Here is a 43,309-nt window from a genome sequence, read left to right on the forward strand (position 1 = left end):
TTCGATGGAGTTGCCCGAGAGCCAGTCGACGCTGGAGTTCCAGTTGCCGACGTAGAAGCCGGACTCGCCGAAGGCGTAGTCGAAGCCGCCCTGGATCGCGGGCTTGACGGCCTTGACCTTGGAGGCATCCTGGTCCTGGCCACGGAACTTGTAGTTGGTGGTCAGGCTGACGTTGCCGGTGAGCTGGGCACTGGCCAGCAGGGGCAGGGTTGCAACAAGGGCAGCGCCCAGGAACTTGATGGATGCGCGGGTCATGTTTCCTCCGGTTGGACAAAGTAGGGACAAGCGCTTTAAGCATGGACCGTGCCATGCGCCGCCAACGAGCCGTGGCACCTGCGGGCGAGATAGATGGGGATTCCCTATTAAAGTGAGGGTTGAGGGGACTTTGCGACCGCACCACCATGGTGCAACCGTGAAGCAGTTCACGCCAGTCCACCATAAAACGCACCCATCTGGGGAGAAAGTCGTCCATGAGTCTTGCTTTGGTGCAAAGCCGCGCCCTTCTGGGGCTACAGGCACCGGCCGTCACCGTTGAAGTGCACCTGGCCAATGGTCTGCCCAGCTTCACCCTGGTGGGCCTGGCCGAGGTGGAGGTGAAGGAAGCACGCGAGCGCGTGCGCTCGGCGCTGCAGAACGCCGGGCTGGAGTTTCCGCACAACAAGCGCATCACCGTGAACCTGGCGCCAGCAGACTTGCCCAAGGATTCGGGGCGCTTTGACCTGCCCATTGCCCTGGGTATCCTGGCCGCCAGTGGGCAGATCGATGGCAGCCGCCTGGCCGGGTACGAGTTCGCCGGCGAGCTGTCTCTATCGGGCGAACTGCGCCCGGTGCGCGGCGCGCTGGCCACCAGCCTGGCGCTGCAGTCGCAGCAGATCGCCGTGCAACTGGTGCTGCCGCCCGGCAGCGCCGAGGAAGCCGCCCTGGTGCCCGATGCCCAGGTGGTGCGTGCCCGCCACCTGCTGGACGTGGTGCGCGCCTTTCTGCCGCCGGGCAGCCCGCCGCCCGATGCGGACGACGACGGCTTCACCCGCCTGCAGCCCACGCCCATGGTCGCGGAGCTGCAGGGCCCCGACATGGCCGACGTGAAGGGCCAGGCCGTGGCCAAGCGCGCGCTGGAGATTGCAGCGGCAGGAGGCCACAGTGCACTGATGGCCGGACCGCCCGGCTCGGGCAAGTCGATGCTGGCGCTGCGCTTTGCCGGCCTGCTGCCGGCAATGACGGTGCAGGAGGCCCTGGAGAGCGCCGCCATCTCCAGCCTGGCCGGGCGCTTCAGCCCGGAGCGCTGGGGTTTGCGCCCCACGGGCCAGCCGCACCACACCGCCAGCGCCGTCGCACTGGTGGGCGGTGGCTCGCCACCCCGGCCTGGCGAGATCTCGCTGGCGCATCATGGGGTTCTCTTTCTCGACGAGTTGCCTGAATTCACGCGGGCCGCGCTGGAGGCGCTGCGCGAACCCCTGGAGACCGGCCACATCACCATCTCGCGGGCGGCGCAGCGTGCGGAATTTCCGGCACGCTTCCAGAAGTCTGCCCACTTAGTATGAACCTGCCAGCCTCCGTTGTTGAGCTGCCACATTCTCTAGAACAGGGTAAAACTGCAGTATTTATCTAGAGTAATGCAACAATCTCTAGCAATGGATTACTTACCCTAGACAATAGATATCTAGCCATTTGCAATCCAGTTTCCATTTCGCTATACTGCTGCTGCTTCTTACCTCATTGAAATCAGAAATCAATCTCTAGTGATCTCTTTTCTCAAAATTTCCCGGCAGATCACGCGATAAGTTCTTGATTTGAAAGGAAATTTCGGTGATGCATCTAGTCTACGAATATGACTCCAGTAATCTCTTGGGTTACAGTGGAATCAGTTATTTTTTGTTTTTGAGAAAGGAATAATATTGAAAGCTACTAAGATATGTACCAACTGCAAGTCAACCTTTTCTCCAGCCAGATCAGATCAGCTTTATTGCTCTAGAGTTTGCAATCAGAAAATGCAGGCGGCTAGGAGGAAGAAGCAGGCATCTAAACTGTCTGTCAGCAAAAGAGTTGCACGAAAGCTCTCTAATCTACAGAAATCGGCCTTTGGCTTCTGGCTCTTCACCTCTATACGTCGATCCGGAACGGTTCAGGTGCTTCAAGGAATGAGCGCATCAGACCTTATAGAGCTGCATAGGCTCAAGGACTCTTGCTCTAGGCTATCTGGATTCAAACTTGGCATTCCCACGGGTTGCTACCATTTAAGTCACATTTACGCGGCAAGAGGTTCTTCAGAACGTATTGGATTGCTTACTCCCCAAAATCTGGTCGTCTGCCCCGATTGGTACAACAGATCACGCAGGAACTTTGACGAGACTATTGAGGGTACGGGGCAAAGCATTCCTCGGTCTGAGTTGAAATCTCGCTTCAGTTGCAACACAAGTACCACGACCAGTGAACTGGTTAAAAAAATCCGGAATCTTTTAGGCAAGGAGTTTGACGAATTTCTATTAAGGGATCAGTTTTCCCCTGGAATGAAAGCGCAGCTTTTAAAGCTTGCCAGTGCGTATGAACGGGTTAATGATTCAACGCCTATTGAAGACCTAAAGCAAATTCTCCAAAAGAATGGCATAAAGCTGTACGAACCTGACGGTGAGCCCGCACAGTTAGGTGAAGTTCTATACCTAGAGATGAAGAGGTGCGGATTTCAGCACCTTCCTTCTTTTCACTATGTGGCTGCACAGTCGTTAACGGGAGTTATCGAATCAAAAACAGTCGCATCATTAGAGCCTGTCGCGGATCAAACGGAGAAAATTATATTTGAGCAAATCCTAGACGTCCTACACCAGATGACTGTTCCAGATATAGCAAATGAAGAACAGATTTTCGATCACTTTGTACTTCCGAGACGCTACATGGCGAAAAGAAACTGCGAGGAGCTTTCATCACCTGTAGATTTCTACTGCATAGCTCACCATAGATTTGCAGCTCCGAAACCTCGCCATAGATCGCAACCATCAAGGTTTGATCGCATGCATTCCGTTCGCAAAACAAGTGGAATTCGCTCAAAAGTCCTAGTTCCTACTCCGAGAATTCCACCTATTAGCGATTTATGCTCGCAGCCTGCCTAGTCTAGTATCTTTTGTTTATTGGACTCAGCTATATAGCCTGCCAGTCTCTCAACTCTCTTTCGTAGATCTAGAATGGAAAAATCCGGTTCAAAATTACGAATTATGTACTTAGCCACCTCAACCTTGGATGCTTGGAATTCTCTTTCATTTATTCTTATTTTTAGACAGTTAGAGTATTTTCCATAGCCTCCAAGATGCGTATACTTTTTATGCAGTGAAGAGATGGCAGACTGGATTTGTTCAGGTGGAAGATAGTTTTCTATTTCTCTCCCCTCCGTTATCCATGCCAAACCTTGAGACACTGAAAAGCCCTCTTCCAATCGTTTTGTGGTCTTCTTGAACGGCTTTCGAGGCCCTGCTCTATCGCTATCCATTAATATCACCCCCCGCTGGTTGAGCCTTCGCAAAGAGATAAACTCTTCAATATCTTCATCTATATCCTCGTATGCAAGGTGAGATGCAAGTATGCCGCCGTAAAACATGATGCTGTAATGCAGCCCCTCAACAAAGGCTGGGCGCATCTTTTTTAGCCAGTGATTTAGATAAATCCGATCTGATGGCCCTTCAACCCAAATCACGCAGTTCGTTTGAATCAGATCAGAGGGGTGGTATCCCAGGTCTTCACATATCGCCCATCTTTGACTATTGGATGTGACCCTGCTAACTATGGAGGCTCCTTCACTCTGTCTAACATGATAGATCTCCGCCCCCTCTGTATCCATCAGTGCGGCGGAATGCGTAGCAATAAAATACTGATTATTTGTTTTTTCCGCCAAATACTTTATGAGTTTCTTCTGAAGAACTGGGTTAAGATGAACCTCGGGCTCTTCTATGCATACAACAGTTTCGTCAAGCACTGTCGCAGCGGCGGCGAGTATGATTACCTGATGAATACCCGACCCCAAAGATGTAAATGGAAGCGCCTTTCCATTCATGTGCACAACTATAGTGTCTCGGCTATACGGAATTTCAATAGTGGCCTCGGGACTATTTAGCACGCTTTGAACAAAGGCAGTGATTTTTTTGAATCCCACACGCTGGAAATCCGTTACATCGTCAGGATTCTGTAGCTTAGCAAGCCGTTGAATCAAGCCCCGCCCGTCAAACTTGGAAGCACCATCCATTTCGCCACCAATTATCTGCCTTGCTGCGGGTATTAGCTCAACTGGCAGAGGGGCTGGTTGGATAGACATTCGCCTAGCAACGTTATCAACCCAAATTCGTGGATCACCTCCACTCTGCCCAGTTAACAACCCAGAGATTTCTTGCAGCTCAGATTTATTCATCGTGTTCAAGGCCGCCAACCATGATTCATGAGGTCTTTCCGGCTCAAGTACATTGCTGATACTCCAAGGCTTTGAAGTGCCGTCAATCCCTGCTTTGAAAGCAGTTAAATTTCTTAGTCCGAACTGAAGAACGTTATATCGATGCCTATCCTGCTCAAACGGCACAAGGAGACGATGTAGGCCGGGCAAGTCGTTGGTTGGTTTGTCATAGCCTATCTCCTCTATGAATCCTTTCAGCATAGGAGGAGATTTGGGCTTATGCCTTGCCAGAGGTACGTCTCTCAGTTTTTGTGCACCATCAGAACTTCCAAGCACCTCCTTGATAAAATTCAGAACGTTTGATTTTCCCGAATTATTCTGACCGATGAAAAGGTTTACTTTGGAGAATTTCTCAAAATATTGAATATTCTCGCCAAAGCTTCGATATCCCGCCATGGCGAGATTTGGCAAAATTATTGTCATACTGCTACCTAGCCTCAATTACTTTCTTTTTTGCCATATCAAACTCTTCCTTGTTGATTGCCCCAGACTTCAATAAATCATGGAGTTTGGACAGCTCATCTGAAATTGAATTAGTTTCATGAGCTTTTCCATTGTGGGCCTGCATAGCGACCACTGCAGATGAAAGAAGAATCCTCAATTGCCCTGGATCAATAGCTGAGGAATGAAGATAAGTTTCAGAGTCTGTGCAAAGAATCCTCAGGAAGGTGTTTGTGGTGCTTCTTTTTGTTATAGCGTTTATTGTTGCCGCTACGACCACACCTTTTAAAAAGCCTTCCAGACCAAACCCCCCACCGGAGATGCCTGCATCTGTCGTTTCAGTTCCGGGTCCAGTGATTTCGAGTGCAGAGAGCTTGCTATAAGGGAGTACGTATTTTTCTGTCGTCCCACTTACCGTCACAATAAGACTATCAGAAAGCCTTACCAACAGCACCTCTGAATTCTCTTTGATTTGAAGGCCACTTCCGCCCAGGTACGTGCATGTAATTGGCTTGTGTCCACTGAGCGTTTGCAGCTCTGAGAGAAGATTGCCTTCCTCACTCGGAATAAACATTGGCTTCACCGCAACTGTAGCCAATTTGCCTCTCAATTGGTTTCCTTCAACTGGAGTATTCTTGCTACCGAAGGCGAGTTTGACAAAAAGGGCTAAACATGCAAGCCACAGAGCAAATGGCAAAATCCCACCAAAAATGCTCATACTCCCCATACGAATTTTTTCAAGCAGGTCGGGTAGCAAAATGCCAAGTGCAATTGTGCCGAATCCTGATGCTACGAGGCCCATTGCCTTCACTCTACGCGGTATGTACATGCATGCCTCAAATAAAAAAACAATCTGTTGCATGCTATCGCTTAGCACCGGAACACGCCAGATGGCTTGAAAGGTGTAGGTTTCGAGCTATGCCGTTTAATGGCAAAAAATTAGGCTCAAAACATAGTTGATTTCTTTTTGAGCTAGGCGCATAATTGAGATCAATCTTTTGATCTAACCTATATGTCGCAGCGAATTTCCTACTATCGAGTGAGCACGCAGGACCAGACCATTGAGAGCCAGCGGCACGCACTGGGGGGCTCGTTTGATGCGGAGTATTCTGACGTCGGGGTGTCGGGTACGGTTCCGGCAATGGAGCGCCCTGCCTTTGGTGAACTCTTTTCCTACATCCGCAAAGGCGATGTGCTCCACGTCTATGCGATTGATCGACTGGGAAGAGATGCAATCGACGTCCAGGCTACTGTCAGAGCCCTACTTGCAAAAGGCGTAGCGCTGGAAGTCCATGGGCTTGGACGTATTGCGGCCGGGGTGGGAGAACTCATTCTTGCAGTCTTGGCCCAGGTGGCAGATATGGAGCGGCAAAGGATCGTTGAGCGCACCAGCGCGGGCCGTGAACGCGCTAAAGAACTGATTGCATCCACTGGTAGGACACAGAACGGAAAGACTAGCCTAGGCAGGCCAGAGGCTGCTAACCCTCAGGATGTACGGGAGTGGCGTACTTCCACCCATGCCAGCATCGCACAGACTGCAACGCACTTCGCCATCAGCACTGCCACCGTGAAACGCTACTGCGCCGAAGGATAGATATTTTGAAATTCCTAAGCTTTTCCCTCAAGGGCTCATTCCCGCTCACCAAGCCTAGACTCCAACTTTCGGAACAATCGCTCAATTGATAGAGCTGACAGAGGATTGTCTACACCTCGTTCAATCGCGAAATACACCATGCCCGTATCGGGGCTCTCGCAACTGACAAAGTAGCAAAGGTACTTCTGAGCGCGCCTTAACAGCGTGTAGGTAAAGCCATCATAGGTTGACAGGGCTTCCTTCCCCTTGATCTTGATTTCGATGTATCTCTTAAGCAAGAAAGCGATTTCATAGGCGGGGCGCGAAGTAAGCTCGTCTACAGTTGCCTTCAATTGCTCTTGTATTGGGCCTCCCCTTTGGCGACTTTGATATGCATCGGCGGCAATGCTTGCGTCCTGCTTAGACTGAGACAACAAACTTGCACGTAGCAGCTCCGCTTTATTCTCAAATTCTTCAATTTTTGACCTGTAATCAATCACTAGGTCGAGATGTGCTTTTTCACCAGATGCCATATAGAGCGACGATGCACGCTCATGCTTGATTCTGAGCACGCCGATGGAGGCCGTGTAGCTTTCCAAATCTTTGCTTCTGGTATCTTCAGCAATACCCATGGCAATGTCGTAGAGAGCTTCCACTGCGACTTGCCTATAGATAAATTCCAACGCCTCGTATGGCCATGTTGACTTATTCTTACATGTGCCCTTTTGAAGGTAAGTCTTGCAGTTTGCATAAAGAATGACAGGCTTCTTTGCATACTCTTCAGACCCCAAGGGGGCATTGATCGTGGGCTTGGGCTTCTGTCGTCGAATCTGAAACCTCCCACCACACTCAGCGCACCAAACCATTCCACTCATGAGATATTTATCAGCAGGGGCTGGCTTTGTCGCTCTTCTTTTTAGCTCCACTTGAAGTTCCAAATAGGTGCTTTCGTCTATAAGTGGATCAAATACACCTGCGATTGGATCACCCTTGTTTTCCCATTCACCAATGAGCGCTTTACTACTAAACCAGCGTTTGATGGTCCTAGGATGCAGTTCTGAAAGCTCAGCATGCATACCCGAGAGCTTCCGCGCAATCTCTCTAGTGCCCTTGCCGCCCAAATACATCGCGATTGCACCACGCACGATCACTGCAGGATCGTCTCTCCAAGTTCCATCAGTATTTAGCCAAAAGGGCGTATGGAGGCGAATATCCTTTCCCGCTCTTGCATCTTTCCGTTTCCGCTCATAGGCAGCACTAATACGTGTGCCCAACCGCTTGCTGTAGTCATGAGCAGCCTGGATTTTTGCAACCAACATGTAGACGTCAGCGTTATTCACGCTTTCGTGTGTGTAGGTCTTTCTGTCTTCCAGGGTCACAACTGACACACCAGCCACCAGTAGTTGTTGGAGCACAGCGAGCATGCTGAAGAAGTCGGAACGCCCCAAGCGATCTATTGCCTCCACCACAACAGCGTCCCCAGACTTGATCTGCCCAGCCTCAATGCACATGAGCAAGTCGTGGAGGCCCCTCCCCTTTTCGAGGTTAGCCCTTGTGTACCCAGAGACCCCCTTATCCGTGCGCGAGAGGGTGGATTCGATGTACTGGGTGTGCTGCCCTAGCCATAGGTCGAAAGCCTCCTTCTGCCGCTCTACAGAGCTTCCCTTGGCCTGAGAGCCACTGCTAAATCGAATGTAGGAGACAGCTTGCGGCATCACTGTATGATTCATGGTATGAGTGCATTGTCTCAGATGATCGCGGCGATGAACCCCTGCCCCTGCGGCTTTCTCGGCTCCACCCAGCGCGCCTGCCGCTGCACGCCCGACCAGGTCTCGCGCTACCAGGGCAAGCTCAGCGGCCCGCTGCTGGACCGCATCGACCTGCATGTGGAGGTGCCTGCTGTGCCCTCGGAGCAGTTGCTCAAGACACCGCCTGGCGAATCCAGCGCCGCGATCCGCGAGCGTGTGATGCAGGCCCGGGCCCGGGCGCTGGCACGCCAGGGCAAGACCAACCAGGCGCTGCAGGGCCAGGAGATCGACGAACACCTGCACCTCGACGATGCGGCCGCCAAGTTCCTCAACACGGCAGGCGCGCGCCTGGGCTGGTCGGCCCGCAGCACGCACCGCGCGCTCAAGGTGGCGCGCACCATCGCCGATCTGGCGGGTTCGCAGACCACTGCCGTGGGCCATGTGGCCGAGGCCGTCCAGTACCGCCGCGTGCTGCGCAGCCCGGCCTGAGCCCCCGCCCATCGCTATAGTCTCGCCACTTCCAGCAGCATCACTCCATGGCCAGCGCTTCACTCCCAACCATCACCCCCACCGCCACCGACGTGGTCGACAACAGCTACCTGCGCACGCTGGTGGGCTACAACGCGCGCCGGGCCTCGCTGTCCATCATCGAGGTGTTCATGGAGCGCATGGCGGTCTATGGGCTCAAGGTGGTGGATTTCTCGGTGCTCTCGCTGGTGGCGCACAACCCCGGCATCACCTCGCGCCAACTGTGCGCCACGCTGGGCGTGCTGCCGCCCAACCTGGTGGGCCTGATCGCGGCGCTGGACCGGCGCGGCCTGATCGAGCGCCGCCCGCACCCGAGCGACGGGCGCGCCATGGGCCTGCACCTGACGCCCGCCGGCGAAGACCTGTGCGCCCAGGCCGAGCAGACTGCGGCCACGCTGGAGATCGACGCCACCGCGCGCCTGACCGCCACCGAGCGCAAGACGCTGATCCGGCTTCTGCAAAAAGTCTACGACTGACGGGCCCGCACCGGCCCGCCTGGATCAGATTGCCGCAGGCGTGGCCTTGGCCGCCTTGTCCAGCCCCAGCAGACGCACCGCATTGCCCTTGAGGATGCCGGGCATCACCTCGGGCTTGAAGCCGGCCTCCTGGAAGTCCTTCATCCAGCGCTCGGGCGTGATCAGCGGGTAATCGCTGCCGAACAGGATACGGTCCTTGAGCAGGGTGTTGGCGTACTGCACCAGCTGCTTGGGGAAGTATTTCGGGCTCCAGCCCGACAGGTCGATCCAGACGTTGGGCTTGTGCGTGGCGACCGAGAGCGCCTCGTCCTGCCAGGGGAAGCTCGGGTGCGCCATGACGATCTGCATGTCCGGGAAGTCGATGGCCACGTCATCCAGGTGCATGGGGTTGCTGTACTCCAGGCGCAAGCCGCCGCCGCAGCGCATGCCGCTGCCGATGCCGCTGTGGCCGGTGTGGAAGATGGCCGGCATGCCGTACTCGGCGATCACCTCGTAGATCGGCCAGGCCATCTGGTCGTAGGGGTGGTAGCCCTGCACGGTGGGGTGGAACTTGAAGCCTTTGACGCCATGCTCCTCGATCAGGCGGCGCGCCTCGCGCGCGCCCATCTTGCCCTTGTGCGGGTCGATGCTGGCAAAGGCCATCATCATGTCGCTGTTGGCCTTGGCGGCCTCGGCGATCTCCTCGTTGGGGATGCGCCGGCGGCCCATCTTGGACTCGGCGTCCACGGTGAACATCACCAGCCCGATCTTCTGCTCGCGGTAGTAGGCCACCGTCTCGGCGATGGTGGGTCGGCGGCCGTTCTTGAAGTATTTGTCGGCGGCGCGGTCGTATTCCTCGCCGTAGTTGTCGAACGGGTTCCAGCAGCTCACCTCGGCGTGCGTGTGGATGTCGATGGCAATCAGGTTCTCGTGGTCCATATCTGTCTCCTATGGTGGCCGGTCTTTCACGGTGTCCCTGTCAGCATGCACCACGGCACGTGACGCAGATCAAGGGTAACTACTGATGAAAAACCGGTCTGGCTTGCTTGAATTGGTTATTAACTATAACCACAATTCACCTATCAAGAAAGCCACCATGACCCATCCAGACATCCATTTCGAGCTTGCCGGCGACGAGCAGGAAGTTGCCGTGATCCGCCTCACGCGCAGCGCCAAGCGCAATGCGCTGAACGACGGCCTGATCCTGGCCCTGCGCGACCTGTTCGAGAAAATGCCCGCCGGCGTGCGCGCTGCCGTGATCGACGGCGAAGGCCCGCACTTCTGCGCCGGGCTCGACCTGTCCGAGCTCAAGGAGCGCGATGCGGGCCAGGGCCTGTACCACTCGCGCATGTGGCACGCCGCGCTGGAGCGCGTGCAGTACGGCCCCGTGCCCGTGATTGCCGCGCTGCACGGCGCCGTGGTGGGCGGCGGGCTGGAGCTGGCGAGCGCCTGTCACATCCGCGTGGCCGATGAATCCACCTTCTACGCGCTGCCCGAGGGCTCGCGCGGCATCTTCGTGGGCGGCGGCGGCGCCGTGCGCATCCCCAAACTGATCGGCGCTGCGCGCATGGCGGACATGATGCTCACCGGCCGCGTCTACAACGCGCAGGACGGCGAAAAGGTCGGCTTTGCCCAGTACCTGGTGCCCGAAGGCCAGGCCTTCGACAAGGCACTGGAGCTGGCCAAGCGCGTGGCGCAGAACGCGCCGCTGACCAACTACGCGCTGATGCACGCCCTGCCGCGCATTGCCGAGCAACCGGCCGACCAAGGCTTCTTCACCGAAGCCATGATGGCCGCGATTGCCCAGAGCGCACCCGAGGCCAAGTCGCGCCTGGCGGACTTCCTGGAAGGCCGCGCCGCCAAAGTGCGCAAAGACTGAGCCCCGCATTTCCACACCGCCGGACCTCCACCCATGAGCGATCTCTCCACCCCCCTGGCCCCGCCGCGCTACCGCCCGGTGCCCTTTGGCGTCACCCGCGTCAACCTGCGCGAGGGCGCACCCGGCGTGCGCTACCTGCAAGCCGACCTGCCCCTGGGCGCATACGCGCGCCGGGTCACGGACTACCTGGTGCACTGGGCGGAGGTAGAGCCCGAGCGCAGCTTTCTCGCGCGCCGGGTGCAGCATGCCGACGGCAGCACCGGCAATACCGGCGATTGGCAGCACGTGACGTATGCCCAGGCGCTGGACGCCGCGCGCAGCATCGGCCAGGCGCTGCTGGACCGGGGGCTGAACGCCGAACGCCCGGTGGTGGTGCTCAGCGAAAACAGCCTGGAGCATGCGCTGATGGCACTGGGCTGCATGTATGCGGGCGTGCCTTACTGCCCCGTGTCGCCCGCCTACGCCACCGTGAGCCAGGACTACGACAAGCTGCGCCACGTGCTGGACACGCTGACGCCCGGCCTGGTGTTCGCGGCCGATGGCGCGCGCTTCGGCCGCGCCATCAAGGCCACCGTGGCGGCGGACGTGGAGGTCGTGCTGGCCCAGGGCGCCATCGAAGGCCGCCCGGCCAGCACCTTCCAGAGCCTGCGCAATACCTTGGCCACGCCGGCAGTGGACGCGGCCATGCATGCCACGGGGCCGGGCACCATCGTGAAGTTCTTGTTCACCAGCGGCTCCACCAAGATGCCAAAGCCGGTGATCAACACCCAGCGCATGTGGTGCGCCAACCTGCAGCAGATCACCCTGTCGCTGCCGGTGCTGGCCGAAGCCCCGCCCATCCTGGTGGACTGGCTGCCGTGGAACCACACCTTCGGCAGCAACCACAACTTCGGTCTCACGCTGCAGCACGGCGGCACGCTTTACATCGATGACGGCAAGCCCACGGCAGCGCTGATCGGCGAGACCCTGCGCAACCTGCGCGAGATCGCGCCCACGGTGTACTTCAACGTGCCCACCGGCTTCGAGATGATCGCCGACGCGATGAAGACCGATGCCGTGCTGCGCCGCACCTTGCTGTCGCGGGTGCGCATGTTCTTCTACTCGGGCGCCGGCCTGGCCCAGCCTATCTGGGACAGCCTGCATGCCACGCAGGAGGCCGAGCTCGGCGAGCGCATCGTCATGTCCACGGGCCTGGGGATGACCGAGTCGGCCCCTTCGGCCATGTTCTGCAACAGCCCCGACGTGCGCTCCGGCCACATCGGCGCGCCCGTGCCGGGCATGACGCTCAAGCTGGTGGACGTGGACGGCAAGACCGAGGTGCGCTACCGCGGCCCCAACGTGACGCCCGGCTACTGGCGCTCGGACGCCGCCACGCGCGAGGCCTTCGACGACGAGGGCTACCTGTGCACCGGCGATGCCGTGCTGTGGATCGACGACAACGACATCCACCGCGGCCTGCGCTTCGACGGGCGCATCGCCGAAGACTTCAAGCTCTCCACCGGCACCTTCGTGAGCGTGGGCCCCATGCGCGCCAAGATCGTCGTGGCCGGCGCCCCCTACATCCAGGACGCGGTGCTCACCGGCCTGAACCGCAAGGAAGTGGGCGCCCTGCTGTTCCTCTCGCCCGCCTGCCGCGAGGTGAGCGGGCTGGCTGCCGATGCCCCCTGGGCCGAGGTGATCGCCAGCACCGGTGTGCGCCAGCGCATCCAGGCTGTCATCGACCACCTGGCGCGCGAATCCACGGGCAGCGCCAGCCGTGTGGCACGCGCACTGCTGATGGCCGAGCCGCCCTCGCTCGACAAGGGCGAGATCACCGACAAGGGCTCGATCAACCAACGCGCCGTGCTTAAGCACCGCGACGACCTGGTGCAGGCCCTGCACGATGGCGCCGCCCCCGACACCATCGTGCCTGCGGCCTGAAACGCACTACCCAAGGAGCCATCCATGCAGATCCAAGGACAGACCGCCCTCGTCACCGGCGCCGCATCGGGCCTGGGCGAAGCCACCGCACGCGAACTGGCCCGCCTGGGCGCCAAGGTCGCGGTGCTCGACGTGAACACTGCCCTCGCCACCCAGGTGGCCGAGAGCATCAACGCACAGCATGGCGCCGGAACGGCTGTGGCCTGCACCTGCGACATCACCCAGACCGAGAGCGTGGCCGCCGCCCTGGCCCACGCCGAGGCGGCCCTGGGCCCGGCGCGCATCCTCATGAACGTGGCCGGCATCGGCAGCGCCAAGCGCGTGGTGCAGCGCGACGGCAGCGCGGCGCCGCTGGAAGATTTTGCGCGCGTGGTGGGCATCAACCTCATCGGCAGCTACAACATCAGCCGGCTGTTCGCAGCCGCCTGCGCCAAGCTGGAGCCGCTCGACAACGGCGAGCGGGGCGTGATGATGTTCACCGCTTCGGTGGCCGCCTTCGACGGCCAGGTGGGCCAGCAGGCCTACAGCGCCTCCAAGGGCGGGCTGGTGGGCATGACGCTGCCCATGGCGCGCGACCTGGCGCAGCATGGCATCCGCGTGTGCACCGTGGCACCCGGCCTGTTCGCCACGCCGCTGATGAAGGAGCTGCCCGAAGCCGTGCAGCAGTCGCTGGCCGCGAGCATCCCCTTCCCCCCGCGCCTGGGCAAGCCCGAGGAGTTTGCCGAGCTGGCGGCCCACATCGTGACCAACGGACACCTCAACGGGGAGGTGATCCGGCTCGATGGTGCCCTGCGCATGGCACCCCGATAGCCCCCGTTCCCCGCCCCGTCAACACACCATACCTATACCGGAGACAACCATGACGACGACACGACGCCACTTTGTTCACACCCTGGGCAGCGCCGCCGCCCTCGCAGCGCTCTATCCCCTGTCTTCCTTCGCGCAGGCGCTGGACCAGGTCAAGATCATGTACGGCTTTCCGGCCGGCAGCGCGGGCGACAGCGTGGCCCGCCGCGTGGCCGAGAAGCTGGGCGGCACGGCTTACAGCAAGAACCCGGGCTTCGTCGAGAACAAGCCGGGCGCCGGTGGCCGCATTGCGGTGGAAACGCTGAAGAACGCGCCCGCCGATGGCTCGGTGCTCACCCTGGCACCGGTATCGGCCCTGTCGGTGTATCCGCACATCTACCCCAAGCTCAGCTACAAGCCCGACGACGTGGTGCCCGTCTCCATCGGCGCGATCATGCACCACGGCCTGGCCGTGGGCCCGGCCGTGCCGGCCGAGGTGAAGACGCTCAAGGACTTCCTGGCCTGGGCCAAGGCGAATCCGGACAAGGCCAGCTACGGCTCGCCCGGCGCGGGCTCCATGCCCCACCTGCTGGGCGCGCTGCTGGGCATCCGTGCGGCAGTGGATCTCAAGCACGTGCCCTACCGTGGCACCGTGCCCAGCATCACCGACCTGGTGGGCGGCCAGATCGCTGCCGCCATGAACCCCAGCGGCGACTACCTGCAGTACATGAAGACCGGCCGCGTGCGCGTGCTGGCCACCTCGGGCAAGAAGCGCTCGCCCTACCTGCCCGATGTGCCCACCTTCATCGAACTGGGCTACCCCGACGTGACGTCCGAGGAATGGTTCGGCTTCTACGCCCCGGCCAAGACGCCCGCCGCCACGCTGGCCAGCGCCAATGCCGCCATCACCGGCGCGCTCAAGGACAAGACCGTGATCGACGCGCTGGGCGTCGTTGGCCTGGTGGCCCACGGCAGCACGCAGCAGGAGATGCTGGCCGACCAGAAGGCCGAGTTCGAGCGCTGGGGCCCGCTGGTCAAACAGATCGGGTTCACTTCAGAGTCTTGATCTCCGCGACAGCCCTGCCGCTACCGGCCCGAGCCGGCCGGTAGCGGCCCTTTGTTTCCCTTTCCACGGCCCACACCATGCAAGCCCAGACCGCCCTTGGCGACATCACCCACCTGCTGCATGAGGTGCTCCAGGCCCCTGCGCAGTGGCAGGCGCTGGCGCCGTTTGCCGACACCGATGGCGGGCTGGCGGCACAGGTGCTGGAGGAGGCCGCCAAGTTCGTCGACAGCGCCATTGCCCCGCTGCAGCGCACCGGCGACGAAGAGGGCTGCCACTTCGAGGCCGGCACCGTCACTACGCCCGCCGGCTTTCGCGCGGCCTACCAGGCCTTCTGGCAGGCCGGCTGGCCCTCGCTGGCCTGCGCGCCCGAAGACGGTGGCCAGGGCCTGCCCGCCGTGCTCGAATGCGTGCTGTTCGAATGGCTGGCCGGTGCCAACCACGGCTGGACCATGGCGCCCGGCCTGCTGCACGGCGCCTACGAGTGCCTGCGCCACCATGGCAGCGACGCGCTGAAAGCGCAGTACCTGCCCAGGATCGCCAGCGGCGAGTGGCTGGCCACGATGTGCCTGACCGAGGCCCATGCGGGCAGCGACCTGGGCCTGGTGCGCACGCGAGGCGTGCCGCAGGCCGACGGCAGCGTGCGCGTCAACGGCAGCAAGATCTTCATCTCGGGCGGCGAGCACGACCTGACCGACAACATCGTGCACCTGGTGCTGGCGCGCCTGCCCGATGCACCGGCGGGCCCCAAGGGGCTGTCGCTGTTCCTCGTGCCCAAGCGGCTGCCGGGCGGCGAGCGCAATGCCGTGGTGTGCGAGCGCATCGAAGAGAAGATGGGCCTGCACGGCAGCCCCACCTGCGTGATGCGCTTCGACGATGCCACGGGCTGGCTGGTGGGCGAGCCCCACAAGGGCCTGGCCGCCATGTTCGTGATGATGAATGCTGCGCGCCTGCACGTGGGCCTGCAGGGCCTGGGCCTGCTCGAGGCGGCCTGGCAGAAGGCCAGCGCCTATGCGCACGAGCGCCGGCAGATGCGCGCTCCCAGGCCCATGGGCACAACGGCATCGCCGGGCCCTGATCCGATTGCCGAACACCCGGCCATGCGCCGCATCCTGCAGACACAGCGCGCCTGGATCGACGGCGGGCGCGTGCTGGCCTACCACACGGCCCTGCAGCTTGACGTGGCGCGCCACCACCCCGACGCGACCGAGCGCGCCGTGGCCCATCGCTGGTGCGCGCTGGTCACGCCCGTGCTCAAGGCCGCTCTGACCGACCAGGCCTTCCACGGCGCCAGCGCCTGCCTGCAGGTCTTCGGCGGCCACGGCTACGTGCGCGAATGGGGCATCGAGCAGATCGTGCGCGATGCGCGCGTGGCCATGATCTACGAGGGCACCAACGAGATCCAGGCCATCGACCTGCTGGGCCGCAAGGTGCTGGCCGATGGCGGCCAGGGCCTGTGTGCACTGCTCGCATCCCTGCGTGCCGGCCTGCCCCCCGACGAAGCCGCCAACACCCGGCGCAATGCCCTGGCCGACACCACGCGCGCGCTGGCCGCCGCAGCCGCCACCCACCCCGAGCTGCCCTACTGGGTGGCCGACGACTACCTGCGGGCCGTGGCCCTGGTGCTGCTCGAGTGGGCCTGGGCGCGTGTCGCAGCGGCACCCGCCAGCCATGGGCCGCGCTGGACTGAACCGGCGCAGGCATGCAAGACCTGGGTGCTGCCCGAATTCGACATGCGCCTGGCCATCATTCGCCAGCGCCTGTCCACCGCTGCTGCCGACGTTCACCGACATACTGCGCCCGCCATGGCTGCCGCCTGACGGTCCACGCCTTTTCTCTCTTTGCTTTCCCCATCCCACAGCGCTTCGAGGCCGCGCTGCGGGTCTGCCTGCCTGCGCCTTGAGACAACACACGAGGAGACAACACCATGAAGACGAATGAGGGTATCTGGAGAATGCACCGTGGCCTGGGCCGCCCCCTGGCACTGGCCGCCCTGCCCGCCGCGGTATCGCTGCTGCTGGCCGGCTGCGGCGGATCCGACGGGCTGCGGCAGCTCTCGGCGGCCTCGCCAGGCACGCTGCAGTCCTGCGCGAACCTGGCCACCACGCTGGCCCTGCCCAATACGCGCATCGCCTCCGCCGTGCCCGTGGCCGAGGGCGAACTCAAGGCCACCGGCGTGAACACCCCCATCCCGGCGCACTGCCTGGTCAAGGGGGCCATGAACCAGCGCACCAGCGCGGTCGATGGCGCGAGCTATGCCATCGGCTTCGAGATGCGCATGCCCGTGGCCTGGAACGGCCGCTTCCTCTACCAGGCCAACGGCGGGCTCGATGGCAGCGTGGTCACGGCCCTGGGCGCGACCAGCGGCGCGGCACCCGTCGCGCCGGCGCTGAGCCAGGGCTTCGCGGTGCTCAGCTCCGACGCGGGCCACAGCGCGCCCACGCCCTTCTTCGGCGTGGACCCGCAGGCCCGGCTGGACTATGGCTACCAGGCCGTGGGCAGCCTCACGCCCATGGCCAAGGACCTTATCAAGAGCGCCTACGGCAAGGCACCCGACCGCTCGTATTTTGCGGGCTGCTCCAACGGCGGGCGCCACGCCATGGTGGCGGCATCACGCTATGCGGACCAGTACGACGGCATCCTGGCCGGGAACCCGGGCTTTCACCTGCCCAAGGCCGCCACCACGCAGCTGTGGAAGGCCCAGCAGTACGCCAAGGTCTCCACCCCAGACGCCAGCGGCCAGCCCGACCTGAACACGTCTGTGACAGCGGCCGAATACAAGCTGCTGGGCAACCGCATCCTCGCCAAGTGCGATGCGCTGGACGGTGTCACCGACGGGCAGGTGAACGACGTGGCGGCCTGCCAGGGCGCCTTCAACCTGCAGACCGACGTGCCCAGCTGCAGCGCCGGGAGCGCGCGGGACGGAACCTGCCTGACGCCAGCCCAGAAGAATGTGCTGGCCGAGATCTTCGCCGGCCCGAAGAACAGCAAGGGCGAGGCGCTGTACACCGGCACCTGGTTCGACCCGGGCGTGGGCGGCGTCAACTTCGCACAGTGGCACCTGGGCTCGCCCGCCACGCGCGATGCCGGCGCCGTGGCCTTCATCTTCACGTCGCCGCCCTCCCCCGTGGCGGCCTTCGGTGCCACCACGGGCCTGCAGTACGCGCTGAACTTCAGCATGGAGACCGACTACCCGAAGATGTTCGCCACCAGCGCGCTCTACCCCGAGTCGCCCTGGTCCTTCATGACGCCACCCAACGAGGCCGATCTGGGCGCCTTGAAGGAACGCGGTGCCAAGATGATGGTCTACCACGGCGTGGCCGACGGCGTGTTCTCGCCCGTGGACACCGCCAACTGGATGGACCGGCTGCAGGCCAACCACAAGGGCGATGCCGCCAGCTTTGCACGCCTGTACATGGTGCCCGGCATGAACCACTGCTCGGGTGGCCCCGCCACCGACCAGTTCGACATGCTGGCGCCGCTGGTGCAGTGGGTGGAACAGGGCAAGGCGCCCGATACCGTGCTGGCCCAGGCCCGCGGCGCCGGTGCCAATGTGGTCAACACCGAATTGCCCGCCAGTTGGTCGGCCAACCGCACCCGCCCGCTGTGCGTCTACCCCAAGGTGGCGCGCTACAACGGCACGGGAGATGTGGAGAGCGCTAGCAGCTTCAGCTGCCGGTGATGTAACTTGCCAATAGCCGGGCTATTGGCAAGCTGTGCGACAAGGCAGGCACCGCATGCCGGGGCCAGCCCGAAGGGAAAGCCTGCAGCGCGGGGGTGAAATGAATAATGACACGCCCTGGCGCCCTCAGACCAGCATGAAGCGGTGGATGCTCCGCCCCTGTGAGTCCACCGCCACGGTCACCGGAAAGTCCACCACCTCGAACTCATGGATGGCCTCCATGCCCAGGTCGGCGAAGGCCAGCACGCGTGCCTTGCGGATGGAGCGCGACAGCAGGTAGGCCGCGCCGCCCGTCGCCGCCAGGTAGGCACCCCCATGACGGCGAATGGAGGCAATGGCCTCGGGCCCGCGCTCAGCCTTGCCCACCATGGCCAGCAACCCGGTCTGCGCCAGCAGCGGCTCCACGAAGCGGTCCATGCGCGTGGCGGTGGTCGGGCCGGCCGGGCCCACGGCTTCGCCCGCCACGGCATCCACCGGGCCCACGTAGTAGATGGTGCGGCCGCGCAGGTCCACCGGCAACGGCTCGCCACGCTGCAGCAGGTCCACCAAGCGCTTGTGCGCCGCGTCGCGCGCGGTGAGCAGGGTGCCCGTGAGCAACAGGGTCTGGCCGACCTTCCATTGGCCGACCTCGGCGCGGTCCAGCGCATCGAGGTCCACGCGCACCGCGTCTTGCACCGTGAAGCTATCGGGAATGCCGTCCCACGCATCGAGCGACAGCTCCGGCAGGGGTGCCGGCCCCGTGCCATCGAGCGTGAGGCGCAGGTAGCGCGTGGCGGCGCAGTTGGGGATCAGCGCCACGGGAATCGTGGCCGCATGGCAGGGCGCGGTGCGTACCTTCACGTCGAGCACGGCCGACAGGCCGCCGAGCCCCTGGGCGCCGATGCCCAGGGCATTGCTGCGCGCATGCAAGTCCAATCGCAGCGCCTCCTCGGGCGTGGCCGCGCCGCGCGTGCGCAGTTCGTCGATGTCGATGGCATCGAACAGCGACAGCTTGGCCAGCAGCATGGCCTGCTCGGGGCTGCCACCGATGCCGATGCCCAGTACGCCCGGTGGGCACCAGCCCGCGCCCATGCCGGGCAGTTGCGCCAGAACCCAGTCGGCCACGCTGTCGCTGGGGTTCAGCGTGGCAAAGCGCGCCTTGACGTCGCCACCGCCGCCCTTGGCCACCACCAGCAGCTCCAGCGCATCGCCCTCCACGAGTTCGCAATGCACGATGGCGGGCGTGTTGTCGCGCGTGTTGGTGCGTGCGCCCAGCGGGTCGGCCACCATGGTGGCGCGCAGCGGGTTCGTGGGGTCGCCATAGGCGGTGCGCACTGCTTCGTCCACCACGGCCTGCAGGCGGCGCAGCGGCGCGCCGTCGTGCCGGATGAAAGCCACGCCGGCACCCAGGCGCAGGAACACCTGGGCCACGCCCGTGTCCTGGCACAGCGGGCGGCGGCCCAGCGCCGCCATGCGGCTGTTGACCAGCAACTGGCCCATGGCCGCACGCGCCGGGGCATGGGTTTCGGCCGCATGGGCGCGCCGCAGCGCGCGCACGAAGTCGGGCGGATGCCGGTGGCTGATGAACTGCAGCGCCTGGGCGATGCTGGTGGCCAGGTCTTCCTGCGCGATGCGGTTCATGGCTCAGTCGATCTGGATCTTGGCGTCGGTCGCCACCTTGCGCCATTTCTCCACCTCGGCTGCCGTGTGTTTGGCAAAGGCCTCGGGCGCGTACTGCGCCTCGGGCAGCAGGTGGATGCCCTGCGCCACCATGCGCGCCGTCCAGGGCTTGTCGGCCAGGGCCTTGAGGTAGGCCTGGTGGAGCTTTTGCACCACCTCCTTGGACACCCCCTTGGGAGCATACAGGCCGTACCAGGTGGCGGCCTCGAAGCCGGGCAGGGTCTTGTCGGCCAGCGGCGCGACGTTGGGGTACTGCTGCGGCATGGGCGTGAGCGAGGTCAGCGCAATCGCATTGAGCCGCCCGCCCGTGACCTGGGGCAGCGCCGTGTTGCTCTGGTCGAACATGGCCTCCACCTGCCCGCCCACCAGGTCGTTCATGGCCGGGGCCGCGCCCTTGTACGAGATAGACGTGACCTCGATGCCTGCACGCGACTCAAACAGTGCGGCGATCAGGTGCGAGGTGGAACCCACGCCCGCATTGCCGAAGTTGATCTTGCGCGGATTGGCCTTGGCCGCTGCAATCAGCTCGCCGGCCGTCTTGTAGGGCGAACTCTTGGGCACCAGCAGCACCAACGGCGTATCGGGAAAGCGGAACACCGCGTCGAAGTCCTTCACCGGGTCGTAGGCCAGCTTTTTGTAGAGCGAAGGCGCCGCGCCCATGTAGCCCATGTGGCCGACCAGGAAGGTGTAGCCGTCGGGTGCCGACTTGGCAGCCTTGGCGGCGCCGATGGTGCCGCCCGCGCCCGCCGCGTTCTCGATGACGATGGACTGGCCAATCTGGCGGCCCACCTTGTCGGCGATGTCGCGCGCCATGGCGTCGGTGGGGCCGCCCGCTGCGAACGGAACCACCCAGGTGAGTGGCTTGGCGGGCCAGGCCTGCGCGTGGGCGAAGGTGGCGGCGCACAGCAATGCGGCGGCGGCACCAAGGGTCTTGGCGGTGTTCATGGACTTGTCTCCTGCAATGGTTGTGGGATGGAACGGAAAGCGCAAGCGGGGAATCAGGCGGGGCTCAGTGGTCGAGCGCCGCCGAGGCGGCCAGGGCGCGGTCCACCATGGCGGGCGCCAGGCCCAGGTAGTTGGCGGGGTCGGTGAGTCGGTCGATGGTGGCGCGGTCGACGTGGCGCATGACCTCGGGCAGCGCGGCCAGCGCCTCGGCCAGCGTTCCGCCATGTTCGTTGACGGTGCGGCAGGCGTCGTAGACCACGTCGTGCGCCTGCTGGCGGCCCATGGCCGGGGCCAGGCCCATCATCACGGCCTCGGCCACGATCAGGCCCCGGCTGATGCCGAGGTTGTTGCGCATGCGCGCCTCGTCCACGATCAGGCCGCCGAGCGCGAACTTCGCCTGGTGCAGCGCGCCGGCGGTGAGGATGAAGCTCTCGGGCAGCGCCAGCCACTCGGCATGCCAGGGGCCGGTGGCGCGCTCGAAGTCCTGCACCATGGCATCGACCATCAGCCCCGCGTGCTGGCGCACGGCCTTCGAGGCCGCCAGCATCAGCTCGCTGGAGATCGGGTTGCGCTTTTGCGGCATGGTGCTGCTGGCGCCCCGGCCCTTCACGAAGGGCTCGTAGACCTCGCCGAACTCGGTGGAGGCCATGATCATGATGTCCAGCGCGATCTTGCCCAGCGAACCCGTGACCAGGGCCAGCAGATTGACGGCCTCGGCGAAGCCGTCACGCGCCACGTGCCAGGTGGTCACGGGCACGGCCAGGCCCAGTTCGTCGGCCAGCGCGGCCTGCACTTCGAAGCCCTTGTCGCCCAGCGATGCCAGTGTGCCTGCGGCCCCGGCGAACTGCACCACCAGCACGCGCTTGCGCAGCTCGGCCAGGCGCTCCTGGTGTCGGTCGAACATGGCCAGCCAGATCGCCACCTTGTAGCCGAAGGTCACGGGCAGCGCCTGTTGCAGGTGGGTGCGGCCGGCCATGGGCGTGTCACGGTGCTTCGCGGCCAGCGCGGCGAGGATGCCGCGCAGCACGCGGATGTCGGCCTCCACCAGCGCCAGGCCATCGCGCAACTGCAGCACGTTGGCCGTGTCCATGATGTCCTGGGTGGTGGCACCCCAGTGCACATAGCGCCCGGCCTCGCCGCACATCTGCACGAGCTGGTGCACCAGCGGCAGGATGGGGTAGCCGACGATGTCGGTCTCGTGGCGCATGTGGTCGAAGTCCACGCGGTCCAGACGCGATTCGCGCGCGATGGCCTCGGCCGCCTCGGCCGGGACCACGCCGCAGCGCGCCTCGGCCCGCGCCAGCGCCACCTCCACCTCGATGTAGCGGGCGATCAGGGTGTGGTCGGAGAACACCTCGCGCATGCGGGGCGTGCCGAAGGCGTCGCGGAACAGCACCGAGTCGAGCACCGTGCTGGCAGGGGAAAACGAGGAGGAGGACATGGCGGCCTGGATATGTTGATAAAATACGAACATATATAAATGTTCGAACAAATAGACTGTAAATATGTTCGAACAAAACTCGATTTGGGGTTTTCCCTGAGCAGGAGCCTGTCCGCATGACCGCCGCCAAAAACACCGACCTCGCCCGCGACCTGTCCGAGGGCATTGCCTCGGGCCGCTTCGCCGTGGGCACGTTGCTGCCCACCGAGTTCGAGCTGTGCGACCAGTACGGCCTGAGCCGCTATGCCGTGCGCAAGGCGCTCGACGAATTGCAGGAGCTGGGCCTGATCTCGCGGCGCAAGAACGTGGGCACACGCGTGGAGGCCACGCGGCCGCGTGCCGGCTTCACGCAGTCCATCGCCACGGTGGAAGAACTGGCACGTTTCGGTGCCGAGCATGTGCGCACGGTGCAGTCGATCAACACGGTGGTCGCGGACCTGGCGCTCGCCAAGCACCTGGCCTGCCCCGGCGGCACGCGCTGGCTGCACATCGCCTGCCTGCGCATGGAAGGAGGCTGCACACGGGCACGCCCGATCTGCTGGCTGGACCTGTACATCGACCCGGCGTATTCCGACATCGGCCCCATCGTGCGTGATTCGCCCGAGACGCTGGCCAGCTCCATCATCGAGGAGCGCTACGGCCGGCGCATCGCCCGCATCCGCCAGGACATCGAGGCCGTGCTGGTGCCACGCGAGCATGCCGAGGCCCTGCGCGCCGAGGCAGGTGCGCCGGCCCTGAAGATCACGCGGCACTACATCGACCCGGCCGACCAGGTGTTCGAGATCTCGGTCTCGCTGCACCCGGCGGACCGGTTCAAGTTTTCGATGGAAATGAACCGCGCCAGGGAATGAGGGCACTGCTGCAAGCCTGCTGACAAACCGCTGTCAGCAGCAGGTCATCACCATCGGGGCTTCTTCACACACACAAGGAGTCCTTCATGAAAAACGCCATCAGCTGGTTCGAAATCCCCACCACCCAACTGGACCGTGCCCAGGCTTTCTACGAGGCCGTGCTGGGCCACGCCATGCGCCGCGAGTCCATGGGCCCGAGCGAAGGCGCGGTGTTCTCGTATGACCCGGAATCCGACGGAGCGGGTGGTGCGCTGATGATGGGGCCGACCGCGCCGCAGCTGGCAGCAGGCGCTGGCACCCTCGTCTACCTCGATGCTTCGCCTTCGCTCGATGCGGCCCTGGAGCGGGTGGTGGCGCAAGGCGGCAAGGTAGCCCTGCCGCGCCAGGCACTGCCGCCGGGCATGGGCTTCTTCGCGCACATCCATGACCTGGATGGCAACCGCGTCGGTCTGCACGCCGAGGCCTGAGGAGCATGGGCATGGCGGCAGCAAGCGCCTTGGCTCAGCCGACCCTGTGGGCCGACGCACCACAGCCCGCCATGGCCGCGCCACGCGGCAACTGGATCGCCGTGGCCAGCGCCAACCACGCGCGCCGCGGCTGCGTCGAGCCCGAAGCCGGCTACATGCAGGTGTGCCACGGCAAGGTCGCCCCGCTGCGGCGTGTGAAGCCCGGCGACAGGGTCGCGTACTACGCGCCCACGGTCACCATGGGCGGCAGCGACAAGCTGCAGGCCTTCGTCTCGCTGGGGCTGGTGAAGCCCGGCGAGCCCTATGCCTTCGACATGGGCGGCGGGTTCGTGCCGTTTCGCAAGGGCGTGGACTACGTGCCGGCCCGCGAGGCGGCCATCGCACCGCTGCTCGATCACTTCGAGTTCGTGCAGGACCGCGCGCGCTGGGGCTATGCGTTCCGTTTCGGGCTGTTCGCCGTCAGCGACCACGACATGCGGCTGATTGCCGATGCCATGGGTGCCAGCGCGGATTCACTGCATCTCTAACGCTATGGATGCGCCGGCCCTGCGCGCACGCGCGCCAGGGCGGCGGGCACATCGTTCCATGCCGGGCGGCCCGGCGCATAGCGCTGGCGCATGTAGCCCGCGAGTTCGGCGATCTGCGCATCGCTGAGCGCATCGCCAAAGCCGGGCATGAAACCCAGTTCGCGCGAAGCGGGCTCGCGGATGCCGTGGACGATGACCTGCAGCAGGTTGTCCGGCCGGTCGCTGTGCAGGTTGCTGTTGAGCGCCAGCGGCACGTTGGCGCCCAGCAGCTTTGGTCCGTCGCCATCGTGGTGGCAGGCGGCGCAGGCGCCATTGAACAGGCGCTGGGCCTGGCCGGGCCGGGGCGCCAGGGCAGCCGCCTGCGCGACAGCGGCCCGGGTCGTGGCCTGCACCGCGTCGGCAGCAGGTTCAGTGGTCGCGCTGAACGAGGCCAGGTAGATGGCCATGGCACGGATGTCCTCGTCGGGCAGTTGCGCAAGCTCCTGCACCACGGGCGCCATGGGGCCGGAGGCACTGCCATGCTCCGGGCTGTGGCCCTTGCGCAGGTAGCTGTACAAGGCGTCGGCGCTCCAGGGCACGGGCGCCTTCGACAGGCCGGTGAGCGCGGGCGCCTCCCAGCCATCGACCAGCGCACCCGAAAGGAAGGCCGCGCCGCCCATCTCGGCCCCCAGCGCGTTGCGGGGCGTGTGGCAGGCACCGCAGTGGCCGGCGCCCTGCACCAGGTAGGCGCCGCGGTTCCATTCGGGCGGGCGCGCGGGGTCGGGCTTCCAGGGCGTGGCATCGTGGAACAGCGCGTTCCAGCCCGCCATGAGCGGGCGCACGCTGAACGGAAAGGCCAGCTGCGTGGCCGGCACCTCGGAGCGCACCGGCGGCTGGGCCATGAGCCAGGCGTACAGCGCGGTCAGGTCGTCGTCGTCCATCTTCGCGAAGGACGTGTAGGGAAAGGCCGGGTACAGGTGCTTGCCGTCGCGCGAGATGCCCTCGCGCATGGCGCGCTGGAAGGCGCTGAAGGACCACTGGCCCAGGCCGGTCGCTGCATCGGGCGTGAGGTTGGTGGTGTAGACCGTGCCGAAGGGCGTGTCCATGGCCCGCCCGCCGGCATTCGGCGTGCCGCCCGGTGCGGTATGGCAGACCACGCAGTCGCCGGCGGCCGCCACCAGGCGGCCGCGCTCGATGGTGGCGGCGTTGTAGACCGATGCACCGCCCGCCGCCTGCGCCACGGGGGCGATGGCCGGGCGCCAGCCCAGCAGCGCCGCGCCCATGGCCAGGCCACCCGCGGCCAGGGCCAGTGCGCGCGCCCAGGGGCTGCGCCGGCGCGGCCAGGTGGCGCTGGTGGGCACCGCCGGGGCTGGCAGCTCCAGCGTGGGCAGCACGTCGGCCGGCTCTGCCGCAGACCCTGCGGTGGCATTCCCCCCCTGCCCTGGTGCACCGGCCAACGGGTTGAGCCCGGCGCGCACCACCTCGGGGGTGAACGGCGGCGCGCGAAAGCGCACGCCCGTGGCGTCGAAGATGGCGTTGGCAATGGCCGCCGTGCCAGGCACCGACGAGGACTCGCCCGAGCCCAGCGGTGCCTCGTCCTGCCGGGGCATGTGCATCACCTCGATGACCGGCACCTCGCGAAAGCTCAGGATGGGGTAGCTGCCCCACTCGCGTGTGTCCACGGCCTGCGTGACCGGGTCGAAACGCACCTGCTCCTTGAGGGCCCGGCTGGTGGTCTGCACCACGTTGCCATGCACCTGGTGCTGCACCCCCGCAGGGTTGACCATCATGCCCGCATCGTGCCCCACGACCACGCGGCGCACATGCACCTCGCCGGTCTTTCGGTTCACGTCCACGTCGGCCACCCAGGCGGCCCAGGCCGCGCCAAAGCCCGGCCACTTGCTGTGGATGTAGCGCGCGTAGGCAAAGCCCTGGCCCTGCACCCAGTCGCCCTCGGCCCCCTGCAGTGCGCCGGGGCCGGGTACGCGCGGGCCGGTGTGCGGTTGCCAGCCGGCCTTCTCGGCCGTGGCCTTGACGAGTTCGGCCGCGCGTGGGTCGCTGAGCAGCTGCAGGCGGAACTCGACCGGGTCCACGCCGGCCGCGGTGGCCAGCTCGTCCACATAGGACTCGTGCGCGAAGGAATTGGGCAGGGCCGAGACGCCGCGCAGCCAGGAGGCGCGCACGATGGGCGCCATGTCGTTCACGGCCACGCGCAGGTTGTCGTAGTCGTAGGGCGGGCGCGCCGTGCGGTCGCCCATCTCGTAGGCCTGGGCCACGGGCTCGATGGTGCGGGTGAGCAGCAGGGCCAGCGTGGGCGCGCCGTTGGAGGGGTAGGACGTCTCGAAGTCGTAGGCGGCTACCGAGCCATCGGCATTGAGCCCGCCGCGCACGTGCATGAGCTGGGCCGTGCCCTTGGGCTCCCACAGGTGCTCCTGCTCGCGCGTGAGCTGCACGCGCACCGGCGCGCCCACGGCACGCGAGAGCAGCGCGGCATCCGCCGCCACGTCGTCGGCGCCATTGCGGCCGTAGCAACCCGCGGCCTCCATGCGCACCAGGTCGATGTCCACGTCGGCCAGGCCCATGAGGCGCGCCAGGTCGGCGCGCAGCACATGGGGGTTCTGCGTGCCGGCCCAGACGGCCATGCGCGCGCGGCCGCAGGCATCGTCGTGGTGCCACTCCGCCACCGCACACGAGGGGCCGATGGAGCCGTGCAGTTGGTACGGCCAGACATAGGTGCGCGGCATGGACTGCGCGGCTGCGGCCAGCGCGGCGTCCACGTCGCCCTCGTCCACCAGGCGGCGTTGCGTGGAGGGGTTGGCGCGGATGGCCTGGGCCAGGGCGTCCGGGCTGTCCTGCCGCGGGAAGCCGGGCCAGGGCTTCCAGTGCACGCGCAGCGCACGCATCGCCTCCTCGGCCTGTTCCTCGCGCTCGGCAACGATGCCCACGAAATCGCGCACCACCACCACCGCGCGGATGCCCGGGATGTGCGCGATGGACGACTGGTCCACCGATTCGAGCGTGTTGCCGATGAAGTCGCCATGGTCGGCCCCGGCATAGGGCGGGCGCACCACGCGGCCGTGCAGCATGCCGGGCACGCGCATGTCGTGCACGAAGACCAGCTCGCCGCTGACCTTGGCCGGTATGTCCACGCGCGGCACCGACTGGCCGACCACGGTGTAGTCGGCCGTTGGCTTGGTGGGCGTGGCCTCGGCGAGCTCCAGCGCGGTGTGCGCGCCAGCCAGCAGTTCGCCATAGGCCACCCGGCGGGCTGGGTCGGCCGCCACCTGCACCACGCCGGCCTGCACCTGCAGCGCATCGGTCGCCACGCCCAGGCGCTCGGCGGCCTGGGCCACCAGCCAGTGGCGCGCCTGCGCTGCGGCGGTGCGCAGGGGTTTGGCGTGTATCTGGATCGAGGCGCTGGCAATGGTCGCGCCCTGGTTGGGCGCGCGCGTGGTATCGCCCAGCACCATGTTCACGCGCTCAAGGGGAACGTCCAGCTCCTCGGCCACGATCTGCGCAAGCGCCGTGCGGATGCCGGTGCCCAGGTCGACGTGGCCATTGAGGGCGGTCACGCTGCCATCGTCCCACACGGCCAGCAGGATCTCCACGCCCTCGGCCGGGTTGCCGGCCACCAGCGCGGGCTGGCCCTTCACAGGCGGGGGTGCGGGCGGCGGGTTGCGCACGACCAGCAGCCCCCCCTGTGCGGCATGGAAGTCGGCGCGTGTGAGCGGGCTGTGCGCGCGCAGCGGTACCAGGGGCGCGTTCATGCGGCCACCCCGCGCACCAGCACCGCCGCGCGCTGCACGGCGCGGATGATTTCCACATGCGTGCCGCAGCGGCACAGGTTGCCCGAAAGCTCGCGGCGGATGGCGGCCTCGTCGGGGTCGGGGTTGCGTTCAAGCAGGGCCACCGCCATCATCACCATGCCGTTGAGGCAGTAGCCGCACTGGGCCGCCTGCTCGTCCACGAAGGCCTGCTGTACCGGATGCAGCCCTCCCTCACAGCTGCCGCCATGGCGGCGCGCGGGCAGGCCCTCCAGCGTCGTCACCTCCCGCCCCGCCACGCCGTGCGCAGGGATCACGCAGGCGCGTGCCGCCACCCCGTCCACCAGCACCGTGCAGGCGCCGCACTGGCCCAGGCCGCAGCCGTACTTGGGGCCGTTGAGCGAGAGGTCGTTGCGCAGCACATGCAGCAGCGTGGCGCCCGCGCCCGGGGCACCTGCTGGCAGCTCACATGGCTGGCCATTGACGGAAAGGGTGAGAACGGTGGCTGGGGTCTGCATGGATCCTGAATGAAACGTCAGCGGCGCAGGCTGCCGGTGCGGGTGTACATCTCCAGGTCCACGAAGTTGGACCCATTGTGGTTGTTCGGACCGTACTGCACCGGGAAATCGCCGAACTTGGTGGTACCCATGTCTTCCATGGCCTTGATGAAGGCCTCGCGCGTGAGGTTGCGCCCCGCGCGCCTGAGGCCTTCGACGAACACGCGCGCGGCGATATAGCCTTCGAGCATGGTGTAGCTGTCGATCTTGGCACCGGCATCGGTGCGGTCCTTGCGGTAGTCGACCACGATGGGCAGGCGGCTGGCCTGCGGCGAGGGCACGATGCTGGCCGTGACCAGGCCCTCGATGCCGCCATTGAGGCGCTGGGCCGAGCCCGGCGCATCGGTGATGCCCACCGAGATGGTGTACAGCGGCGCGGCGCCGCCACCGGCACGGTAGTCGCGCAGGAACACCTCGACCATCTTGCCGGCCATGATCATCACCACCGCGCCGGGCTGGGCCTTGGTGAGCTGGGCCACCTGGGCCTTGGCGTCGGTGGCGGCAATCTCCAGAGGCACCGACTCGACCACCTTGACCTTCAGGCCCTGGGCGATCTGCAGGCAGGTCTCAAGGTTGGACTTGCCGAACGCGCTGTTCTGGTAGGCGACCGCGATGTTGGTGATGCCCAGCGTGGCCAGATGACCGACGATCTTGCGCAGCTCGGTCTCGTAGCTGGCGCGCACGTGGAACAGGTAGCGGTTGTGCGTGGTGCGGAACGAGGTAGTGCCTACCAGCGGCGCGAACATGGGCACGCCGGCCTTCTCGGCCAGCGGCATGGCGGCGATCAGGTTGCCCGTGGCCACGTAGCCGATCAGGGCGAAAACCTTTTCCTCGTCGATCAGGCGCGCCGTGTTCTCGGCGGTCTTCTTGGGCTCGTAGGCGTCGTCGAGCGAGACCAGTTCGAGCTTGCGCTCGAACACCCCGCCGGCCTTGTTGGTGCGGTCGAAGTACAGGGAGATGCCGGCCTTGTAGTCCACGCCGAAGTCCTTGGCGGGCCCGGTGAAAACAGCGGACTGCCCCACTTTGATGCCCTTGTCCGTCACCCCGGTCTCTGCCGCCATGGCCGTCGTCGCCGAACTGCCCAGGGCCGTCGCCGCCATGGCCATCAGCACGGCCCTGCGGTCGGTGCGCCCATCCCTCATCCCACGGTACTTCATGAAACGCTCCTTACATCAAAGGTGGCAGTTTCCCCGCAACACGAGGGACTGTGCAACCATTTACAGGGGGTGTTGCGAAACCGTCAAAGACGGATTCCCACGCTGCCGGCCAGGCGGCAGCCCCTGGTCTTTTGCAAGTCCCGTGCCCATGGCTCATGAGGATTTGGATTCAATCGGATAACTAGGCGGGGAGCTGCAGACAGTGCTTTAGCACGGCAAGGCGACCCAACGACGTTAAACGTTTGAAGGCAAATCCGTATCAGGCGACGTCGAGGTCGCTCGACTGGATGCGCTTGACCCCCTTGGCCTTCATCTGCTTCCAGGCCGCCTCCAGCGAGCCGTTGAGGTCGATGGCGCGGCAGGCGTCTTCCACCACATAGGTTTCGAAGCCCAGGCGCTTGGCGTCCAGGGCCGTCCAGGCCACGCAGAAGTCGGTGGCCAGGCCGGTCACGAACACCGTCTTGATGCCGCGCTGCTTGAGGTACCCGGCCAGGCCCGTGGAGGTCTTGCGGTCCGCCTCCTCGAAGGCCGAGTAGCTGTCCACATGCTCATGGAAGCCCTTGCGCAGGATCACCTGGGCCTGGGGCAGTTTCAAATCCTTGTGCAGGGCCGCATCGTCGGTGCCGCGCACGCAGTGGTCGGGCCACAGCACCTGCTGGCCGTAGCTGAGCTTGGTGGTCTCGAAGGGCTTCTTGCCGGCATGCGTGCTGGCGAACGAGGCGTGGCCCGGTGTATGCCAGTCCTGCGTCACGACCACGTTCTCGAACGCGGTGGCGATGCGGTTGATGACCGGCACCACCTCGTCGCCCTTGGCCACGGGCAGCGTGCCACCGGGCACGAAGCAGTTCTGCACGTCCACGACGATCAGCGCTGCGCGTTCGCCGGGCTTGATCTTGCCCGCTGCAAAGGCCAGGGGCATGCCGGCCCCCGCGAGGGTGAGGGCGGCGGCGGATTGGAGGAAGAAACGGCGCTGGGCAGGGATCATCATGGCGGACACTCCGGTTGGGAACGCACTGGCAGATCGGTACGGGCCCAACAGGCCCGCGCCGGGAAAATCCTTCAAACGCTCAGGTAGGACCTGCGCACCTCGTCGTTGGCGGCCAGTTCGGCCATGGACGCCTGGTAGCGGATCTGGCCCTTTTCGAGCACGTAGGCACGGTCGGACACGAGCTCGGCGAAATGCATGTTCTGTTCGGACAGCAGAATGCTCACGCCCTGGGCCTTGAGCTCCAGGATCATCTGCGCCATCTGCTCGACGATGACCGGGGCCACGCCTTCGGAGGGTTCGTCGAGCAGCACCAGGTAGGGGTTGCCCATCAGCGTTCGCGCCACGGTCAGCATCTGCTGCTCGCCTCCGCTCATGCGGCCGCCGGGGCGCTGGGGCATCTCGCCCAGGTTCGGGAACAGCTTGAACAGGGCCTCGGGCGTCCACAGCGGCGCTGCCGTGCCGTCAGGCCAGTGGCGCGCGGGCTGGCGGCCCACGGCCAGGTTCTCCATCACCGTGAGGTCGGTGAACACGCGGCGGTCCTCGGGCACGAAGCCCAGGCCCAGGCGCGCCGCATCGTGCGGATCGCTTTTGGAAATGTCCTTGCCCATGAAGCGGATCTGGCCCTTGCGTTTGGCCAGCATGCCCATCAGCGTCTTGAGCGTGGTGGACTTGCCCGCGCCGTTGCGGCCCATCAGCGCCACGACCTCGCCGCGGCGCACGTTGAGGTCCACGTCGTACAGGATCTGCGCAGCGCCGTACCAGGCCTGCAGGCCTTTGGCCTCCAGCAACACGTCCTTGGAATCAATCGTCGTCGTCATCATGCGGTCTCCGCAGGCGCAGCAGCAATCGCTGCACCGGCCGTCTTTTTCTCGAAGGTCTTGCCGGTGCCGAAGTACACCTCCTGCACCTTGGGGTGGTCGCGCAGCTCCAGGGGCTTGCCCTCGGCGATCAGGCGCCCGCGCGCCAGCACGATCATGCGGTCGGCGTACGCGAACACCACGTCCATGCTGTGCTCGGTGAACAGCACGGCCATGCCGCGGTCGATCACCAGCTGCTTGGTCAGCGCCATGAGTTCGTTGCGCTCCTTGGGCGCCATGCCGGCCGTGGGTTCGTCCATGAGCAGCAGCTTGGGCGCGTTGGCCATGGCGATGGCCAGCTCCACGCGCTTCACGTCGCCATAGGCCAGCACGCTGCAGGGGCGGTCGGCCTGGGCCTTCATGCCCACCTGCTCAAGCAGGGCCAGGGCCTCATCACGCTTGTGCTCCGAGGCCTTGCGGAACATCGAGAACAGGCGGCTGTCGTTGGAGATCAGCGCCATCTGCACGTTTTCCACCACGGTCAGCGAGGAGAAGGTCTCGGCGATCTGGAAGGTGCGGCCCACGCCCATGCGCCAGATATCGCGCGGCTTGCGGCCCACCAGCTCCTGGCCGTTGAGCTGGATCGAACCCACGTCGGCCGGCAATTGGCCGTTGACCATGTTGAAGGTGGTGGACTTGCCGGCGCCGTTGGGGCCGATCAGGGCCAGCAGCTCGCCGGCCGCCAGCTCGAAGTGGATGCCGTCGACGGCCTTGACCCCACCGAAGGACTTGCCCAGGCCGGTGACTTTGAGCAGGCTCATGCTGCCTCCTTGGCTTCGCGCTTGTTGTCGAAGAGTTGCTTGATGGCCCCCGCGATGCCCTGCGGGAACAGCAGCACCAGGATCAGGATGATGGCGCCCAGCATGGCGCGCCAGTAGTCGGTGTTGCGTGCCACGGTGTCGTGCAGCCAGGTGAAGGTGACCGCACCCACCACCGGGCCGGCCAGCGTCTGGATACCGCCCAGCAGCACCATCACCAGGCCGTCGACCGACTTGCCCACGTGCAGCGCCTCCGGCGAGATGCTGCCCTTGGAGAAGGCGAACAGCGCACCGCCCAGGCCCGCGAACAGGCCGGCGATGACGAAGGCCGTCCACTGCATGCGCTTGACGTCGATGCCGATGGCATCGGCGCGCAGCACTGAGTCGCGCCCGGCGCGCAGCGCATAGCCAAAGGGCGAGAACAGCACCCGGCGCAGCGCCAGCACGCCGCCCACCACCAGGGCCAGCGTGAGGAAGTAGTAGTTGCGCTTGTCCGACAGCCACTCGGCCGGCCACACGCCCGTGAGGCCGTTGCTGCCACCGGTGAAGCCGTCCCACTGGTAGCAGATGGCCCAGGTGATCTGCGCGAAGGCCAGCGTCAGCATGGCCAGGTACACGCCCGACAGGCGCACGCAGAACCAGCCATAGATCAGCGCACCGGCCGCAGCGGCCAGGGGGGCCAGCAACAGCGCCGCTTCCATGGGGATGCCGGCCGAGCGCACCAGCAGCGCAGCCGCATAGGCCCCAAGGCCGAAGTACGCGGCGTGGCCGAACGAATGCATGCCCGCAGGCCCCATGATGAAGTGCAGGCTGGCCGCGAACAGCGCCGCGATCAGCAGGTCGATCATCAGCACGGTGAGATAGGGCGAACCTGTGGTGACGAAGGGCAGCAGCACCAGCGCGGCCACCAGCACGGCTGCACCGACCTTGTACCAGGGCGCTGAGGCGCGCAGCGGCGCTTCGGGAATACCGGTGTTGCGGCTGACCGCCTGGGGCTTGCCCATCAGACCCCAGGGGCGCACCACGAGCACGACGGCCATCACCAGGAACTCGACCACCAGCGTGAGCTTGGAGAACGAGACGCTGTAGCCGAAGATTTCGACCACGCCGAGCCAGATGCAGATGGCCTTGATCTCGGCGATCAGCAGCGCGGCCACATAGGCGCCCGGGATGGAGCCCATGCCGCCCACCACCACCACCACGAAGGCGGCGCCGATGGTGTTCAGGTCCATCTCCAGCGTGGCCGGTTCGCGCGGCAGCTGCAGCGCACCGCCCAGGCCCGCCAGCAGGGCGCCCAGGGCGAACACCGCTGTGAACAGCCAGGCCTGGTTCACGCCCAGGGCGCTGACCATCTCGCGGTCCTGCGTGGCGGCACGCACCAGCGTGCCCCAGCGGGTGCGGGTGAGCAAGAGCCACAGCAGGCCCAGTACCACCGGGCCGACGACGATCAGGAACAGGTCGTACGAGGGGAATTGCCGCCCCAGGATGCTGACCGAGCCCGACAGGCCCGGCGCACGCGGGCCGAGCATTTCCTCGGGGCCCCAGATCCACAGCGCGGCGTCCTTGATCACCAGCACCAGCGCAAAGGTCGCCAGCAGCTGGAACAGCTCGGGTGCCTTGTAGATGCGGCGCAGCAGCACCACCTCCACCAGGGCACCGAGCGCGCCGACCACCACGGCCGACAGCAGCAGCGCGGGCCAGAAGCCCAGGCCGGTGCCCAGCTTGGCCACCATGGAGTAGGCGACGTAGATGCCCACCATGAAGAACGAGCCATGCGCGAAATTCACGATGCGCGTGACGCCGAAGATCAGCGAAAGCCCGGCGCCCACGAGGAACAGCGAGGAGGCCCCCGCCAGTCCATTGAGCAGCTGAACGATAAAACTCGATAAACTCATTCCAGATCCTTCGGCAACACTTGTCCCTCGGGCATGTCCGTCTGCCCGTTCGCGTGCATGTGGGGTAGCAATATGGCCTCAGGGGCTAGCGGACGCAAGTGTCCACAGCCGCCTCAGGCCGGGGACCAGCCGTCAGTCGGCCGGGCGCATCTTCTTGACTTCGTCGTTCGTAGGCTGCACCTTGGCGCCGTCCACGTAGCGGTAGTCGACCATCACGCCCTTGCCACCCTCGTTCTTGGTGCGGCCCACGTAGCCGCCCATGGTGGACTGGTTGTCCTCGGGGCGGTAGGTGATGCGGCCGAACGGCGTGGGCACCTGCAGGCCCTTGAAGGCAACGACCAGCTTTTCGGTGTCGGTGGAGCCGGCCTTCTTGATGCCCTCGGCCAGCGACTTGATGGCGCTGTAGCCCACGACCGAGCCCAGGCGCGGGTAGTCGTTGAACTTGCCTTGGTAAGCCGTTTGGAAGGCCTTGTGCTCGGGCGTCTGCAGGCCGTACCAGGGGTAGCCGGTCACGATCCAGCCGTTGGGGGCCTCGTCCTTGAGCGGGTCCATGTACTCGGGCTCGCCGGTCAGCAGGCTGACCACTTCACGGTCCTTGAACAGGCCACGCGTGTTGCCTTCGCGCACGAACTTGGACAGGTCGGCGCCGAACAGCACGTTGAAGATCGCATCGGGCTTGGCATCGGCCAGGGCCTGCACCACGCTGCCCGAGTCGACCTTGCCCAGCGGGGGCGCCTGCTCGACGACGAATTCCACGTCCGGCTGCGCGGCCTTGAGCAGTTGCTTGAAGGTGGCCACGGCCGACTGGCCGTATTCGTAGTTGGGGTAGACCAGCGCCCAGCGCTTCTTCTTCAGGGCCACGGCCTCGGGCACCATCATCGACACCTGCATGTAGGTGGAGGGACGCAGGCGGTAGGTGTAGCGGTTGCCGTTCTGCCAGACGATCTTGTCGGTCAGCGGTTCGCCGGCCAGGAAGAAGAACTTCTTTTGCTTGGCGAAGTCGGTCAGCGCCAGGCCCACGTGCGAGAGAAAGGAGCCGGTGAGCACATCCACCTTCTCGCGCGAGACCAGTTCCTCGGCGGCGCGCACGGCATCGCCGGGGTTGCCGTTGTCGTCGCGGATCACGAGCTGGACCTTCTTGCCCAGCAGGCCACCTGCGGCGTTGATCTCGTCCACTGCCAGCTCCATGCCCTTCTTGTAGGGCTCCAGGAAGGCGGGCTGGGCCTTGTAGCTGTTGATCTCACCGATCTTGATGACATCCTGGGCCATCGCGGGAGCGATTGTGGCGGCCAGCGCGGCAGCGGCCGTAGCACGCATGAGGGTCTTAAGCATCGTCATGGAAACACTCCTGATGGATTGGATGGGAGAGAAACAGCGGTGGCGAACAGTATGGGGGAGACAGCGGGTCACGGGTGTGGCGGTGCGCTCAGCGCAGGCCGTCCTGGCCCTGGACTTCTGCGGTGGTGAGCCCGCCTATGCGCGGCAGCGGGCGGCCGCCGGCCGTGACCACCACGGCCACCACGATCTCGTTGGCGCGTGGCGCATCGGCCACACGGGCCTCCATGGCATCGAAGTGGCTGCGCACGTAGGCGGCGTCCTTGTGGCCCAGCGGCACGTCGATGGCAGCGCCCAGGCCGCCGATCTTCTTGCTTGAAGGCACCAGGGCTGCGCCCTTTTCCACCGCCAGGCGCAGCGGGGCGCCGAGCTTGGGGTGCAGGATGGCCGCAGCGTGTTCGAGCTCGCCGCCTTCGCCCACGATGGCGGCCTTGCCATAGCTCTCGGCCTGGCCGGGCGCAATGCCCAGGGCCTGCACGCAGCGCTCGCCCAGCAGGCCGCCGAGCTCTTCGCCGATGGCGATCAGCTCGTCGAGGTTTTCCACGTAGCGGCCCGCAAACGGGTTCTCGATGACGGCCATGGCCAGGGCCTTGCGCACGGGCGGGTTCACCTCGCGGCCCATTTCCACGCGCACTTCGTCGGTCTGGACGATGATTTTCCGGATCTTGGCTGGCATGTGTGTGCTCCTTGGTCTCTCGTAGTCGTTATGGTTGGCGTGGGTTCAGCGCAGGCCGTTCCACTGGCTGATGTCGGCGGCCTTGAGCCCGCCCACCCGCGCATGGATGCGTGCGCCGGTGGTCATCGCCAGGATGAAGACGATCTCATCGGCCAGCGGTGCGCCGGGCACACGCACCTCGATGGCATCGAAATGGCTGCGCACGTAGCTGGCGTTGATGTGGGTGAGCGGCACGTCGAGCGCCGCACCAGGGCCGCCCACCTTCTTGGTCGAGGGCACGATGGATAGCGCGTTGGCAGGCTGCCCGGTCTTTTCCTCGGCCTGGCCCTTGGCGTAGGCATTGCGGTCGCCCTTCCAGCCCAGCAGTTCACGCATGGCATAGCCGCCCGGCACATGCCACAGCGCGCCGTGCTCCAGCTCACCGGCGGCGCCGATGATGGCGCCCTTGCCATAGGTCGCGATGCGCTCGGCCGGCACGTTCATGGCCTTGAGCAGGCGCTGCGCCATATCGAGGCCCACCTCCTGCAGCGCATCCATCATGGGCAGGATGTCCGCCTCGTAGCGGCCGGCATAGGGATTGGTGAGCACGGCGCCGATGGCACCACGCAGCAGCGGTGCACCAGTTTCGGGCCCGAATTCGTGCCGGATTTCCTCAAGGTGGGTGAAAACGCGTCGGATCTGGATCATGGGATGGCCTGTGCAATTCATTAAGCAAATACTGAACCAACTTCAAACAAGGCAGCGGATTTCTCCTCGGTGGAGCCTTCCAGCGCCAGGCGCGCGGATGGCGTCGCCATCCATTGCCCCTGGCACGAAAGCAGTGCGCACCACAGATGGCCGGCAAGCTGCAATTCTTGCGCTTTTTCAAGACCGGCCTGCAGGGCCTGGCGCACCAGGGCGGCCGGCAGCGCTGGCACGTCCACCGTGACGAGGATGGCGCCCAGGTCGCTGTCGTCCTTGACCTCGCAGGCGGGCCTGCGTGCAATGCGTGCATCCTGCAGGTTCACGGCATTGGCCACTACCGTGGCCGCGGCGTCGGCCTGGGCCGCCGTGGCCGCCAGGATGGTGACGCTGTCGGCAATGCCCAGCGAATGGCTGCGCCCGCGCCAGCCGCTGGTTGCCACGCCGCGCACCGGCATGGTGCTCGTGAGGCGAAAGGCGCCGTCGAGCAGCAGCCCGCCCTGCAGCTGCGCCGCATCGAGCCCCGCAATGTCGGCATACACCCCGACGCTGGCCGATTCGCCCGGCGCCAGGTGCAGCGCGATATCGCCGCCATTGTTCACCCAGGCGCGCTGCACGCACTCCACCGCGTAGCAGGCCAACAGCTCCTGCGCCACCGAACCGGCCACTGCGGCCATGGGCGTGATGAAGTCCTGGCGAAACGGCTGGCAGGCGCTCCACATGCGGCGCGCCACCGGGCCCTGCAGCGGGCAGTCGCCAGCGCCCACCGGCGCACGCAGCGCGGGCAGCTCACGCACCAACTCCTGCAGCAGGCCCTGAAAGCGCACCCAGGCGCGCGCATGCGCCGCAGCCACGGCGAGCGCATCGCCCTCGGCCTGCACGATCACGTCCATGGGGCCGTGTTGCAGGTGCCAGCGGCCGGCGGACAGCAGTTGTCGGGTGGCTTGCATGGAGGCCCCTCAGCCCAACAGCGGCGGCTGGCCCAGGGGCCAGGGGTTGGCCGATGGCAGGGTCAGCCACGAGACCGATTGCGGCGCACCATCGTTGTGCCAGGCGCCGCGTTCGAGCACTTCGCGCAGGCTGCGCACCTGGTCCATGTGGCCACCGAGCAACTCGTAGTCACTGCGGCGCATGCTGAATTCGATGGGCGCCACGATGGCCGGCGTGGGCACAGTGCCAAAGCTGTTGTCGGGCATACGCAGCACGTCGGCCATCACCGTGATGCCGCCACCGGGCCAGACATAGGCCGGCGCACCGCCACAGGTCACGTTGACCAGCGCATTCTTGATAGAGCGAGTAAGCAGCACCGGGTTCTCGGTGACGCCCGCACGCAGGCTGCCGCCCGCACCGCCCAGGAACAGCACCGAAGTCATCGAGGGTTCGCAGTTCTCGCCGATGCGGTCCACGATGCGGCGCACCTCGGCGGGCATCTCGGCCTCCACCGGATTCAGCGATTCGTCGAGCACGTACCAGCTGGCGTGTTCGCCCGTGGTCGAGGTCATCAAGAGGCGCAGGCCGGGCCAGGCCACCGCGTCGTCCCAGGTCTCGATGATGGACAGCGGGTCGGCGATGTCGGTGCCGCCCCAGCCCGTGCCGGGGTTGGCCACCTGGAAGTAGCGGCCCGGCGTGGACTTGCGCCCGCGCATCTTGATGCCCGAGGATTTCATGTCCAGGCAGCGGCCGGCCTGGTGCTCGGTGAGCACGCCGGTGATGTGGTCGTCCACCACCACCACCTCGTCGGCCTGGCCGAAGAACTGGCGCGCAAAGATGCCGATGGCGGCCGAGCCGCAGCCCACGCGCATGCGCTGCTCGGCCACCCCGTTGACGATGGGCGCATGCCCGGCCTGGATCACGAGCTGCGAGCCGCCGTCGATGGTGAGCTCCACCGCCTGCTTGTTGCCCAGCATCTGCATCATCTCGTTGGCGATGCGCCCTTCCTTCTTGCTGCCGCCCGTCAGGTGGTGCACGCCGCCCAGCGAGAGCATCTGCGAGCCGTACTCGGCCGTGGTGACATGGCCCACCACCTCGCCCTTGCAGCGCACGTTGGCCTGCTCGGGGCCGAGGAAGCGGTCGGTGTCGATCTTCACCTTGAAGCTGCAGTAGCTGAAGATGCCCTCGGTGACCACGGTGACCATGTCCACCCCATCGACCTTGGAACCGACGATGAAGGGCGCGGGCTTGTAGTCAGGATAGGTCGTGGAAGAGCCCACGCCGGTGACGAAGACTTCTTCTGTCAGCAGCAGGTCGCCGCTCCAGGCGGGCTGCTCAGCCGGTGCGTCCTGGCCTCCGGCACCCGCATCGGCAGCGCGGCCTGCAAAGGGCACCAGCACCGCCTCGCCTTCCGCCATGGTCTTGCGCAGCAGCACCACGGGATCGACCCGCACCAGCAAGCCGGCCTGGTTGGCGTAGCGGTCGCAGGCGCCGCTGCGGCCCTCGGAGATCTGGCACAGCACAGGGCAGGCGTTGCACTCCACCTTGGCCGTGTTCATGCGTTCATTGCGCGGCCGGGCGCGCTCGAGCACCTGCGGCAGCTCGGGTGCGTCCATGCCTGGAAGGCCATCGGTCTTGGTGTGTTCAGTCATCGTGGCAACCCATTCCTCGCACCGTTTTCTGTGCTTGTACGTTCATGGCGTTTTGTGTAGCATTCACTTAACTTAAATGTTGTGATCACTACATTTGAGGCGAATGTAGCGCAATCGTTCGCAGTCCGCAATAGTGTTTGCGCGCCCCCTGAAATGGTGCACAAGGAGCCCCAAAATGACGCACGTAGTCACAGACGCATGCATTCGGTGCAAGTACACCGATTGCGTGGATGTATGCCCGGTCGATTGCTTCAAGGAGGGACCGGAATACCTGGTGATCGACCCCGACGAATGCATCGACTGCGCGGTCTGCATCCCCGAATGCCCAGCCAATGCCATCTATGCCGAGGACGACCTCCCGGCAGGCATGGAAATCTTTATCCAGTTCAACAAAAAGCTGGCCCCCGGCCTGCCCACAATCACCAAAAGAAAACCGCCTTTGCCAGATGCGGAACAATGGAGGGTTGTGAGCCACAAGCTTTCCGGCCTGGACATCGCGCTCTGACGCGGCCGGCCCCAGCCTTTCAGCCAGCTTTTTCGCCCTATTTTTCAACTTTTAGCCGACGTAAGCACCATGAGCGCCTTTCTTGAAGAACGCGTATTGACCGTCAACCACCTGACGGACCGCCTGTTTTCCTTCACCACCACGCGCGATACCGCGCTGCGGTTCTCCAACGGCCATTTCACGATGATCGGCCTGCGCGTGAACGGCAAGCCGCTGCTGCGCGCCTACAGCATCGCCAGCGCCAACTACGAGGAACACCTGGAGTTCCTGTCGATCAAGGTGCCCGACGGCCCGCTGACCTCGCGCCTGCAGAACATCCAGGTGGGCGACTCCATTGTCGTGGGCAAGAAGCCCACCGGCACCCTGCTGATCGACTACCTGCTGCCCGCCAAGCGGCTGTACATGCTCTCCACCGGCACCGGCTTGGCCCCCTTCCTGAGCCTGATCCGCGACCCCGAGACCTACGAGAAGTTCGAGGAAGTGGTGCTGGTGCACGGCGTGCGCGAGGTCAAGGAGCTGGCCTACCACGACTACATCACCGAAGAGTTGCCCAAGCACGAGTTCCTGGGCGAGATGGTGAGCAAGCAGCTCAAGTACTACCCCACCGTGACGCGCGAGGATTTCAAGCACCAGGGCCGCGTGACCACCGTGATCGAAAACGGCCAGCTCGCCCGCGACCTGGGCCTGCCAGCGCTGAACCCGGTGGAAGACCGGGTGATGATCTGCGGCAGCCCCGAGATGCTGCGCGACCTCAAGCACATGATGGAAGTGCGCGGCTTCAAGGAAGGCAACACCACGAAGCCCGGCGACTTTGTGATCGAACGAGCCTTCGCTGAGCAGTAATATCCCCGGCAGGCCCGGTCCCTGCATGGCAGGGGCTGCCCTGCCACCCAACGGATCATCCATGTCGGCCACACCCACCAAGACCCGGACTGCTTCCACCCGCGCCCCCTCCGCCCGCCGCACCGGCGTGCGCGAGCAGGCGGCCCAGACCACGCGCGACAACATCCTCAAGGCGGCGATCAAGGTGTTCGCACGCTACGGCTATGAAGGCGGCAGCGTGGAGAAGATCTCCAAGGCGGCCAAGTCCTTCGACCGGATGATCTACTACTACTTCGGCAGCAAGGAAGGCCTCTTCATCGAGGTACTCGAAGAGATCTACCGGCGCATGAACGACGCCGAAACCACCCTGGACATCCGGCTGGAGACCCCCGTCGAGGCGCTCAAGGCAGTGGTGCGCTTCGTGAGCCAGTACTACCGCAAGCACCCCGAGTTCGTCACCCTGCTCAACACCGAAAACCTGCACAAGGGCAAGCACATCTCCAAGTCGATGCGCGCACGCGAGTATTCCTCGCCCGCCGTCTCGGTGATCGAAAAGGTGCTGGCCGCGGGCGTGGCCAGCCAGGAGTTCCGCGCCGACCTGCGCGCGCGCGACCTGTACCTGCTGATCGCCTCCATGGGCTACTTCTACCAGTCCAACCGCTACACGCTCTCGGCCTTCCTGGGCGAGGACATCGACCAGCCCGAGGCCGTGGCCCACTGGGACGAGTTCATGATCGATACCGTGCTGCGGACCGTGCGGGCGTCCTGAGGCGCAACGCGCCCTCCCCGGGGCCCAAGGCCCATATCTTGCAAGAGCCCCCTGCCGATCCGGGCGATCGGCAGGGGCGCAGCCTGCCCGCTTCACCGCAGCGCCTGATCTGCCCCGAGACACTTTGCAGTGCTTGCCATCTTGCACGATGCTGGCCTCTTATGTAGTATTCACTACACGAATTGCAGCCCCACGATCGGCGCAGTTTGCGCCCTCCCCCTCAACCATCCGACTGGTACCTTCCCATGGCAGACATCTCCACCAATGCGGCCTCCGGCAAAGTCGTCATCAAGAACATCGGCCTGCTGCTCTCGGGCGACCTCGAACGCCCCATCCTCGACGCCGACACCATCGTCGTGAACGACGGCCTCATCGTGGCCGTGGGCCGCGAGAAGGACTGCGACACCGAACACGCGCGCACCACCATCGACGCGCGCCAGACCTGCGTGGCCCCCGGCCTGATCGACAGCCACGTACACCCCGTCTTCGGCGACTGGACGCCGCGCCAGAACCAGATCGGCTGGATCGACTCGACCATGAACGGCGGTGTGACCACCATGGTCTCGGCCGGCGAGGTGCACCTGCCCGGCAGGCCCAAGGACATCGTGGGCTTGAAGGCCCTGGCCATCACCGCGCAGCGCGCGTTCGACAACTTCCGCCCCGGCGGCGTGAAGGTGATCGCGGGTGCGCCCATCATCGAGAAGGGCATGGTCGAGCAGGACTTCAAGGACATGGCCGATGCCGGCGTGACCCTGCTCGGCGAAGTCGGCCTGGGCACCGTGAAGGCCGGCTACGAGGCCCAGCAGATGGTGGCCTGGGCGCGCAAGTACGGCATCCAGAGCACCATCCACACCGGCGGGCCTTCCATCCCCGGCTCGGGCCTGATCGACAAGGACGTGGTGCTGGAGGCAGATGCCGACGTGATCGGCCACATCAACGGCGGCCACACCTCGCTGCCCTGGAAGCATGTGTGCGAACTGTGCGAGAAGTCCTCGCGCGCCATCGAGCTGGTGCACAACGGCAACGAGAAGATCGCCATCGAGGCCGCACGCGCCGCAATGGAGCTCAAGTGCCCGCACCGCGTGATCCTGGGCACCGACGGGCCCGCAGGCTCGGGTGTGCAGCCCCTGGGCATGCTGCGCATGATTGCGCTGATCTCGAGCTTCGCCAACATCCCGGCCGAGCTGGTGTTCTGCTTTGCCACGGGCAACACGGCGCGCATCCGCAACCTCAACTGCGGGCTGATCGAGCCGGGTCGCGCGGCGGACTTCGTGTTCATGGACCGCGCCCAACACACGGCCGGAGCCACGCTGCTCGAAAGCGTGCAACTGGGCGACATCCCCGGCATCGGCATGGTGATGATCGACGGCCTGGTGCGCTGCGGCCGCAGCCGCAACACGCCACCGGCGACCGAGATCCCTGTCGTTCTCTGAGCCCCAACCTGGACGCCTTCAGCACACCTTCCTCATTCCCTGCGCAGGCCCACACGCCTGCGCGAACCTTTTCCTTGTACTGATGGAGTTCCTCCCATGAAAGCAATCGTCGCCGTCAAGCGCGTGGTGGACTACAACGTCAAAGTCCGAGTCAAGT

Annotated in this window: 36 protein-coding genes and 2 pseudogenes; 18 read left to right on the top strand and 20 right to left on the bottom strand. The window is 64.9% G+C overall.

Going from position 1 to position 43,309, the window contains the following annotated elements; all coding sequences use genetic code 11:
- A partial coding sequence (locus tag ASE31_RS32625; RefSeq protein ID WP_235514496.1) for a TorF family putative porin occupies positions 1-255 on the bottom strand: 255 nt, incomplete at its 3' end.
- A gap of 215 nt (positions 256-470) precedes the next feature.
- Here ASE31_RS32625 and ASE31_RS15445 point away from each other — a divergent pair.
- A pseudogene (locus tag ASE31_RS15445) lies at positions 471-1,520 on the top strand (YifB family Mg chelatase-like AAA ATPase); the annotation flags it as partial.
- Positions 1,521-2,138: 618 nt separating this feature from the next.
- Positions 2,139-3,104: a hypothetical protein gene (locus tag ASE31_RS31660; RefSeq protein WP_157412498.1), complete on the top strand. Its 966-nt coding sequence runs from the start codon at positions 2,139-2,141 to the stop codon at positions 3,102-3,104.
- Here ASE31_RS31660 and ASE31_RS31055 read toward each other — a convergent pair.
- Together ASE31_RS31055 and ASE31_RS31665 are read right to left on the bottom strand one after the other, a co-directional pair.
- A complete protein-coding gene (locus tag ASE31_RS31055; protein WP_082604172.1) occupies positions 3,101-4,852 on the bottom strand; it encodes an AAA family ATPase in 1,752 nt (583 codons plus the stop codon). The genes ASE31_RS31660 and ASE31_RS31055 overlap by 4 nt on opposite strands.
- A gap of 4 nt (positions 4,853-4,856) precedes the next feature.
- Positions 4,857-5,732 carry an SHOCT domain-containing protein gene (locus ASE31_RS31665; protein WP_157412499.1) on the bottom strand — a complete coding sequence of 292 codons (876 nt, stop codon included), beginning with the start codon at positions 5,730-5,732 and terminating at the stop codon, positions 4,857-4,859.
- A 150-nt stretch (positions 5,733-5,882) separates the two neighbouring features.
- Here ASE31_RS31665 and ASE31_RS15450 point away from each other — a divergent pair, with 150 nt between their 5' ends.
- On the top strand, positions 5,883-6,464 hold the full coding sequence (locus ASE31_RS15450) for a recombinase family protein (protein WP_057202692.1): 582 nt from the start codon (positions 5,883-5,885) through the stop codon (positions 6,462-6,464).
- 35 nt (positions 6,465-6,499) lie between these two features.
- Here ASE31_RS15450 and ASE31_RS15455 read toward each other — a convergent pair whose 3' ends face one another.
- Positions 6,500-8,173 carry a recombinase family protein gene (locus tag ASE31_RS15455; RefSeq protein WP_082604173.1) on the bottom strand — a complete coding sequence of 558 codons (1,674 nt, stop codon included), beginning with the start codon at positions 8,171-8,173 and terminating at the stop codon, positions 6,500-6,502.
- An 18-nt stretch (positions 8,174-8,191) separates the two neighbouring features.
- Between ASE31_RS15455 and ASE31_RS15460 the strand changes: the two are divergent.
- A pseudogene (locus ASE31_RS15460) lies at positions 8,192-8,680 on the top strand (ATP-binding protein); the annotation flags it as partial.
- A gap of 47 nt (positions 8,681-8,727) precedes the next feature.
- Positions 8,728-9,195, top strand: a complete 468-nt coding sequence (locus tag ASE31_RS15465; RefSeq protein ID WP_057202695.1) for a MarR family winged helix-turn-helix transcriptional regulator — start codon at positions 8,728-8,730, stop codon at positions 9,193-9,195.
- A 24-nt stretch (positions 9,196-9,219) separates the two neighbouring features.
- Here the strand turns inward: ASE31_RS15465 and ASE31_RS15470 are convergent, their stop codons facing one another.
- A complete protein-coding gene (locus tag ASE31_RS15470; protein WP_057202696.1) occupies positions 9,220-10,113 on the bottom strand; it encodes an amidohydrolase family protein in 894 nt (297 codons plus the stop codon).
- A gap of 157 nt (positions 10,114-10,270) precedes the next feature.
- On the opposite strand from ASE31_RS15470, the gene ASE31_RS15475 reads away from it, so the two are divergent.
- From ASE31_RS15475 to ASE31_RS15500, 6 genes are all read left to right on the top strand, one after another.
- Positions 10,271-11,053, top strand: a complete 783-nt coding sequence (locus ASE31_RS15475; RefSeq protein WP_057202697.1) for a crotonase/enoyl-CoA hydratase family protein — start codon at positions 10,271-10,273, stop codon at positions 11,051-11,053.
- A 33-nt stretch (positions 11,054-11,086) separates the two neighbouring features.
- Positions 11,087-12,973: a feruloyl-CoA synthase gene (locus ASE31_RS15480; RefSeq protein ID WP_057202698.1), complete on the top strand. Its 1,887-nt coding sequence runs from the start codon at positions 11,087-11,089 to the stop codon at positions 12,971-12,973.
- Between the two features lie 24 nt (positions 12,974-12,997).
- Positions 12,998-13,783, top strand: coding sequence for an SDR family NAD(P)-dependent oxidoreductase (locus tag ASE31_RS15485; protein WP_057202699.1), 786 nt, complete (start codon positions 12,998-13,000; stop codon positions 13,781-13,783).
- A 49-nt stretch (positions 13,784-13,832) separates the two neighbouring features.
- Positions 13,833-14,825: a Bug family tripartite tricarboxylate transporter substrate binding protein gene (locus tag ASE31_RS15490; protein ID WP_057202700.1), complete on the top strand. Its 993-nt coding sequence runs from the start codon at positions 13,833-13,835 to the stop codon at positions 14,823-14,825.
- Positions 14,826-14,902: 77 nt separating this feature from the next.
- Positions 14,903-16,642 (top strand): acyl-CoA dehydrogenase family protein, encoded by a 1,740-nt coding sequence (locus ASE31_RS15495; RefSeq protein ID WP_057202701.1) that lies wholly within the window; start codon positions 14,903-14,905, stop codon positions 16,640-16,642.
- A gap of 107 nt (positions 16,643-16,749) precedes the next feature.
- Positions 16,750-18,504, top strand: coding sequence for a tannase/feruloyl esterase family alpha/beta hydrolase (locus ASE31_RS15500; protein ID WP_082604174.1), 1,755 nt, complete (start codon positions 16,750-16,752; stop codon positions 18,502-18,504).
- 126 nt (positions 18,505-18,630) lie between these two features.
- Here ASE31_RS15500 and ASE31_RS15505 read toward each other — a convergent pair whose 3' ends face one another.
- The 3 genes from ASE31_RS15505 to pcaB all read right to left on the bottom strand — a co-directional run bounded on the left by ASE31_RS15505 (position 18,631) and on the right by pcaB (position 22,549).
- Positions 18,631-20,124: a fumarate hydratase gene (locus ASE31_RS15505; protein WP_057202703.1), complete on the bottom strand. Its 1,494-nt coding sequence runs from the start codon at positions 20,122-20,124 to the stop codon at positions 18,631-18,633.
- A gap of 3 nt (positions 20,125-20,127) precedes the next feature.
- Positions 20,128-21,108: a tripartite tricarboxylate transporter substrate binding protein gene (locus ASE31_RS15510; RefSeq protein ID WP_057202704.1), complete on the bottom strand. Its 981-nt coding sequence runs from the start codon at positions 21,106-21,108 to the stop codon at positions 20,128-20,130.
- 64 nt (positions 21,109-21,172) lie between these two features.
- Positions 21,173-22,549 carry a 3-carboxy-cis,cis-muconate cycloisomerase gene (gene pcaB / locus ASE31_RS15515; RefSeq protein ID WP_057202705.1) on the bottom strand — a complete coding sequence of 459 codons (1,377 nt, stop codon included), beginning with the start codon at positions 22,547-22,549 and terminating at the stop codon, positions 21,173-21,175.
- 116 nt (positions 22,550-22,665) lie between these two features.
- Here pcaB and ASE31_RS15520 point away from each other — a divergent pair, with 116 nt between their 5' ends.
- From ASE31_RS15520 to ASE31_RS15530, 3 genes are all read left to right on the top strand, one after another.
- Complete coding sequence (locus ASE31_RS15520; protein ID WP_057202706.1) at positions 22,666-23,400, top strand: GntR family transcriptional regulator; 735 nt, start codon at positions 22,666-22,668, stop codon at positions 23,398-23,400.
- A gap of 86 nt (positions 23,401-23,486) precedes the next feature.
- Positions 23,487-23,867, top strand: coding sequence for a VOC family protein (locus tag ASE31_RS15525; RefSeq protein WP_057202707.1), 381 nt, complete (start codon positions 23,487-23,489; stop codon positions 23,865-23,867).
- 11 nt (positions 23,868-23,878) lie between these two features.
- Positions 23,879-24,394: an EVE domain-containing protein gene (locus ASE31_RS15530; protein WP_082604176.1), complete on the top strand. Its 516-nt coding sequence runs from the start codon at positions 23,879-23,881 to the stop codon at positions 24,392-24,394.
- A gap of 2 nt (positions 24,395-24,396) precedes the next feature.
- Here the strand turns inward: ASE31_RS15530 and ASE31_RS15535 are convergent, their stop codons facing one another.
- From ASE31_RS15535 to ASE31_RS15590, 12 genes are all read right to left on the bottom strand, one after another.
- Positions 24,397-28,140 (bottom strand): molybdopterin cofactor-binding domain-containing protein, encoded by a 3,744-nt coding sequence (locus ASE31_RS15535; protein WP_057202708.1) that lies wholly within the window; start codon positions 28,138-28,140, stop codon positions 24,397-24,399.
- On the bottom strand, positions 28,137-28,655 hold the full coding sequence (locus ASE31_RS15540; RefSeq protein ID WP_057202709.1) for a (2Fe-2S)-binding protein: 519 nt from the start codon (positions 28,653-28,655) through the stop codon (positions 28,137-28,139). Before ASE31_RS15540 ends, ASE31_RS15535 begins: the two co-directional genes overlap by 4 nt.
- Positions 28,656-28,672: 17 nt before the next feature.
- Positions 28,673-29,851: an ABC transporter substrate-binding protein gene (locus ASE31_RS15545; protein ID WP_200961118.1), complete on the bottom strand. Its 1,179-nt coding sequence runs from the start codon at positions 29,849-29,851 to the stop codon at positions 28,673-28,675.
- A gap of 259 nt (positions 29,852-30,110) precedes the next feature.
- On the bottom strand, positions 30,111-30,836 hold the full coding sequence (pncA, locus tag ASE31_RS15550; RefSeq protein ID WP_057202740.1) for a bifunctional nicotinamidase/pyrazinamidase: 726 nt from the start codon (positions 30,834-30,836) through the stop codon (positions 30,111-30,113).
- A 74-nt stretch (positions 30,837-30,910) separates the two neighbouring features.
- A complete protein-coding gene (locus ASE31_RS15555) occupies positions 30,911-31,657 on the bottom strand; it encodes an ABC transporter ATP-binding protein (protein WP_369818159.1) in 747 nt (248 codons plus the stop codon).
- Positions 31,657-32,457, bottom strand: a complete 801-nt coding sequence (locus tag ASE31_RS15560; protein WP_057202710.1) for an ABC transporter ATP-binding protein — start codon at positions 32,455-32,457, stop codon at positions 31,657-31,659. The genes ASE31_RS15555 and ASE31_RS15560 overlap by 1 nt, the downstream gene beginning before the upstream one ends.
- Positions 32,454-34,349 (bottom strand): ABC transporter permease, encoded by a 1,896-nt coding sequence (locus ASE31_RS15565; protein WP_057202711.1) that lies wholly within the window; start codon positions 34,347-34,349, stop codon positions 32,454-32,456. Before ASE31_RS15565 ends, ASE31_RS15560 begins: the two co-directional genes overlap by 4 nt.
- Positions 34,350-34,481: 132 nt before the next feature.
- On the bottom strand, positions 34,482-35,681 hold the full coding sequence (locus ASE31_RS15570; protein WP_235514503.1) for an ABC transporter substrate-binding protein: 1,200 nt from the start codon (positions 35,679-35,681) through the stop codon (positions 34,482-34,484).
- Between the two features lie 94 nt (positions 35,682-35,775).
- Positions 35,776-36,360, bottom strand: a complete 585-nt coding sequence (locus ASE31_RS15575; RefSeq protein WP_057202713.1) for an amino acid synthesis family protein — start codon at positions 36,358-36,360, stop codon at positions 35,776-35,778.
- Between the two features lie 45 nt (positions 36,361-36,405).
- Entirely contained in the window at positions 36,406-37,047 is a 642-nt protein-coding gene (locus ASE31_RS15580; RefSeq protein ID WP_057202714.1) for an amino acid synthesis family protein, read from the bottom strand.
- A gap of 20 nt (positions 37,048-37,067) precedes the next feature.
- Entirely contained in the window at positions 37,068-37,991 is a 924-nt protein-coding gene (locus ASE31_RS15585) for a UPF0280 family protein (protein ID WP_057202715.1), read from the bottom strand.
- Positions 37,992-38,000: 9 nt separating this feature from the next.
- Positions 38,001-39,623, bottom strand: a complete 1,623-nt coding sequence (locus ASE31_RS15590; RefSeq protein ID WP_057202716.1) for a hypothetical protein — start codon at positions 39,621-39,623, stop codon at positions 38,001-38,003.
- A gap of 175 nt (positions 39,624-39,798) precedes the next feature.
- Between ASE31_RS15590 and fdxA the strand changes: the two genes are divergently transcribed.
- The 4 genes from fdxA (at position 39,799) to ASE31_RS15610 (ending at position 43,152) form a co-directional block, all read left to right on the top strand.
- Positions 39,799-40,128, top strand: a complete 330-nt coding sequence (gene fdxA, locus ASE31_RS15595; protein ID WP_057202717.1) for a ferredoxin FdxA — start codon at positions 39,799-39,801, stop codon at positions 40,126-40,128.
- Positions 40,129-40,197: 69 nt separating this feature from the next.
- Positions 40,198-40,971: a ferredoxin--NADP reductase gene (locus tag ASE31_RS15600; RefSeq protein WP_057202718.1), complete on the top strand. Its 774-nt coding sequence runs from the start codon at positions 40,198-40,200 to the stop codon at positions 40,969-40,971.
- A gap of 61 nt (positions 40,972-41,032) precedes the next feature.
- On the top strand, positions 41,033-41,719 hold the full coding sequence (locus ASE31_RS15605; protein WP_057202719.1) for a TetR family transcriptional regulator: 687 nt from the start codon (positions 41,033-41,035) through the stop codon (positions 41,717-41,719).
- Positions 41,720-41,964: 245 nt separating this feature from the next.
- Entirely contained in the window at positions 41,965-43,152 is a 1,188-nt protein-coding gene (locus ASE31_RS15610) for an amidohydrolase family protein (protein WP_057202720.1), read from the top strand.
- Positions 43,153-43,309 lie beyond the last annotated feature (157 nt).

The organism is Acidovorax sp. Root217, from assembly GCF_001428645.1.
GTDB lineage: Bacteria > Pseudomonadota > Gammaproteobacteria > Burkholderiales > Burkholderiaceae_C > Acidovorax.

Coding starts and splice junctions, on each gene's coding strand:
- ASE31_RS15520 (WP_057202706.1), top strand. CDS start 22,666: ATGACCGCCGCCAAAAACACCGACCTCGCCCGCGACCTGTCCGAGGGC.
- ASE31_RS15565 (WP_057202711.1), bottom strand. CDS start 34,349: ATGAGTTTATCGAGTTTTATCGTTCAGCTGCTCAATGGACTGGCGGGG.
- ASE31_RS15535 (WP_057202708.1), bottom strand. CDS start 28,140: ATGAACGCGCCCCTGGTACCGCTGCGCGCGCACAGCCCGCTCACACGC.
- ASE31_RS31055 (WP_082604172.1), bottom strand. CDS start 4,852: ATGACAATAATTTTGCCAAATCTCGCCATGGCGGGATATCGAAGCTTT.
- ASE31_RS15500 (WP_082604174.1), top strand. CDS start 16,750: ATGAAGACGAATGAGGGTATCTGGAGAATGCACCGTGGCCTGGGCCGC.
- ASE31_RS15555 (WP_369818159.1), bottom strand. CDS start 31,657: ATGACGACGACGATTGATTCCAAGGACGTGTTGCTGGAGGCCAAAGGC.
- ASE31_RS15525 (WP_057202707.1), top strand. CDS start 23,487: ATGAAAAACGCCATCAGCTGGTTCGAAATCCCCACCACCCAACTGGAC.
- ASE31_RS15510 (WP_057202704.1), bottom strand. CDS start 21,108: ATGAACACCGCCAAGACCCTTGGTGCCGCCGCCGCATTGCTGTGCGCC.
- ASE31_RS15480 (WP_057202698.1), top strand. CDS start 11,087: ATGAGCGATCTCTCCACCCCCCTGGCCCCGCCGCGCTACCGCCCGGTG.
- pcaB (WP_057202705.1), bottom strand. CDS start 22,549: ATGTCCTCCTCCTCGTTTTCCCCTGCCAGCACGGTGCTCGACTCGGTG.
- ASE31_RS15575 (WP_057202713.1), bottom strand. CDS start 36,360: ATGCCAGCCAAGATCCGGAAAATCATCGTCCAGACCGACGAAGTGCGC.
- fdxA (WP_057202717.1), top strand. CDS start 39,799: ATGACGCACGTAGTCACAGACGCATGCATTCGGTGCAAGTACACCGAT.
- ASE31_RS31660 (WP_157412498.1), top strand. CDS start 2,139: ATGAGCGCATCAGACCTTATAGAGCTGCATAGGCTCAAGGACTCTTGC.
- ASE31_RS15560 (WP_057202710.1), bottom strand. CDS start 32,457: ATGAGCCTGCTCAAAGTCACCGGCCTGGGCAAGTCCTTCGGTGGGGTC.
- ASE31_RS15455 (WP_082604173.1), bottom strand. CDS start 8,173: ATGAATCATACAGTGATGCCGCAAGCTGTCTCCTACATTCGATTTAGC.
- ASE31_RS15600 (WP_057202718.1), top strand. CDS start 40,198: ATGAGCGCCTTTCTTGAAGAACGCGTATTGACCGTCAACCACCTGACG.
- ASE31_RS15580 (WP_057202714.1), bottom strand. CDS start 37,047: ATGATCCAGATCCGACGCGTTTTCACCCACCTTGAGGAAATCCGGCAC.
- ASE31_RS15590 (WP_057202716.1), bottom strand. CDS start 39,623: ATGACTGAACACACCAAGACCGATGGCCTTCCAGGCATGGACGCACCC.
- ASE31_RS15570 (WP_235514503.1), bottom strand. CDS start 35,681: ATGCTTAAGACCCTCATGCGTGCTACGGCCGCTGCCGCGCTGGCCGCC.
- ASE31_RS31665 (WP_157412499.1), bottom strand. CDS start 5,732: ATGCAACAGATTGTTTTTTTATTTGAGGCATGCATGTACATACCGCGT.
- ASE31_RS15610 (WP_057202720.1), top strand. CDS start 41,965: ATGGCAGACATCTCCACCAATGCGGCCTCCGGCAAAGTCGTCATCAAG.
- ASE31_RS15605 (WP_057202719.1), top strand. CDS start 41,033: ATGTCGGCCACACCCACCAAGACCCGGACTGCTTCCACCCGCGCCCCC.
- ASE31_RS15485 (WP_057202699.1), top strand. CDS start 12,998: ATGCAGATCCAAGGACAGACCGCCCTCGTCACCGGCGCCGCATCGGGC.
- ASE31_RS15465 (WP_057202695.1), top strand. CDS start 8,728: ATGGCCAGCGCTTCACTCCCAACCATCACCCCCACCGCCACCGACGTG.
- ASE31_RS15505 (WP_057202703.1), bottom strand. CDS start 20,124: ATGAACCGCATCGCGCAGGAAGACCTGGCCACCAGCATCGCCCAGGCG.
- ASE31_RS15545 (WP_200961118.1), bottom strand. CDS start 29,851: ATGAAGTACCGTGGGATGAGGGATGGGCGCACCGACCGCAGGGCCGTG.
- ASE31_RS15530 (WP_082604176.1), top strand. CDS start 23,879: ATGGCGGCAGCAAGCGCCTTGGCTCAGCCGACCCTGTGGGCCGACGCA.
- ASE31_RS15540 (WP_057202709.1), bottom strand. CDS start 28,655: ATGCAGACCCCAGCCACCGTTCTCACCCTTTCCGTCAATGGCCAGCCA.
- ASE31_RS15490 (WP_057202700.1), top strand. CDS start 13,833: ATGACGACGACACGACGCCACTTTGTTCACACCCTGGGCAGCGCCGCC.
- ASE31_RS15450 (WP_057202692.1), top strand. CDS start 5,883: ATGTCGCAGCGAATTTCCTACTATCGAGTGAGCACGCAGGACCAGACC.
- ASE31_RS15475 (WP_057202697.1), top strand. CDS start 10,271: ATGACCCATCCAGACATCCATTTCGAGCTTGCCGGCGACGAGCAGGAA.
- ASE31_RS15585 (WP_057202715.1), bottom strand. CDS start 37,991: ATGCAAGCCACCCGACAACTGCTGTCCGCCGGCCGCTGGCACCTGCAA.
- pncA (WP_057202740.1), bottom strand. CDS start 30,836: ATGATCCCTGCCCAGCGCCGTTTCTTCCTCCAATCCGCCGCCGCCCTC.
- ASE31_RS15495 (WP_057202701.1), top strand. CDS start 14,903: ATGCAAGCCCAGACCGCCCTTGGCGACATCACCCACCTGCTGCATGAG.
- ASE31_RS15470 (WP_057202696.1), bottom strand. CDS start 10,113: ATGGACCACGAGAACCTGATTGCCATCGACATCCACACGCACGCCGAG.